Source organism: Streptomyces sp. NPDC020983, assembly GCF_044333485.1.
In the GTDB taxonomy this organism is placed as follows: domain Bacteria; phylum Actinomycetota; class Actinomycetes; order Streptomycetales; family Streptomycetaceae; genus Actinacidiphila.
The window spans coordinates 74,905-132,575 of the sequence record NZ_JBIRRA010000002.1; the positions used below are offsets into that span (position 1 = coordinate 74,905).

Genomic DNA, 57,671 nt, shown 5'->3' on the forward strand with positions numbered 1-57,671 from the left:
GCGGATTCCCCGCAGGCTGACCCGGCCGCTGTGGTTGCCGAGCGGGTCGACCCGGCCGAGGTGCCGGTCGTCGTGGTGGCGGAGTCCCGGCAGGCTGACCCGGCTGCGGTGTCGGGGCCTGTGGTGGTGTCTGAGCCGGTGGTGGAGTCGCGCCCGGTGCCGGGTGCCGTGGGGGCGGATTCCCCGCAGGCTGACCCGGCCGCTGTGGTTGCCGAGCGGGTCGACCCGGCCGAGGTGCCGGTCGTCGTGGTGGCGGAGTCCCGGCAGGCTGAGCTGGTCGCGGAGTCGCGCACTGTGCCAGCCGCCTCGACCGCTGTCGGTACGGCTGGTCCTCTGGCCGTGACGTCTGCCGACACCGCAGCGGGGACCCATGTCGTGGACCCCAATCTCATCACGGAACCGCCGCGTGTCATCGGCCGCAGCGTACCGGTGCCGGGCACCGGGGAGTGCCTGCTGTACTCCTTCGTCGCCAGCGACCCCCTGTACATCCGGGACCGGCTTCCCGGCCTGAACGAGAGCCACCCCCAGGCGTACGCCTGGCTGGGCGATCCGCACGCGGTGCGGGCGGAGCTGGGCGGGCTCGCGGCGGCGTACTCGGAGACCCGCGTGCTGCCGGGCGCCGGCCACTCCCGAGTGGTGATCGACGCCATGCGCGGCCGGGCGGCGAGCTACCTCGGCGAGCATGCGGGCGCGCTGCCACCGCAGATCCTCCAGCAGCTGCGCGGGGCGCTGACGCCCGACTTCGGCGCTCGTGTCGCCGGGATGGCGCGGGCCGATCTGCTGGCGCACCTCGCCCACCACGGCGTGACCACGCCCACCAGCTTCGATGGCCTGGGGCTGGAGTCCGACCTCAGGACGCGGTACCAGGACGCGCGGGCCGCCGAGCTGATCGGGAGCGGCGAGCGACCCGCCGCAGAAGCGCAGGCCGAGGCGCAGGCAGAAGCGCAGGCAGAAGCCGAGGGCCTGGGCACGCGCGACCTGTTCGACCGCCTCGCCCAGCGCGGCCTGCTGCCGCCGGTGGCGGAACTGACCACGGACCAGCTGCGCACGGTGCTCAGCACCGCCTACGTGGGCAGCACGGCCCCGCTGGACCGCGGTGAGTCGGCGGCCGTGGCCGAGGCTGTCGCCAACTGGGCGGGCAGCTGGGACAGTCCGGTCGGCGAGGCGTTCCTGCCGCTGCTCGCGCACGCCTTCGGGGTGCGGGCCGACGTGGTCCGCACCGGGCACGGCGGGATCACCACCGTGGGGCCGGACGACGCCGCCCACCGTATAGAGGTCCACTACAACGGCGTGAACCACTACAACGGCAGTGACGTCGCCGGATGGCCGGTGCTGCCCGCCCAGGACGAACGGCTGCTGACCGCCGGGCCGCAGCACGTGGCGTCCGCGTCCGCGACCGGGACCGGGACCCTGACCCCGGCCGAGGCCACGGCCCCGGATCGGTCGGAGAGCGCCCCGCCCGCCATGCTCGCGCCGCTGCCCGCGCGGACCGCGGTCGCCTTCCCCGCGGGAGGGCACGAGGTGGGCCCCGAGCCGCTGGAGCGGATCAGGGAACTCGCCGGGCAGGTGGCGAAGGCCGGCATGCTGGCCAACCTCGCGAAGATCGCCCTCCCGCGGGTCAGCGTGGTCGGCCACGGCAACGGCCCGCTCCTCGCGCTCGGCGACCGGGGCGGGCAGCGCGCGTCCGAGGTCGGCGGTCTGCGGGCGAAGGCCGCGGCGGACGCGCTCTACGACGAACTCGCCCGCGCGCTCCAAAACCTCCAGGTGGACACGCCGTCCGAGGACCTGCTCGCCGCCTTCGACTTCGACTTCGACGAGCGCTCCGCCGGCAGGGAGCTCGGCCACGCAGGCGCCGCCGGTCCCGCGCGGGACCGGCGGCGGCAGGCGGTGATCGGGATCGCCGAGGCGCCCCACGCGGCCGCCGTGGCGCGGCTGGACGTCCTGCGCCGCCAGGACCCGCGGTTCGCGGCGGGCCGCTTCGACCCGGACCCCCTGGCCCGCCACGTCCTGAGCCTGCCCGCCGGCGCCACGGTCACCGCCGCCGACCGCGAAGCCCTGTACGCGCTGGTGGACCGGGCGGTCGCGCTCGGCCAGGCGCGCAGTGTCGCCAGGCTCCGCGCCGTCCGTCTGCTCGGCCACGGCCTGCTGTCGGAGTCGACCTTCACGGCCCTCGCCGGCGCCTCGCCGACCCGCAACTGGATGGGCGTCCCGCTCACCGGCATCGACACGGCGACGTACGACGAGACCGCCGGCACCGTCACCCGCCAGGTCACCCCGCCCTGGGCCACCGACCCCGCCGCCCCGCCGCCGTATGTGGTGGTGGCGGACGGTGGCGACGACCGGGGGGTCCTCGTAGCCGGTACGAGCGGGCCGCCCCACTGGGTGACGGCGGAGGACCTGGTCGAACTGCTGGCCATGGACGAACGGCTGGCGGCTCTGGGCAAGGACGTCCCGATCCTGCTCGTCGCCCCGAAGGCCGGGTCCATGGGGCTCGACCTGCCGCGTGTCCTGGCCGCCGGAGCCGGCAGGACCGTGTGGGCGCACAGCGGAGTACCGGCGCTGGACGCCCCCGGGGACGGCGGTGTGCTGTACCGGATCGCGGTGAAGGGCGACCGGGACGGCGGAATCCCGCTGGGCCAGTGGATTCCCAGCCGTCCGGGCGACCTCGGGACCCCGGACGCGGACGCCGGGGACGCGGTCGTGGAGACCATCGCGGGCGTGCGGGTGCCCGACCGCGACATCGTGAGCGTCGCCATGGCGCCGAACGGTGTCCAAAAGGGCCGCGCCCTGTTCTCGGATGCGGATCTGGCCAGGAGGGAACGCTACTTCGACGTCTCCACCCAGCTGGCGGACTGGTACGCCGCCGATCCTGTCCAGGCGGACTACGACGGTCCCCACCCGATGCCGGTTCGGGGCGGCGTGGCGTACTTCGTCTACGTGCACGGCCGTCCGGGTGCCACCCTGGTCAACGTCCGTGGCAACCCGAGGGCACAGGAAGTGACAGGCCGTCAGTTCGGCCGTTTCCTGCGGCGGCGGCCCAGCCTGCGCAAGCTCGACCCGGCCGTCCCCATTGTGCTGCTGGAATGTTGGGGGGCGGCGGCGCCGGGCCTGCCGAGATGGGTCAACGCGCCTGACGCCCGTCCGCCGTTCGTGGCGGACCCGCTGTCGACGCTGTCAGCCGCTGAGGAGGCCGCCGACGAGAACTGGCGAACCGTGTTCGCGGCGCCCACTGTCCATCTCGGCTTCACGCGGTCGGACGGGACGCACGGGCACGGCATGGTCAGCGACCTGCTCGGTAAGACCGCTGGCTGGCGTGAGGTCCGGCACCGGCCCTCGGACGCCGAACTGGCGGACCTCGCCCGGGTCGCGGGCCTGCACGACGGCCCCGGTCAGGTGCCCCAGCAGACCATCGACACCACACTGCGCCTGGTGCGGGCGCTCCGCGCGCTGTTCGGCCCCTCCGTCGAGGACAACCGGCACGACCCCGCCGATCCCTACCGCGAACTGCTGCGCGGCATGGGGACGCTGGAGACCATGCGGGGCCGTCACCCGGGGCTCGCGCACCACGGTGAGCTCACCCTCGACCTGGTGGACCGGGTCGTCCGGGGGCACCAGGGGATCACGCACACGCCCGGCGTCCGCCCCGCCCCGCTCGGGCAGGACGCGATACGCGCCACACTGCTCGCGGCGGCGGCCCTGCCGGGCGGCTCCCGCCTGCCCGCGCTGGACGGCTTCGCCCCGATGCCCTCCGTGGACCGGGCACGAGAGCTCATCGAGCGGGGAGACCCGGACAGGACCGTCCGCGAGGTGCTGGGCCTGGCCGTGAACGCGCCGGTCACGAGGGCGAACCGGTCACACGTGCTGTGGGCCGCCGTCAAGGCGGTGGAGAGCGTCGAGAACGTTCAGAACGCGCCCGCGCTGGCGATGAAGGTGCTGCATCTGCCCCCCGGCGCCAATCCGGACACCGACCGGGTGCGCGCCGGTCTGTTCCGGACGGCGATGACGGCGGCGGCGGTGGGCCGGGACACCTACAGTCCGGCCGCGCTCGCCGCACATGATCTGGAAGTCCACGGAGCGCTGGGGCCGAAGACCTTGCTGTCGTCGGCCACGGGCGCCGTGACCGGACGCAACTGGACCGGGCGCCCCGTCGAGGGCACCCTCGTCACCGACACCTTCCGGCTGGCGGCCCCGGGCTCGGCCGTGGGCTCCCGCGCGTGGCCGACCCCCTGGAAGGCACAGGGCGGGCGGGCGGCCGCGCGGGACCAGGCGTACCTGCTGGTGGCCGACGGCCTCGACGGTCACATCGACATGCCCTGGCCGAGCTGGGCCGGCGGACCCGCCACGCGCCGGGTGCCGCCCGACGAGATCGCCGAACTCCTCACCCGGGACGAGCACCTGTACAGAATGGCCTCGGGGAAGTCGTATCTGCTGCCCGTGGGCCTCAGCGGCAGTCTCGACGCCCTGGCCGACCAGCTCGTCTCCCGCGCCACCCTCGGCAGGGCCGTACTGGCGGCGGACCAGCCGCTGCGACTGGTCCACCTCCCGGACGTCAACGAGACCGTGCTCGTCATGAGCCTTGCCGGGCACGGGGGTCAGCAGAGCGGCTGGGTCCAGACGCTCCCGGAGCCCATCCGCTGGAGCCCGCGCACCACGCCGGCCTCCGCGTCTGCCGCGGCGCCCGTCACCTCCTCGGCGTTCACCTCGGCCCCCCAGCCGACCGCCCAGGCCGCCGCGCCCGAGGACGCGCAGGCGCTCCCGGACGAGCGGCGGCCCCGGACCGAGGCCGTACGGCCAGGCACGACGGAGCCGGGCGAGCCCCTGACCGTGCCCGCGCCGCCCCTGATCACGGTCACCCCGCCCTCCGCCGAGGGCGACGTGCCCGCGGCGGTACAGCAGGACCCGGCCGGCGGCATCCCCTGGTTCGCGCGGCACGGCATGCTCGGCGCGGGCGAGGTCCTGGACGCTCCGCGGTGGACCGCGGACCAGGCCGCCACCGCCGCGGCCGAGGTGGTGGACCGGCTCGCGTTCGACGCGGACGTCTCCGCGGCCGTGCGGGGCGCGGTGCGCGGCGGCGTACGCGAACTGCTGCTGGAGCGCGGGGCCGGGGCGTGGCAGGAGATCCTGCTCCACGGACGGCTGCTGACGGCGGACGGCCGACTCGTATGGCTGCGCCCGGTGCTGGACGGCGGTTCGGCCGTCGCCCTGCCGCAGGGCCAGGACGATCCGGTGCGCCGCTACCACGTGTCGTTCAACTCCACATCCGCCGACCACCTCACGTCCCGCGCGGTGAACCACACCGCCGACTTCCTCCTCTCCACGGCCATCAACGTGGCGTCCGCCGCGGCGTCGGCGGCTGTCATCGGCGTGCCGCAGGTCGCGGTGTCGTCCGGCGGCGTGAAGCAGACCGGCGGCCACCACACCGTGATCGGCGGGCGGAAGCTGCTCGTCAAGGACACCAACAGCTTCACCTCGGGACTGCGGATACGGGTCTTCGTGGACGGCGAGGAGCAGCGCCCCGCCGACGCGTCACGGCCCCCCGTGGCGGACAGGGGGCTGACCGTGCGGTTCCCCAGCCAGCTGTCCAGGTCCACCGAGCCCGATCCGGCGCTGGCCGACCCGGCCCCGCGCAACGTGCGGTCCCTGCCCCACCAGCGCTTCCGGCGGGCCGGGGAGGTGCTCCACGCGGTCGACGTCACCCCGATGCTGGCCGGCGACCAGCGCTACCTGCGGCGCACCCTCGGCCTCCGGGCCGAGAAGGCACTGCGGGTCGTCGAGGGGTCGCAGCCGGGCCTCAACGAGGAGTCCGTGCTCAACCGCGCGCGCTGGTGGCTCTCCAGCGGCGACGTGAGCTCCAAGATCCGGGTCCGACGCGGCCTGAAGGGCCTCAAGCCGTTCCGCGGCCACCTGCGCGGGCGGATGGTGGTGGAGAGCGCCCAGTTCCTCCGGGTCATGTCCGACGCGGAGGTCCGTGAGGACCGGGGGGCCGGGTACACGGCGGTCTCTGGCGAGGGCGGCGAGAGCGGGCTCTCCCTCGTCGGCGGCTTCAACATGACCGGCCTGGTCGACCCGGCGCTGGAATCGGCGCACCGGGTGAAGGGCCTGGCGCCGCTGGTCGGCGCGACCGCGTCCTTCGGGCGGGACTGGAGCGGGCGGCTCGACTCGCAGGGGCTCGTCCACGCGGTCGTCAACACCACGGAGGTCCAGGCGCGGTACCGCGTCCGGCTGAGGATCACCCGGGACTGGGTCCTGGGGAGCCACGGCCGGATGGACACCCTGGACTCGGTGGTCGAGGCGGAGCTCGCGGTGCCGTGGCTCGACGGCGCGGGCGCCGCGGACTTCGAGCGCCGGGTGCTCGGCGGCGTCCGCACGCCGTACGTGAGCCGGGCGGTGGCCGGGGCGGACGCCGCGGCCGTCACCGGCGGCGGGACCGAGGAGCGGTGGCCGGCGCCGGTCGAGGCGCAGCCGCACGTGCGGGCGCTGCTGGCCGCCGCGAAGGTCCCCCCGGCGCGCGTGCACCGCCGCCCGGCGAGCCTGGACGCGCTGCGCACTCCGCACCCGAAGGAGCCGCTGTGGCTGGCCGCCCGCAAGGGCCTCGGCTTCCAGACGAGCGTGGCGCTGCCGGGCGCCGAGCTGGTCGAGGACCACTTCCGGGCCCGCCTGGAGGAGTTGTCGGCCCCGTCGCACGGCCCGCTGACCCGCCTGTTCACGGGGCTGACCGGGCGGCGCGCCCCCGTCCGCGGCCGCTTCGCCACGGACACCGAGCTCGCGACGTACGTCGGAAGGCCCGCCCTGGAGGGCAGGTTCGGCACGGCGATGGGCGGCTTCAAGGAAGAGGTTTCGCACCAGGGCCGCCGCTACGAGATAGGCGTGCGAGCCCACCTCACGGACCACCTGGACCACCGGTTCCACCAGGCGAAGATCAACGTCCGTGCCGCGAAGGGCGAGGGCGTGGCCGCCGGGCGCGGCAGCAAGTGGGAGGTCAAGGGCGGCGCGGGCGGCGGAGTGCGGGTGGCCATCGGCTCGATCGTGCGGCTCCAGGCCGGTGCCCTCCGGCTCCTCGCCCGGTACGGACGCGGCCGCAAGGACACCCTTGAGAGCGTCGCGAAGGGCTACCGCCGCACCGAGACAGCCGGCGACACGCACGAGCATGTGTACAACGTCGTCTACGAGCTGACCCTGCGGCCGCTGAGCGGCGAGGGCCGCGCCGAGACCTGGTTCGTCTCCCGCGACAACAGCCTCGTCGCGCAGGTCTCCGTACCGGACGAGTACGTGCCGGAGGTCCCGCCGACCATGGCGGAGGTCGTCGCGGCCGGACGGACCACCGTCCTCGCCGAGCCGCCCGCCGGGCCGACCCTCGACCTGGCGAACGCCACCACGGGCCTCTACCCGTTCTTCCAGACCATGCCGGAGCTCGCGAGGGCCGCGGCCCGCGGCTACGCGCGGGTCCACGGCCTCGACACGGTCTCCGCCGACGACTTCGAGAGGATGCCCCGGGAGATCGTCAACGCCACGGGACCCAACGAACTCACCCTCTGGGCCGACCACTTGACGGACGGCCTGGGCCGTGAGGTCGAGCTGCCCGAGCACGACGGGTGGAAGACCACCATGGTGCTCCACCTCGGCGCCTACGACCCGCGGCGCCTGCCGGGCGAGGCGACCGAGGCGGAGATCGAGCAGCTGGCCCAGTTCGCCCGCCGGCGCGCCCGCGAGCGGCACACCGGGGTCGGGTTCGGCCTGCGCGCCGACGTCGGCCCGCAGGCCCGGTTCGGCTCCGACCAGGGCGGCGACGTGGAGGCCACGGACAGCCACGCCGACACCGGCGAGCCCACCCGCGCACCGGGCGGCCGGTTCGCGTTCCTCTTCCACGGCCAGTACGAGACCGAGTGGGAGTCCTCCCACGGGTCGTCAGACGGCTTCGGCGAGAACAGCCGTGCCACCTACAACGGCGGGAAGGCGCGGCTCGGGGCCCACCCGGTCTTCACCGTCGTCATGGTCCGCCACAAGGGCAAGAGGGTGGAGACCGACACCTCGTACGTGCGCGTGGAGGACGGCATGAGCCTCCTCGTCTCCGAGCGGCTGGCGGAGGACGTGCTCCCGGCCCAGGAGGAGCCGGCGGAGCGGGCGGAGCAGGGGCAGGAGCAGGAGCAGGCGAGCCCGGCGCCGCTGCGGGTCTACGCCGGCGGGCAGATCCCCACCAGCGCCATGTTCATCGAACGGCTCGACGCGGACGTACTCGGCGCCATCCGGCAGCGGCTGCTCGACCAGGGCCAGCTGCCGCGGCGCGCCACCGCCGACGGCACGGTGGTGGACGCGCTCGACCCCCTGTCACGCGCGCTGCGCGCGATCTTCCGGTCCAGCGCGCTGATGCTGAGCGGGCCCGCCCTGCTCGACCTCGGCCTCTGGTTCGCGATCAGGGTCGAGGGCATCGGCGGCGCCGGCTGGGACCAGATCGTCAACGTCAGGTTCGCCAGGGTCGACGCGGCCGACGCCCACCGGGCCCGCCCCGAGGTCGACCTGACCCTGCGGGGCGAGTCGGCCGGCGACCGCAAGGAGGGGGCGAAGTCCCGCCGGGTGCTCGACTTCGGCGTCATCGCGTCCGGCCACGGCGGCGTCCACGTCACCGACGGCAGCAGCCACGGCAACGGCGGCTTCGACGTCGCCGCCGGCTGGTCCGACGTCCGCGGCCGGGGGGTGGACGGCGCGCGGAAGGACGTCTTCATCTACCGCGCCAACACCAAGGGCGGCAGCGAGGAGTTCCAGCACGACGTCGCCCTCCAGATCGAGCTGGGCACCGCCCCGGCACTGCCCGCGTCCGCCTCTCTCGTCACCGCGCCGGGGCGGCTCCTCGACGTCGGTGCCGGCGCGGTCGCCAGGATCTTCGACCGGCGCGACGACTACGACATGTTCCTGGCGACCCTGCGGCCCTGGGTGCGGTACGACGACGGCGCCGACCGGCTGGTCCCCGGCCGTATGCGGGTGCTCGTCCCGAGCTACCTCACCGTGCCCATGGTGGAGGGGACGACCGCCAAGCCCGGCCCGGCCTTCGTACGCGCCTACGGGCAGTCGCCGCGGTGGCGCGCCGCCGTACCGGCGCCCGCCGCCCTCAGCGAGGAGCTGCGCGAAGCCTTCCACCCCTGGGGCGTGGCGGCGGCCGCCGCGGTGCAGCGGTGGGTCAAGGTCGCCGCTCTCGACGCCGTCCGCGAAGCCCGCCTCGGCCTGGCCGCGCCGTGGGAGGTGCCGGGCATCGACATCACCACCAAGGCCGGGCGGGACTACCTGCACGACACCAGCCACACGAAGCTCCGGCCGAGCATCCTCGAACTCCTCGGCCACCGCCATGTGGTGAAGGTCGGCCCCCGCAAGGTCATGGTGGGCTTCGAGCTCTCCAGGGCCGCCGAGTTCGCCCCGTCCACGGAGGAGGTCCGCCACAAGGCGCGGCACTACGGGCAGCAGGACGCGGAGCGGAAGGCGGAGTCCGAGCACGACCGGGGCTGGTACGCCGGCGCCGGCCCGGAGGGCGGCGGCGGGACCGGCCTGGATACGTTCCTGGGCCGCGTGACGCCGTACGAGCGCGGCTCCTTCCGCGGCGCCAAGGACGCCGCGGGCCAGGCCCAGACCGACGAGAGCAACCGCGAGAGCACCCGGGACTACCGGTACTACCGCTTCTACGTGAAGCTCGTCATGACGCCGCTCCACCGGCCCGGCCGCCAGCTCACCGTCGACGTACCGGACGGCCTCGTCGGAATGCTGCCGCGCGACGACGCCGACCGCCTGGTCGGCGAACTGCTCGCCCTGTACCCCCAGCCGCAGGCCCAACCGGGGCGCGAGCGGCTCCAGCCCCGTACGGAACCGTCGCCCCGGGCGCAGGCCGTGCCGCCGGCACATGGGGAGCGGGCCGAGGCCGAACAGATAAGGCCCGACAAGGGCAAGGCCCCGGCCGCTCCTGTCGAGGGCGCGACCGCTCCTGTCGAGACCCAGGCCGTTCCTGTCGAGGACGCGGGCGCGCTGGACGTGGACTTCGTCCAAGCCGCGGAGGCCGCCGCGGACGCCCGCGGGGAGTACCTGCGGGCCGTGCGGGCGGAGACGGATCTGGGGGAACACGCCGGTGCCAGGGCCGACGCGGATTCGCTGGCGGCGGCAGCCGCGCGCAGGGATGCAGCGGCGGGCTCGTACGTCACGGCGGACACGCGACTGCGGCGGCTGGAGGCGCGGCGCGCGGATCGTCCGGCGCCGGTCGGGGCGGTGTCGGGCGTGGTCGGCAGTCCTGCCGAGCGTGCCGCCATCGCGGCGGAGCTGACGGCCGAGGACCTGGCGGACGGGTTGTCGCTGGAGGGGGCGCGGGCGGCGCTGGAGGCGTCGGACGAGCCGGCGCCTGAGGTCCGGGCGGCTGCCGCGCGGGCCGCCTGGCGGCTGTGGCGCCAGGCATCGGCGGACTTCCGGAGTGATGCGGCCGCCATGCCGGGCGGTGCTTCACCGGAGGCGGTGTCGGACGCCTGGGGCACGGCGGTGGGGCTGTTGCTGCCGCTCGAACTGCACCCGCAGCTGGCGGACTTCCGTTATGCGGGACGGGAGTTCCGGGAAGCGGTGCGCGAGGTCGCCGATCGTCTGCTCGCGCGGAGTGCGGCGTTTGGTCCCGGGCAGGATGTCCAGGACGGCGGGGTACGTGCGGCGGCCGACCGTCTGCTCGCGCGGGGCAGGGTGGACAGCGCGACGCGGGAGTTCGCGGCGCGGGTGGGGCAGCGCCTGGGGCTGCGGCTGCGGCTCCGGCTGCCCGGCGGTGCCCCGGATGACGCCGCTGCCCCGGCAGTGGCGCCCGAAGAGACCGATGCGGAACTGGTCCGCACCTTCGGGCCGGACGTGGTGTACGAATCCGACTACAACGCACGCGTCGAGGCTCTGCGCGTCCTCGAACGCGTCGTGGCCGGGGGTGAGGGCCGGGCCGGAACAGTCGACCTGAACGCGTTCACCCGCTGGGTGACGGGGGTCGGCTCGCGTGCGGCACTGGACGGGAGCCAGCAGACGGCCGTCCTGTACGCAGTGGAGAGGGCCGAAGCCGTCGGCAGGGCCCGCACCATCCATGAGATCCGCGCGTCGTGGCTGGCCCACGCGGGCGGCGCCCTCGATCAGACCACCGAGATCCGCGACACGCAGGGCACCTTCCTCGGGCGCAACTTCAGCGGGAGGACCAACTGGACGCTGGCCACAAGCCCGGTCGCCATCGAGTCGCAGGGCGACGAAGAACCCTTGTGGGGACTCCAGGCCTTCTACTCGGTGCGCACCGGCGTGTCCGACGACCTGCACAGACCCGTGGTGCTCGGCATGGAGGTGGAGCCCGAGGTCCTCGCGGCCCTGCTCGCCCTCGACCCGCTCCGGCCGCCCGGTGCGGAGGTGTCCCTGCTGTCCTCGGGCCTGGGCTCCGATCGCGGCGAGCCTGCGCGGGTCACCGCCGACACGCTGGGCGTGCGCGCCTGGTCCACCTACGGGGACGTGATGTTCCGCGCACTCCCCGACGGTTCGGGCGCCCGTGCCGTCGTGCTCCGCACGTCGGCGGGCGGCCCGCGGGCGCGGTGGATTCCCAGCGACCCGGGGCTGGCGAGGAACACCCCCGACATCTACCTGCGGGGCAGGGGAGCGCAGGGCGAGGTGCAGTTCCCGGAAAGCGACGTCATCTCCTACACGCTGCCGACCGCGGACGGCATGGGGTTGATCGGGCGGGCGTACTTCGACTCCAGGGACATGGCGGCCCGGGCCGCGGCCCTGTGGCAGGTGTCCGAGGCGACCCAGTACGTCGATGCCGATGAGCACATCCCCGGCATGCCGCGCCGGATGGGCCGGCCGCTGCCGCTGCCGTTCCCGTTGGAGCGGGCGTACGTGGAGTTCGGCCACGGCATCGACGGGTACGGCTCACTGCCGCGCCGCAGCATCGGCCGGTCCCAAATCGTCCGCCCAGACGTCATCGAACGGTTGGGCCAGCGCAGCCGGAGCCTTCAACGACTGCCCGCGGACTGGCCGGAATACCTGCTGTACTGCGACATCGGCCAGCTGCCCCGGGGCGCGGACCGGCTGGTGCACGTCCCGATCCCACAGAGCCGGGCCAACAACGACAACCGCCTGGTCGTCACCAGCGACGCCCAGACCGGGCCGAGAGCCCCGCATCGGAACCAGCCGCAGCTCCTCATCAAGTTCGACAACCCCGACGCGCCCCGGTACCGCTGGCTGGTGTTCGCGCCCGAACCGGGCGCCGAGCGGCTCACCGCCCTCGCGGACCGCGCCGGCCTGCCCGCCGAGGTGGCCCATCGCCCGATGTGGGCGCTGCGGTGGATACGGGCCCTGCGCCAAGCCTTCGACTACACCGTCGACACCACTCCCGAATATGACCAGTGGCTGGGCGAGATCCTGGAGGGATTCGGCGCGCTGGAAAGCCGGCGGCTCGCCCTCGACCCGTCTCCGGGGCCGCTGTCCTGGCGCGTCCTCGAACCGATGCTCAACGCCTACGTGTCCCAGTACGGTCACGAGATACCGGCCGACCAGCGGCCGTTGGAGGCGATGCTCCGGCACGCCAGGGCCGGCGGCGCCATCCAGGTCTTCACCGAGCCGCCGGCCGGCAGTCGGAACCGAGCCGCCGTCCCGGTCGATCCCCCGGTCATCCCGGCCGACTACGGACAAGGGGAGGGGGACTTCCACCACAGCGGCCTCGACCCCGCAGAGTCGCTCGGCGAGTCCGGGCACATCCTGTGGGAGGAGGACAGTGGGAGCGAAACGGAGGACCAGGAGCACGCCGGCGCCCAGGAGTTCGCGGGCGGCCAGTTCCTCCGCGAGCCGGAGCCGGAGCCGGAGCGCGGGCGCAGCCGCCACCGCGCGGAAGCACCGTCCCGGCCGCAGGCCCGGCCCTCCGCCGGCCCGGACGCCGGGCGGACGGCCGCCGCTGCCCCACCCCGGGCGGCAGCAGAGCCCGCGCCCACCCGCCCGGCCCTCGCGGGCCTGAACCTCGACGCTGTCCCGGCGGGCCGCGCACCGGCCGAGCGGGCGCCGGCCGCGGTCCAGGCGGCGCCCGGGCGGCCCGGGGCGGCGGACTCCGCACAAGCGGACCTGGATGCCGCGGCCGTTGCGGAAGCGCGGCCCGAACCGGCGTTCCCGCATGACGAAGCGGCCGAGAGCGCCGCAGCGGCGGAGCAGTTGCGCGGGGCGGCAGAATCGATACCGTCCGAAGGGGTCGACGGCAGCGTCGAGTCGGCCGATTCGGCCGAGGCCGCCGGGTCGGCCGCGCGGATCGCGTCGGGCAAGCCGGCGCCGCCCCGACGGGCCGCCGCCCAGGCGGAGGTGGCGGAAAGCGTCGAGACGGCCGCGCGGCCATCCCAGCAGGTCGCGCCCGCCGGGGCGGCGCGGGCTGAAGGGGGCGACCGGAGCGGCGAGTCGGCCGATTCGGCCGAGGCCGCCGGGTCGGCCGCGCAACCGGCACGGCAGACGGCTGCGGTCGAGCCCGTGCCCGTCGCGCAGGCCGCGGTGTCGTCGCCGACACGGAGGCTGTCGATCACACCGCTCCGCACCCCCTTCCGCTTCGCGCTCGACGGGGAGCAGGGCGAACTGTCCGCCGCCGAGCTGGAGTCGGTGCAGACGGCGCTCGCGCAGGCCGACCCGGCCGCGGGGGAGGCGTACGCCGCCGGGCTCGGGGCGCGCGTGGCCGCGGCGATCGCGGCACGCTGGGCGGCGGAGGGGCTGGAACCGTCCCAGGTCGGGCTGGAGCTCACCATGGAGGACCCCAGCCGGTTCGCGCTGGCGATGGTGCTCTCCCGCACGGTGGCCGACACGCTGCGCCACCGGGTCCACGTCACCGTGGGCCGGATGGCGCCGATCGAGATGTGCCCGTCGGAAGGGGGCATCGCATGACCGACGCGCGCCCCCGGGCGGCGGCAGGAGAAAGGCCGGTGGAGATGAGTACGACCGAGGGCGCACCGCCTCAGGCGAACGGGCCGGGGGGTGGTCCGGCCGGCGGCGGGCGGCGTCCGGGCCCGGCCGGGCGGTCCGGGCCGCCCGCGTACGGGGACGGCGACGCCGCCGGGGACCCGGAGCTGCCCGCCGTGCCGGACCACGTCCGGGAGGCCGCCCGGCTGGCCCCCGGCACATGGCTCCCCATGGTGGACCCGGCCTGGTCGGAGGAGGGGGAGGAGGACCCGCCGGACTGGGCGCGGCTCGGCTCGTGGCGGTCGGACGAGGCGGGCGAGGTCGCCGAGTGGCGGGCCAACCCGGAGTACCTGCCCTCGCCCGCCTCGCTGGGCTGGCCGGAGCCCGCGGACCCGGTGGACGCCGCGGTCCAGCGGGCGGTGACCGGCTGGGGCCCGTCCGAGGACGTGCCCTGGGCGCTCGCCCGCACCCAGGTGGCCGTCTTCCGCGCGCCCGGCGGCGGCCTGGCGACCGCGGTGGCGCCCGACCACCTGACGCCCGTCGTCCCCGTCTTCACCGCGCCCCGCCACCTGGAGCAGGCCGGCCGCCTGTCCTTCGAGACGCTGGAACTCGGCGAGCTCCTGGACCGGTTGCCCGAGGGCCACGTGGTGTACCTGAACCCCACCGGCACGGTGAGCATGACCGTCGAGACCGCCGAACTGCGCGCGGCGCTGGCCGAGGCGGCCGCGGAGGACGCGGAGACCGCCGCCGTACCGTGAACCCGGCGCGGGACCCCGTAGCGGCACACAGCGCCACCCGACCGAGGAGAGACCCTTGTCCGAGAACCTTGCCGACCACTTCGCCGCCCTGGCCCGCACCGCCGACCGGATACGGGACGGCGTCACGGACGCGCAGTCCGCGCTGGGCGCGCTGGAGGCCACCGGCCACGGCGGCGGCGGCCTGGTGCGGGCGACGGTGTCCGGGCAGGGGCGCCTCGTCGCGCTGGACATCGACCCCTCGGTGATCGACCCGCAGGACCCGCGCACCCTGTCCGAGATGGTCATGGCGGCGGTGGACGCCGCCAACGAGGCCATGGCGGCGCAGCGCGCCGAGCGGCTGGACGCGCTGACCGGCGGCCTCGCCGACATCGTCGACCAGCTGCACGCCGCCCCGGCGCCCCGCGGCCGCGTCGAGCCGATGTTCCCCTCCCGCCGGCCCGGCAGCCGCCTGCCGCAACTGCCCTTCCCGCCGGGCATGCAGGGGGTGCCGGACGGGAACGCGGGGCCGGGCGGCGGAAGGAGCGGGAAGGGCCGCGACAACCAGCGCTGAACCGGTGTCCCCGATCGGGAACACCCCGGGCGCCGGAACAGGGGGCTACCCGGCGAAGGCCGCCCCCTTCTACCGTTGGACCGCTCCATGGTCGGCGGGAGTCGCACCCCCGCGCTCCCACGGCCGCCGCGACGGACGAGAATCGCTGATGTCCCGGATCATCTTCCACCGCCCCGCCCGGGTCCTGCCGCCGCAACTGCCCACGGAGCCCGTGGTCCTCGCGGCGCCGCCGCAGCCAGTCGGCCGGGACGCCAACAACTGGCTCATGCTGCTCATGCCGCTGATGACCAGCTTCAGCATGGCCGGCTACCTGATGGCCGGCGGCCGCAAGCTGCTCATCCTGCTCGGCATCTGCTTCGTGGTCGTCTCCATCGGCACCACGGTCGCCATCCGCCTCCAACTGCGCCGCAGCGCCCGCCGCGACAAGCTGCGGGCCCGCGACCGCTACCTCGCCCACCTGGTGGAGGTGCGCCGCGCCGCCCGCGAGGTCGCCGAGAGCCAGCGGGTGGTGGCCGCATGGGCGTACCCGTCGCCGTACCGGCTCTGGGCCATCGCGACCCGCCGCCGCCGGGTGTGGGAGCGCCGGGTCACCGACGCGGACTTCCTCAGCGTGTGCGTCGGTGTCGGCACCGCGCCACTGGCCACCCCGATCCGGATGGCCACCCGCAACGACCCCACGGTGGAGTACGACCCGCGGGCCAAGTCCGCCGCGGACCGGGTGATCGCGACGATGTCGACCGTCGGCAGCCAGCCCGCCACCGTGGACATGTCCCGGGGCGGGGTGGTCAGCGTGCTCGGCCCGACCGAGGTGGCCGGCGGTGTCGCGCGGGCCGTGGTCTGCCAGATCGCGGTGCTGCACGCGCCCGACGACGTGGGCCTGGTGGTCGTCGGCGACGCGGACACGTGGGGGTGGACCAAGTGGCTGCCGCACACGCACGAGCCGGAGGCCACCGGCCAGGCGGGCGTCGTCCCGCTGGTCGCCGAGGAGTTCGACTCGGTCGCCGACCATCTGCGGGACGTGCTGGACCGGTTCGCCGAGCAGCCCCCGATGCGGCGCGGCTACATGGACCGCGACGCGCAGGACACCCGGCGCCGGCTCGTCGTCGTCCTGGACGGCTACGACCCCCGCGCCGGCTGGGCCCGCTCGCAGACCGCCGCGGAACTCCTCGCGGCCGCAGGGCCGGAGAGCGGCATCACGGTGCTGTGCGTCGTCAACAGGGAGCAGGACGAGCCCAGTCGGGCCGACGTGCGGGTGCGCGTCGACGACACCGGCCGGCTCGCCCTGGACGTACGCGCGACCGAACGCGGCGGGCAGGCGCGGCCGGAGGTCACCGACGTGCTCGCCGAGTGGCCCGAGGTCGTGCTGTGCGAGGCGATCGCCCGCGAACTGGCCCCGCTGCGGCTGTCCGTGGAGGGCGAGGAGGTCCTGGCGCAGGTGACGTCGCTGCCGAGCATGCTGGGCATCGGCGACCTGGACGACTTTGACCCCGAATCGCTGTGGGTCGCTGCCGACGACGACGCGGTGCTGCGCATGCCGCTCGGCTTCGACGGCAACGGGCAGCCGCTGGTGCTCGACCTGAAGGAGGCCGCGCGGGGCGGCATGGGCCCGCACGGCCTCGTCGTCGGCGCCACCGGCTCCGGCAAGAGCGAGCTGCTGCGCACCCTCGTCACCGGCCTGGCGGCGACCCACTCGCCGGAGCTGCTGAGCTTCGTGCTGGTCGACTTCAAGGGCGGCGCCACCTTCGCCGGGCTGTCCGAACTCCCGCACGCCGCCGGCATGATCACGAACCTCATGGACGACCTGGCGCTCGTGGACCGGGTGCGGGACGCCCTCGTGGGCGAGCAGCAGCGCCGCCAGCGGGTCCTGCGGGACGCCGGCAACATCGACAACATCCACGAGTACCAGCTGCACCGCGCCGCCGGCCGCACGGCGCCCGACGGCAGCCCGCTGCCGCCGCTGCCGTACCTGCTGGTCATCGTCGACGAGTTCGGCGAACTGCTCACCAGCCGCCCGGAGTTCATTGAGCTGTTCGTCCAGATCGGCCGCGTCGGCCGGTCGCTGGGCATGCACCTGCTGCTGGCCACGCAGCGCCTGGAGGAGGGCCGGCTGCGCGGCCTGGACGCCAACCTCTCGTACCGCATCTGCCTGCGGACCTTCTCCGCCGCCGAGTCCCGGGTCGTCATCGGCACCCCGGACGCCTACCAGCTGCCGTCGATCCCCGGCTCGGCCTACCTCAAGGTCACCGACGCGGTGTACGAGCGCTTCCGCGTCGCCCACGTCTCCGGCCCGCACCAGCCCGCCGCCAGGACGGCGAGCGGCGAGCCGGGCGTGGCCGCACCGGTCGTCTTCGGCCTGCGCGTGCCGCCCGTCCCGGGCGACGAGCCGGCGCGGTACGCGGAGCCGGCGGAGCCCCGGCCCGCGATCGGCGGGCCCACCGAGATGCAGGTCATCGTGGAGCGGCTGCGGGCCAACGGCCAGACCGCCCACCAGGTGTGGCTGCCGCCGCTGCCGCCCGCGCTGCCGCTGGACGACCTCACCGGCCCGGCCACGGTCCGCCCCGGGCGCGGCCTGACCGCCGACTGGTGGACGCAGCGCGGCGAACTGCGCTTCCCCATCGGCGTGTCGGATTTCCCGTCCCAGCAGGTCCAGCAGCCGCTGGTCGCCGACTTCGCGCAGTCCGGCAACCTGATGGTGATCGGCGCGCCGCAGTCGGGCAAGAGCACGCTGCTGCGCACCCTGATGCTGTCGGCGATGCTCACCCACACCCCGGACGAGGCGCAGTTCGCCTGCCTGGACTTCGGCGGCGGCTCGCTGCTGCCGTTCGAGCAGGCGCCGCACGTCAGCGCGGTCGCCGGCCGGCACGACCTGGCGCAGGCCCGGCGCATCCTGGCCGAGGCCCGCCAGGTGATCGCCGAACGCGAGCTCCAGTTCCGGGGGATGGGCATCGACTCGGCCAGCGAGTTCCGGCGCCGCCGGGCCGCCGGCGCCCTGCCGCAGCGGATGCGTACCGCCGACCTCTTCCTCGTCATCGACAACTGGGCCGCGGCGAGGAACGAGATGGAGGACATCGAGGCAGCGGTGCTCGACCTCGCCAACCGGGGCCTCGGCGTCGGCGTCCACCTCGTCCTCACCGCCAACCGGTGGGGCGACGTCCGCACCGTGCTGCGCGACGCCGTCAACGGCCGGCTGGAGCTGCGGCTCAACGACCCCGGCGAGTCGGAGGTCGACCGGCGGATCGCCCGGGCGTTCGGCGCCGTGCCGCCCGGCCGCGGCCTGGCCCCGCCCGGCATCCAGTTCCAGGTGGCGCTGCCCCGGCTGGACGGCCGCCCCGACATCGACGCCCTCGCCGACGCCCAGGCCGACGTGCTGGCCAAGCTCGCCGACGGCTGGGAGGGCGCCGCGGCCCCGGCGGTCCGGATGCTGCCGGAGCGGCTGGCCGCCGCCGAACTCGACCTGCCCGCGCAGGAACCGCCCGGTGTGCCCATCGGCATCGCCGAGCACGACCTGAACCCGGTCTACCTCGACCTCGCCGGCAACGACCCGCACTTCGTGGTCTTCGGCGACTCCGGCGCGGGCAAGACGGAGTTCCTGCGCACCTGGATCACCGGGGCGATGGCCCGGCACACCTCCTTCGAGGTCCGCTTCATCCTGTTCGACTTCCGCCGCGGCCTGCTCGGCCTGGTCCCGCCGGAGTACCTGGGCGCCTACGCGGGCGACGCCGCCGCGGCCGCCTCGTTCGCCCAGGCCGTCGCGGACAAGCTCGCCGAGCGGCTGCCGCCGCCCGACGTCACCGTCGCGCAGCTGCGCGACCGCAGCTGGTGGCAGGGGCCCGAACTGTACGTCGTCGTCGACGACTTCGACCTGGTGTCGTCGGGGCGGCAGTCGCCGCTGGCGCCGCTCGTGGACTACCTGCCGCAGGCCCGCGAACTGGGCTTCCACATGGTCGTCGCACGCCGGGTCGGCGGCACCGCCCGCCGCCAGATCTCCGAACCCGTCCTCGGCCGGCTCCAGGAGCTCGGCACGGACGGCCTGGTGCTCTCCGGCGACCCCCGCGAAGGCGCCGTCCTCGGCGACCAGCGGGCCCGGCTGCTGCCCCCGGGCCGCGGCATCCTCGTCCGCCGCTCGGCCCCCAAGGCCCTGGTCCAGCTCGCCCTGACGGACGACGCCACGGAAGGCTGAGGCGCGCCCCCGACGACACCGGGTCCCCCGCCGGCCTGACGGCGGGGGACCCGGCGCACAGCTGTCCCGGCGTGCTACTTCGGCCGCGGCTCCTCCTGGAGCAGGCCTAATTCGATGGCCTTGCGGGTCAGATCCGCCTTGTTGCCCACGTTGAGTTTGCTCCGGATGCGTTTGACGTACGTGCTGACCGTGGCCTCGGTCAGGTTCATCCGGCGGGCGATCTGGCCGTGCGTCAGTCCCGCCGCGATCCAGCGCAGGGTCTCCGACTCGCGGCGGGCCAGCGCCGACACGGGCGCCGCGGACGACTGCCGCAGCTCGGTGTGGAGCCGCGGGGCGAGACGGGCGTCGACGTGGACACCCGCACGCGCCACCGTCACGACGGCGCGCAGCAGCTCGTCGTCGTCGGCCTGCCTGCTGACGCAGCCGTACGCGCCCGCGCGCAGGACGTCCGTCACCGACTCGCTGCCGCCGAAGTCCGAGACGACCAGCACACGGCCGTGGGCGGCGAGGCGGCGGACACCCTGGGCCAGGCCCCGCAGCTGGTTGTCCGGCGGCCCGTAGACGACGGCGTCGACGCGCAGGCCGGCGGAGCCCGGCCCGCCGGGCTCCGCGACGACCGCGGTGAGATGGCAGAGGGGACTGCTCGACAGCAGGCTCTCCAGGCCCCGGCGCATGAGGCTGTGGTGCTCGAACACGGCGACGTGCGGTATGTGTGACATAGGGCTCCTGCGGCTCGCGGTGATCTCCCGGTGGACCGGGGTCCGGGAATCCGGACGCCCCTGACCCCTCGCCGGCGTCCGGCGGGGCCCTGGGCGTCAACGGCCCGGCTCAGCCGGCGTGCACCACCGCGCTCAGGCTGTCGCGGCGGACTTCCAGGACGTGGCCCTCGGGAAGGGCCGTCCATACCTGCGGGTCCTGCGGCCACCCGGTGGAGGCGACCACCACCGCGTCCGTGGCGACGCGGTAGTTGAGCGAGAAGAAGCCGGGGCCGCGGCGGGTCATGACCTCGGAGTGCGGGTCGTGCGCGGTGTAGGCGTAGAGCGCGTCCGGGGTGAGCAGCATGCAGTTGAGGCTGGCGGAACTCGTCGCCAGCGACCGTATGTCGGCCGCGGTGGACATGATCGCCTTGTGCGGCTCTATCCCGGCGTCCATGCGCAGCCGGACGCCGAGGGAGAAGCGCTCGCTGTCGGTGTCGCCCTCGGCGGTGGCCAGCGCCTCCTCGCCGATCATCACGTCGAGGCAGTCGACGGGGGTGAAGTCGCCGTTGTGGGCGAAGGCGGCGCGCTCGTCCCCGAACGGGTGGGTGTTCCCGAGTACGACCGGCAGCCGCGGGCTCGCCATGCGGATGTGCACCAGGGCGCTGTCGGTGGTCAGTTCGCGCACCACCCGCCGGAACTCCGGGCTCTCGTCGGCGCGCGCCGGCTCCTTGACGGTCGAGAGGGTGCGCTCCGGGGTGACGGACGCGACACCCCAGCCGTCGGCGTGCTCGCACGCCAGCGCGAGGAAGGGATCGAGCTCCCCGGCGAGCAGCTCGCCCAGGGGAAGGGACTCACGGGCGACGACACCCAGGAGGCGACACATACGGACAACTCGATTCTTTTACGGAGGACTCGCCCGGTCGGGCGGGCGTGCGGAGGGAGCGGTCCGGCGGGCGCCCTCACCTCCACGGGGGAAGAAGTGGGAGCGGTCCCGCCGGACCGCGGCTGTGGTGGCCGGGCCGGTGGCTTGCCGAGCGGTCGGCTCAGCCCGCGGCGGCCCGGCGCCGCGCCGGGCGGCCGAGCCGCCGTTCGAGGAGTCCGGCGGTTCCGGCCAGTGCGCTGTTGATCAGGACGTAGACGAGCCCGACGACCAGGTAGCCCTGGATGACGGTGTGGTTGTACTCGCCCAGCACCTTCGCGGAGTTGAGCAGTTCGAGGAAGCTCACGACGTATCCGAGGGTGCTGTCCTTGAGCAGCCGCACCAGCTGGCTGACCAGGGACGGCGCGGTCTGGCGGATCGCCTGGGGCAGCACGACCGAGCGCATGGCCGGCCAGTAGCGCAGCCCGAGGGCGTACGCCGCCTCGGTCTGGCCCCGGGGCAGCGCGCGCACCCCGGCCCGGAAGATCTCGGCGAACACGGCCGCGTTGGTCAGCACGATCGGCCAGACCAGCTGCCAGAACAGCGCCATCCGGACCCCCGTGCTCGGCAGGCCGAGCAGGAAGGCGTAGATCAGCAGCAGCAGCGGTACGGACCGCATCACCTCGACGTACACCGAGGCCGGCCACCGCAGGAAGCGGGTGCGCGACAGCCGGGCGAGCGCCAGGAGGGCACCGAGCGGCAGCGCCAGCGCGGCGCTGACGAGCGTGACGCGGACGGTGGCCCACAGCCCGGTGAGGAGGTAGCGCAGCACCGGGGCCTGGACGAAGAGCCGCCACTTGGCGGCGTCGAGCTGGTCGTGGTCGGCGAACCGGCGCACGGCCGCCGCCACGAGCAGCGCCAGGACCAGCAGCGACACCCCGGTGGCGATCCTGATCCGGACCCGGCCCCGCGGTCCCGGCGGGTCGAACAGGGACCCCTCGTCCTCGGCGCGGGCGGCCAGCCGGGCCCAGAGGCCGCCGGCCGGCGCGGCCGGTCCCGCGGGCCCGGGCGCCGCGTCGGCGGTGCCCTCCCCGCCGGGCACGTCCGGGAGCTCCGGCACGGGGGTCTCGGTGGTGCCGTTGGCCGTCACCGCAGCACCGCCAGCCTGCGGTCCAGCCAGCCCGCGAACTGGCCGATGACCAGGGTCATCGCCACGTAGCACAGCGCCGCCGCACCGAAGGTGACCAGCGGCTGGGCGTACTGCTGGTCCAGCAGCTCGGTCTGCCCGGTCAGCTCCTGCGTGACGCCGACGGCCGCCGCGAGCGAGGAGTTGAGGGTGACCGCGATCAGCAGCGAGGCCAGCGGCTGGATCACCGTGCGGAGCGCCTGCGGCAGCACCACCAGCCGCAGGAGCTGCCCGAAGGTCAGGCCGAGCGCCCGGCCGGCCTCGATCTGGCCGCGCGGCACGGCCCGGACGCCCGACCTGATCACCTCGCAGAAGAACGCCGCCCAGTACAGGCCCATCGCGGTCACCGCGGTCCAGAACAGCGAGTAGACCAGGCCGATTTCGGGCAGCCCGAACACGAACAGGGTCAGCAGGACCAGCAGCGGCACGCTGCGCAGCACGGCGACGTAGAGCCGGCCGAAGACGCGCAGCGGCACGACCGGGCTGATCCGGCAGCAGGCCAGCAGCAGGCCGAGCAGTCCGGCGAGGACGAAGGTGCTCGCGCTCAGCTCCACCGAGACCAGCAGCCCGTTGCCGAACACGCCGAGATGGGAGGTGACGACGTCCATCGGATCAGCTGACGGCGGGCGGGGCCGGGACCGGGCCGGGCACCTGGGTGCCGACGGTGGCCTGCCACACCTTCGCCCAGGTGCCGTCGGACTCGATCTGCTTCAGCCACCCGTTGACGAACGCCTTGAAGTCCGGGTCGTCCAGCGGCAGTCCGATGCCGTACGGCTCGGCGCTGAACGTTCCCGCCAGGACCTTGACGTCCGGGTTGGAGGAGGCGTTGCCCGCGAGGATGCCCTGGTCGAGGACGTAGGCGTCCGCCCGGCCCTGCTGCAGGGCCTGCAGGCACTCGATGTTGGTGTCGAACAGCTGCACCTTCGCCGAGGGTGCGGCCTGCTTGACGGCCGTGGCCGCCGTGGACCCGGATTCGGTGACCACCGTCCTGCCCGCCAGGTCCTTCAGCGAACTGATGCCGGTCGTCTTCTTCTTCACCTCGATCGCGAGGCCGTCCTGGTAGTACGGCCCCGCGAAGGCGACGACCTTCGCGCGCTCGGGCGTGATGGTGTACGTGGCGAAGACCGCGTCCACGGAGTGGTTCCGGAGCAGCGCCTCCCGTGTCTTGGCGGTGACGTTGGTCAGCTTGGTCGAGTCCTTGCCGATGATGTACTTCGCCAGCAGCCGGGACATGGCCGCGTCGAAGCCGTCGACCTTGCCGGTGGTCGGGTTCAGCAGGGAGAACAGGGCGGCGGTCTGGGTGCCGCCGACCGTGAGGGTGCCCTTGGCCTTGATCTTCGCGGCGGTCGAGCCGCTCGGCATCAGCGACGCGGCCGCGGGCGCCTCGGCCGCGACCAGCTGGTCGACGGTCGCGGAGCCCGCGGCGGCCGCGGAGGGGTGGGCGGCGGGGGCGCCGGGCACCGTGGAGCCCGACGACCCGCTGGAGCAACTGGTCAGGGCGAACGTCGTGGCGGCGGCGAGGCCCACCAGGGCGGCTGTGCGGATGACCGGGCTGCGGCCGGTCCGGGAGCGGGACATGGTTACTCCTGGCGTGTGCGGGGCGGGGACGGAAGGAGGGCGGCGGGGAACGGCTGGGTGCCCGCGGTGGCGGAACGGGAGGCGGGCGGTGCCGGGGTGACGGGGGCCGGTGGGCCCGGGGCTCAGTGCCGCAGGATCTTGGACAGGAAGTCGGCGGCCCGCTCCGTCCGCGGGGCGGCGAAGAACTCGGCCGGCGCGGACGTCTCCAGGATCCGGCCGGCGTCCATGAACACGACGCGGTCGGCGGCCCTCCGGGCGAAGCCCATCTCGTGGGTGACGACCATCATCGTCATTCCCTCGCCCGCCAACTCCACCAGCACGTCCAGCACTTCCTGGATCATCTCCGGGTCGAGCGCGGACGTCGGCTCGTCGCACAGCAGCACCTTCGGGTCCATGGCCAGCGCCCGCGCGATCGCGACCCGCTGCTGCTGGCCGCCGGACAACTCCCCCGGATACGCGTCCGCCTTGTCCGACAGGCCGACCCGGTCCAGGAGTTCCCGGCCCCGCCGCGCGGCCTCCGCGCGGGACAGCCCCCGCACCTTGACCGGGGCGAGCGTCACGTTGCCCAGGACCGTCAGGTGCGCGAAGAGGTTGAAGGACTGGAAGACCATGCCCGCGTCGGCGCGGAGCCTGGCGAGCGCGCGGCCCTCGGCGGGCAGCGGGACGCCGTCGATCGTGATCGTGCCCGAGTCGACGGTCTCCAGCCGGTTCACGCACCGGCACAGGGTGGACTTGCCGGAGCCGGACGGGCCGATGACCACGACCACTTCGCCGGCCGCGACGTCGAGGTCCACGTCGTGCAGGACCTGGTGGGTGCCGAAGGACTTGTTCACCCCCGTGATCCGCACCAGCGGCGGCCGGGCCGGATCGGGCCGGGCGGCGGCGCCGGTGTCCGGCTTCGCGGAGGTGCTCACGGGAACTCCTGCGGACGGGGGTTCGGGACGGGCCGTGGACATGCCCCTATTCCATCGAACAAGGCTGTGCCGCGTCCAACGAGCACTTTTTCGCCGACGCATCGAAACGCCTTATGGTTCAAGGGTGTTGGACATCCGGCAACTGGAGGTGCTGGCGGAGATCGCCCGCACCGGCTCGTACACGGCCGCCGCCGCGTCACTCGGCTACACGCAGCCGGCCGTGAGCTACCAGATGCGGCGCCTGCAGCAGACGGTGGGCGCCCCGCTGGTCACCCGGGCCGGCCGCGGCGTACGGCTCACGCAGACCGGGCAGTCCCTGGCCCGGCACGCCGAGGCCATCTTCTCGGTGCTCCGGGCCGCCGACCAGGACATCGCCTCCCAGGTCGCGCGCGGCGGCGGCCTGGTCCGCATGGTGTCCTTCCAGAGCGGCTGCGTGTCCCTGCTGCCCGAGGTCGTCGGACGCCTCCGCGACCACCACCCCGACGTCCGCATCACCCTCACCCAGGCCGAGCCCGTCCAGGCGCGCGAACTCGTCCGCTCCGGCGCCGCCGACCTCGGCCTGCTCTGCAATTGGGCCAACGAAGGCGTCCCCGAGGGCGAACCGACGATGCTGCGGGTGCCCCTCATGACCGACCGCCGCTGCGTGGTCATGCGCCACGACCACCCCCTCGCCGGCCGCTCCGAGATCGCACTGGCCGAACTCGCCGACCACGACTGGGTGATGGAGAGCTACCGGGACCGCTTCGAGGCCGCCTGCACCAACCTCGGCTTCGAACCGCGCATCAGCGCCACCGTCGACGACTCCCACACCCTCCAGGCCCTGGTCAGCGCCGGCCTCGGCATCAGCCTCATGAACGAGATGGCGCTGCGCATCCACCTCTGCGACGACCTCGTCTACCGCCCGCTGCTGGACTGGCCGCTGCGCCGCACCTATGCGCTGCTGTGGCCCGACATGGTGGCCGTCCCGGCCATCGCCGCCGTCCTCGCCGAGATCCGCCGCGCCGCCCGCCTCGCCCAGCAGGACCTCCCGTCCGCACCGGGTCCCGGCTGACGGCCGCGGCCCCGCCCGGCTACTGCGTGCTCGCCGGGCGGAGAGCGGCGCAGCGGCCGGGCAGCGGCTCCACGCTGGTGGCGAGGAGGGCGGGCGGCCGGGCATCGCGCACCTCTCGCCGGTGGCGGTGTCGCGCAGCTACGCAGCCTCTGATGCGCCGGCTCCTGATATCGCGAAGAGGTCTCCCCATGGGTTACGGTCCCTCGACCCACGTCTCCGATTCGTGTCTGGAGCCCCTGTGACCACTGCCCCCTCCCGCCCCGACAAGTCGCCGGCCCAGGCCTGGAGCGACGTCCAGCTGCTGTGCGCGTTGGAGGAGGTGGTGGAGGCGGAGCTCGGCCGGCACCTGACGGCGGCGAAGGAATGGATGCCGCACGAGTACGTGCCCTGGAGCGACGGGCGCAACTTCGAGGGCGTGATGGGCGGCGAGGCCTGGGCGCCGGAGCAGTCCAAGGTCTCCGACGTGGCCCGGATCGCGCTGGTGGTGAACCTGCTGACCGAGGACAACCTCCCCAGCTACCACCACGAGATCGCCACGGTTTTCGGCCGGGACGGTGCCTGGGGCACGTGGGTGCACCGGTGGACCGCCGAAGAAGGCCGGCACGCCATCGCCATGCGCGACTACCTGCTCGCCTCGCGGGCGGTGGATCCCGTGGAGCTGGAGCGGTTCCGGATGACGCACATGGCGGAGGGATTCGAGGCGGACAACAGCCACAGCGTCCTGCACTCCATCGCCTACGTCGCCTTCCAGGAGCTGGCGACCCGGGTCTCGCACCGCAACACCGGCCACCACTCCGGCGATCCGGTGTGCGAGCGGATGCTCGCCCGGATCGCCACCGACGAGAACCTGCACATGGTCTTCTACCGCAACCTGCTCGCCGCGGCCCTGCAGATCGCTCCCGACCGGACGATGCGGGCCGTCGCCGACGTGGTGACGGGCTTCCGCATGCCCGGCCACGGGATCCCGGGATTCGAGCGGGCGGCGGCGCGGATGGCCGTAGGCGGCATCTACAACCTCCGGATCCACCATGACGACGTACTCCAGCCGGTGCTGCGCCACCTCAAGGTGCTGGAGGTGTCCGGGCTGACGGGCGAGGGGCTGCTGGCGCAGGAGGAACTCGGGGCCTTCATGAACGGGCTCGGTGCTCAGGCGACCAGGTTCGACGAGCGCCGCGCGACCATACTGGCCCGCCGCCACAAGGAGTGACCACCGCCCGACGGGCCCCGGGGGAGGACGACGCGGCGCGGCCGCGCCTCGCCGCTGCACCACCGCTGCCCGCGCCGCGCCCGGCGCCTCGGGCCGTCGCGGGCGGGGGGGCGGACACCTCCACTGCTCCCGCTCGATGTGAATATCTGGTGCCGCGACAGGAGAAAAAATAGCTCTTGCGGCAGGGCAATCGTGGGGTGCGCCGAAATTCCGGGCGGCGGCTGCGCACGGCTGCCGCCGCTGTGCTACTGTAAATCTCAGTTGCGGTTGTGGTTCCCAAGAGATTCAAGCGCCCTCGCCGGGTTTCTTTACCGGTGGGAGCACTTTGTTTTCCCGGTTCTTTCCGGATGGGGCAATCATCGCGGCGACGCTGAGCCCGCACGGTGCGGGCCCAGGGCACCGCCCCCGAAGGAGAGACATCATGGCTACTGGCACCGTGAAGTGGTTCAACGCGGAAAAGGGTTTCGGCTTCATCGAGCAGGACGGTGGCGGCGCTGACGTGTTCGCCCACTACTCGAACATCGCCGCCCAGGGTTTCCGCGAGCTGCAGGAAGGCCAGAAGGTGAGCTTCGACGTCACCCAGGGCCAGAAGGGCCCGCAGGCCGAGAACATCGTTCCCGCCTGACGCTGACGCGCACGACGTAGCCGGGGCCCGCACCTGAAGGGTGCGGGTCCCGGCTTGCCCGTTTCACGGAGCACCCCGCGTACGGCGGCGGCGTCACGGGCGGCGGAACACCGCCGGACCGGGCGGCATGTCATCCCGGCGCCCGCGGCAGGACAAGGACCGCCCTGGTCTTTCGGCCCGGTATCCAGATGTCTCACGGCTGGTACCCGCACCTGTCAGCGCAATGGGAAGTCGCATTCTTCCCCGCCTACGTTTTCATTTCTTCGGCTCGTTCTTGCGATTCCCCGTACGGCTCACCGCTGCCGGGAATTCCTCGATACGTGCCGCATCGAGGAAGGTTCTGCATGAACCGCACATCTCGCACGAACGACCGTTACTCCCGCACCGGCGGTTCGGCCGGCTCCTCCAGGGGCGGGGGTTTCCGTTCGCAGAGCCCGCGCTCCCCGGGCGCGGGCCGTTCCCCTCGCACAGGGCGTCGTCCGGCGCCGCAGGGGGAGTTCGCGCTGCCGGTGACCACCACGCCGGCGCTTCCCGCGGTCGCGGCGTTCGCCGACCTCGACATGCCCGCCCCGCTGCTGGCGGCGCTCCGTGCCGAGGGCATGGCCGTACCGTTCCCGATCCAGGCGGCGACGCTCCCGAACACGCTGGCCGGCCGCGACGTGCTGGGCCGGGGCCGCACCGGTTCGGGCAAGACCCTTGCCTTCGGCCTGGCGCTGCTGGCCCGCACGGCAGGCATGCGTGCCGAGCCCCGGCAGCCTCTGGCGCTGGTCCTCGTCCCCACCCGGGAGCTGGCCCAGCAGGTCACCGATGCGCTCACCCCGTACGCCAGGCCGCTGAGGCTGCGGATGGCCACCGTGGTCGGGGGGATGTCGATCGGCCGGCAGGCCGGAGTCCTCCGCGGCGGGGCCGAGGTCGTCGTCGCGACGCCGGGACGGCTCAAGGACCTCATCGAGCGCGGGGACTGCCGCCTGGACCAGGTCGCCGTCACGGTACTGGACGAGGCCGACCAGATGGCCGACATGGGCTTCATGCCCCAGGTCACCGAACTCCTCGACCTGGTACGCCCCGGCGGCCAGCGCATGCTGTTCTCCGCGACGCTGGACCGCAACGTCGACCTGCTGGTGCGCCGCTACCTCAACGACCCCGTGGTCCATTCCGTCGACCCGTCGGCCGGCGCGGTCACCACGATGGAACACCACGTGCTGCACGTCCACGCCGCCGACAAGCACGCCACCACCCTGGAGATCGGCGCCCGCGACGGCAGCGTGATGATGTTCCTGGACACCAAGCACGCCGTCGACCGCCTGACCAAGGACCTCCTGCACAGCGGGGTGCGGGCCGCGGCGCTGCACGGCGGCAAGTCCCAGCCGCAGCGGACCCGCACCCTGGAGCAGTTCAAGGCCGGGCACGTCACCGTGCTGGTGGCCACGAACGTCGCGGCCCGCGGCATCCACGTCGACAACCTCGACCTGGTCGTCAACGTCGATCCGCCGAGCGACCACAAGGACTACCTGCACCGCGGCGGCCGTACCGCCCGCGCCGGCGAGTCCGGCAGCGTCGTGACCCTCGTGATGCCCAACCAGCGCCGCGACATGACCCGGCTGATGGCCCAGGCCGGCATCACCCCGCACACCACCCAGGTGCGCTCCGGTGAGGCCGAGCTGAGCCGCATCACCGGCGCCCAGGCCCCGTCGGGCGTACCCGTCACCATCACCGCACCGGTCGCCGAACGCGCCAAGCGCAGGACGGCCTCGTCGCGCGGCCGGCGCGGCGGCGCCGCCCAGGGCCGTCGCGCCGCCTCGCCCCGCACGGCGTCCGGCGGTTCCGGCCGGCAGTCCTTCGCCGGCACGGCGGTCTGAGGAGCGGGCCACCGCGCCCCGTTCGCCCCGTTCGCCCCTCCGCTCAAGGGCTCACCGCCCCCGGAGCGCGGGGGTCCGGGGGCGGTGAGCGCCGGGCGCGGGTGCCCGTTCAGGACCGGGCCGGGACCGGCCCGGGGCTCATCCCAGGGTCCACTGCTGGTTGGACTGGCCGTTGCAGGTCCACAGTTCGGCCAGGGCGCCGTTGGCGGTGGAGGCGCCGGTGACGTCCAGGCACAGGCCGGACTGGACGCCGGTGATCGTGCCGTTGGCGTTGAGCTGCCACTGCTGGTTGGCGCCGCCGTTGCAGGACCAGGTCTCCACCTTGGTGCCGGCGGTGGTCCCCTTGTTCGCGGCGTCCAGGCACAGCTGGGTGCCGCCGAGGGTGACCGTCAGCTCGTTGGAGGAGTTCCGGGTCCAGTTCTGGTTGGCCTGGCCGCTGCAGTCCCAGATCTGGAGCTGGGTGCCGAGCGTGGTGGAGGAGTTCGGCACGTCCAGGCACTTGCCCGCGGCCACCGCGTGCAGCGGGCCCGACGTGCCGCCGCCCGAGGTGGAACCGCCGTAGCCGGCCGCGGTGATGTTGGCCTGGACGGCGCTGTCGGTGGCGTCGCTGGGGTAGCCGGCGACGATGGCGCCCTCGTAGAAGGTGCCCTGGGACTGGTTGGTGTTGCCGTTGCAGCAGTCGCCGCCGCTGCCGAGGATGATCGCGCCCTGCTTCTTCATCGGGCTGTAGCCGGGGGGCAGGGAGCCGTCCCACAGGGTGGTCAGGCCGCCGGACTGGGCGTTGGCGCCCTTGATCGCGAACCTCGACGTACCGTTGTTCTTGAGCATCGCGGTGACGTACTTGCTGGTGAAGGCGCGCTGGTTGCCGTTCCAGGACTGGCTTCCGCCGGAGTAGAGCCCGTACTCCAGGTCGGCCTGGACCCAGGGGCCGCTGCCGGAGCAGCCGCCGAACCAGCAACTGGTGCCGAAGTAGATCGCGTCCATGGCGCCGGCGCCGTCGGCCCTGCGGTCGGTCTCGCTGTTGCCGTAGTCGAAGCAGCAGCCGCTGTTGACGTGCGTGCCGCTGGTCACCATGTAGGCGCCTTCGGGCGCGCTGCCGGTGGGCACGCCCGTGAGGTGGCCGTCCCGCCAGTAGCTGTTGCCCGGATTGATGTACAGCGAGTAGACCTTGCCGCCGCTGACCGTCAGCGACTCCGAGGTCGCCTTCGCCGGGGTGTCGGAACCGCCCGCGCCGCCGGGGCCCTGGTACATCACGTCGTTGCCGTGCCCGGACTGGTCGAACACCGTGGTGATCACGCACGTCGTGCCCGCGCAGAAGGAGTCCTGCGCGGCCGCGTCGGCCCGGCCGCCGGCCGCCACCACCCCGATGTTCTTCGTCGTGTTGTCCGACGAGCGCCGGACCTGGTACAGGCTCCCGGTGTACGAGGCGTACAGGGCGCGCACCGTGCTGTGCGCCGCCACGCACGGCGTGCCGCCGGAGGCGTAGATGTCGCACGGCTGCTGCGTCGCGGCCTGCGACGGGGCGGCCGTGCCGGTCAGGACACCGGCGGCGAGTGCCACCACGGTGCCCGCCCCCAGGAGTGCGCGCCGCACGCGGCGCATCCACGATCGGTGCATGGTGAGTTGCTCCTTGTCTTCGGAACTCGTCGGACGTCGGGGGCGGCAGACCGCGCCCGGGGCTGTCAGATTCCGGTGCTGGTCCACTCGTTGCCGGTGCTGGAGCCGGGCGTCCCCCTCACGGTGGTGGCGCCGGCCGTGGTGCCGCCGTTCCAGCCTCCCGGCGCCGCCGGGGCATGGGTGACCGCGCCCCGGCTGCCCGGGACCCGTGGCCGCGGGTGGGGCCGGTCCGTGGCCGGTTCGGCCCGGTCCGGATCAGCCGCGGGTCGGCTGCCGGCCGGACCGGCCGTCGCGGGTCCGTGGTGCGGCCAGGGCGTCGCCACCTGCGGTGGAAGCCCAGAGATGTCGGGCAGGCCGGACTCCTTTAGTGAGCGCTAACATCTCCGATGGGCAACGTGCGGTGGGATTGCCGAAAGGTTTCGGGGAGACGGTCCTCTTCGTGTCGCGGGCCTGTCAAGAGGGGGGAACGCCGATTCGGGGCAACGGCCGCCGGTGCGCGGCGCGCACCGTTCTGCGCCTGACCGCACGGGGAGGACCGCCGAGTCCGGGCGGCTCCGTGCCGCGCGGGTGCTCTCAACTGGGACGCTTGCCGCGAGGGTTGACAGGGTGTCCGCGGTGGGGCACGCTGCCGTCTCGGTCACCTGACATCCCCTCTCCCCGCCGGGAGACAGGTGTCTTGTCCGATGAAATGTTAGCGCTAACTAAGAAGAGCCCCGCGCAACAGCACCCTTGGCGCCGTCACCCCCCACCGCCAGGAGACCCGATGAACCTCAGAACGTCCCGGCTGACCGCCGGCCTGTGCGCCGTGGCCCTCGCCGTGGCCGGCCTGCTCGCGACCGGTGCCACGGCGCACGCCGCCCCTACGGCGGCCGCCGCGTCCACCGGCCAGTTCCACGGCGTGAACTGGGCGGACCCCAACGACAACTTCATCACCGGCCCCAACATCCCGGTGGGACTGTCGCAGTCGGACAGCTACGCGACCGTCTACGCGAAGTCGACCGCCGTCCTCAAGGGATTCCAGGGCCTCGGGGCCAACACCGTCCGCATGGGCTTCAACGCGGCGACGACTTCCGGGTCCTGGTGGAACAGCTACACCGCCGCTCTTGACGCCGCCACCGATCTGGGCATGAACGTCATCGTCGCTCCCTGGCTGCAGGGCGGGAAGGTCAGCGACACCGCGTCCTTCTTCCAGATGTGGGACACGATGATCAACAAGTACGGCGGCCACGGCAACTTCTACTTCGACATCATGAACGAGCCGTACGGCTACAACGCCACGGACCTGACCAACTTCGAGGCCTCCTGGCTGGCGCGCTACCCGGGCCTCTCCCGCAGCCACGTGATCGTGCCCGGGCTGTGGTCCGACGGGAACCTGTGCGCCGTCGGTTCGGACTCCCGGCTGTCGGGCACCCTGCTGTCGATCCACATCTACGGCATGTTCGGTGACTCCCACACCACCGAGGCCGCCTGGGTCAACGACTTCACCAGCAACCTGTGCGGGCACGCCGACCGGGCGGTGCTCACCGAGTTCGGCGTCCCCATGAACACGGGCGTCGACTACAACGGCCCCAAGGACGGCGTCAACGACCTGTCGTACCTCTACGGCATCACCGACACCGTCCGCAACCTGGGCATGGGCTCGGTCCTGTGGACGGGTGTCAAGAACGCGAACCAGACGCAGGGGCCGGGCCCGTGCGAGAACGCCTCCTGCGCCGTCACCACCCTCGGCGGCAGCGGCACCAACCTCTCGGTGAGCGTGACCAACAGGTCCGGTCTCGACCGGCTCCAGTGGGGCTGGGGCACCGGCACCAACCCCGGCGGCACCGGCACGGGCGGCACCGGCACGCTGCTGCGCGGCGCCGGCTCCAACCGCTGCCTCGACGTGCCCGGCGCCGTCACCGCCAACGGCACCCAGACCGAGATCTGGGACTGCAACGGCGGCGCCAACCAGTCCTGGACCCTCAACTCCTCCAAGGAGCTGGTGGTGTACGGGTCGAAGTGCCTCGACGCCTACAACGGCGGCACCACGGCGGGAACCAAGGTCGTCATCTGGGACTGCAACGGCGGGACCAACCAGCAGTGGAACGTCAACGCCGACGGCTCCGTCACCAACGTGAAGTCCGGCCTCTGCCTGGACGTCACGGGAGCCTCGACCGCCAACGGCGCCCTCGTCGAACTGTGGACCTGCACCGGCGGCAGCAACCAGAAGTGGAGCCGCCAGTAGCCCGGCCGGTCCCGCCGGCCGGTGAGGCCGGCGGGCCGCCGCCGCCCCGTGGCCACCGCCCGGCACGCCGGTGCCGCAGGCCGCCGACCGACGCGCGGCTCCCCCGCCGCCGGTGACCCGCTGCCGCCGGCGGATTCCCGGAGGCGGCTCCGTCGAATCCCGGCTCAGAAGCTTCGGAGCCGGGATTCGCCGTTGAGCGGAGACGGCGGCGGGGCTGCGAACGTGCGCTCCCGCTGCCGGGGCCCCGCCGGGGCCGCCGCCGTCAGGCCGCGACGCAGGCGGTGCTGCCGTTGCGGCCGCCGGGGAGCACCTGGAGCCCGGTGCCCCGCCGGGGCGGGGGCGCACCGGCGGCCGGAGACGGAGCACGGCGTGGTGCGGGCCACGGCCGGGGAGGCACGGGTGCCCGCCGCGGCGAGGCCGGTACGCCGAGGTGTCGCGGACGGCGTCGGCGCAATCGGCTTGGCGCGGCGGCCCGGCTCTGCTGGACTACCGCTGACCGATCGCCCGCGGCGGCCGCCACGGCCGTTCCGCGCGGCGCCACGCCACCGGGGGAGCCGTCCGTGACCAGCGACCAGCAGGACCCTGCCCTGCGTGCCCTCCACGGCGTCGACGCGGTGCCCTGGTCCGGGCTGCGGCACAACTACGGCACCGCCGAGGACGTCCCCGGGCTGCTCCGGGCCGTCGCCCGCGACGACGGCCGTGCCGGGTCACCCGGCGCGGAGGCCGTCGACGAGCTGCTCGGCCTCCTCGTCCACCAGGGCGGCTGGATCTGCCCGGCCGCGACCGCCGCGCTGCCGTACCTGCTGGCCCTGGCGGCGGTACCGGCGCTGCCGCAGCGCCTGGCCGTGATCGGTACGGTCGAGCAGCTCGCGTGGACGGCGGCGGACGCCGAGCCCCGCTTCGTCGACGCGGGATGGCCGGCCGCGTGGACCGGCTGCCGGCCCGTCCTGGTGGCGCTGCTGGCCGACGCGGACCCGGCGGTCCGCCGCGCGGCCGTCGACGTCCTGGCCCTCGCCCCCGAACCGGCCGCCGACACGCTCTCCTTGCTGCGCGGGCTCTGGGAGCGGGACGCGGACCACCCGGCGCGGGTCGCGGCACTGGCCGCGCTCGGCCAGGTCGCGCTTGCCGCCGGGCCGGACGAGGCCCGGCGGACGACCGTGCTGCTGGAGGGCCTGCTCGCCGACCCGCGGCCCTCCGTCCGCCTCGCCGCGCTGGAATCCCTCGCCGCCCTCGACCCCGGGGCGCCCGCCCGGCACCTCGGCCTGCTCGCCGGGACCGTCACCGCGCCGGACGCCGCGGCGGAGCTGTCCCGCGCCTGGCCCGGCACCTCGTCCGCGGACGCCGCCGGAAGGGCGTACGACCTGGTGGCCGCCGACCCCGGCGCGGCCACGTCCTTCGTGACGCGCCTGACCGCGCCCGCCCTGCCGCCCGGCCTGCACGGCGCCGCTCTCGGCCGCGCCGGGACGCTGCTCGCGCAGTGGCGCTCGCCGGCGACCGCCCTGCTGCCGGTGCTGGCCCGGAGCCTCGCGACGGGCGAGCCCGCCGTCCGTGTCCAGGCCGCGCACCTGCTCGCGGCCCTGGGCACCGCATCGGCGCCGTACGCCGACCTGCTGGCGGAGCACCTGGCCGACGACGGGCCGCGGCCGTCCACGCGCTCGCCGGAGACGGTCGCGGACAACGCCCTGTGGGCCCTGACCCGGATCGGCGACCCGCGCTGCCTGCCCGGGCTGCCGGAGCGCCTGTACGCACGCGGCGCCGTCTTCGCCGCGCACGGCTCGCACTACTCGGCGGCCTTCCGCTACTTCCCGACGCTGCCGGGGATGCACGAGGTGCTGATGCCGCTCGGCGCGCACGCCGGCATCCTGCTGCCGGAGGTCCGCGGCCTGCTGCGCCGCCTGCCCGCCGCCGGTGACGACGCGGCGGCGCGCGCCTTCACGCAGGTCCTGGCGGTGTGGGGGCCCGCCGCGCTGCCGGCGCTGCCCGAGCTGGTGCGGCTGCTGGAGCACCCGCCTCTGCGGCGCTCCGCCGCCGAGGCGCTGGCCGCGATGGGCCCGGCCGCGGCGGACGCGCTGCCCGGGCTGCGCCGCGCGGAGGCCGGTATCGACGTCCGGGAGCGCTCGGCGGTGGACGAGCGCCGGCTGTTCGCGTGGGCCCGGGCCCGGCTGGGCGACGACCCGGAGCGCGCTCTGAACATCCTGGGCGCGGCCGTCGGCGAGGACCGCGTCTTCCACACCGCGATACGCCGGCTCGGCGACCTCGGCCCGCTCGCCGCGCACCGCACCGGGCGGCTGCGCGCCCTGCTGGCGGACCGGCACCCCGAGACGTGGGAGCGGGTCGAGGCGGCGGTCGCGCTGTGGAGGGTCACGGGCGATCCGCAGGAGGCCCTCCCGGCGCTGGAGGAGACCGTCCGCCCGCTGGCGGAGGGCCGCTACCTGCCGGTGATGCGGCGCGCGGTGGAGGCCCTGAACGCCATCGGAAGCGTGGGCCCCGCGACCCGCGCCGCCCTCGGCGCCGCCCTGGCCCTCGACACCCGGCTGTCGTCGTCGGGCAGCTGGCGGTGCTTCACCGAGGACGAGGAGATCCGCGCGGACGCCGGGCGGCTGCTGCACGCCACCGGCGGCTGACGGGCCCGCGGAGTGCCCGCGGACCGCACATGATCGTTTGACGGGTTCTTCAAAGGTTCTTCATCGCCTGGCTCCTACGGTCGGCTTGCCCTCCGCACCCGCGGCGGGGCGCGGCGTAGGGAAGAGGGAACCGATGAGGGCGTTCCGGGCGGGGCTCGGGGTGACGGCCGCGGGGCTGGTGCTCGCGCTGGCCGGCTGCGGCGGCGGTGGCGGCGGGGGCGCGACGGTGCCGTCGGCCGAGGGAGGCGCGTCGTCCGCGCCGGCCGCCGGCACGGGGGGGCGGGGCGGCGGGGACGAGGTGACCGCCTATGTCGAGAGCCAGCGCAAGTGGGTGGCGTGCATGCGGAAGCACGGGGTCGATCTGCCCGACCCGAATTCCCGGGGACAGATCGACATGTCCGGTCAGGGCGCGGAGATGAAGAAGGCGCCGCAGTTCACGGCGGCGTCCGAGAAGTGCGCCGGCCTCCAGGCGACGGTCCCGCAGGGGCTGGAGGAGGCCTACGAGCCCAAGCTCACGCCCGCGCAGATCAAGCTCCAGCGGGACTACGCCGGCTGCATGCAGAAGAACGGCGCGCCCGACTTCCCCGACCCGGACGCGAACGGCTACGAGGCCGACGACAACTCGGGCCGGCCCGTGTGGGACCAGGACTCGGCCGGGGCCAAGCGGGCCATGCGCCTGTGCGCCCCGATCGTCGGGGACCCGGCCGACTCCGGCCCGGGCAAGGGCTGAGCGTGACCGGGACAGTGACGGAGCCCGGCGGCGGTCCGGAGGCGGAAACCCCACCGGGCCGCCCGCGCGGGTGGCGCCGCCGGCGGACGGCACTGGCCGGTGCGGCCGTGCTCGTGGTGACGGCGGTCGCGGTGGCCGCGGCGCTCGGCTTCGGCGGGGGCGGGGACGAGGGCCCGAAGGCGCTGCCGCGGACCGGCTCCGTCGTCACGGTGAAGCGCGCCACGCTGGCCGAACGCGTCACCGTCGACGGTCAGCTGGGCTACGGCACCGAGGTGCCGCTGCCGCTCAAGGCGACCGGGACCGTGACGTGGCTGCCCCCGCAGGGCGCGACGGTGGGGCGCGGCGGCACACTGCTGCGCGTCGACGACCGGCCGGTCGTCCTGATGTACGGGGCGCTGCCGACGTACCGGGACCTGGGCCTGCCCGGGGCGGGCGGCGGACAGGCGGGCGGTGAGCGGTCGAAGGGTACGGGCGGCACCTCCCCGGGTGCGGCCGCGGACGGGCCGTCCTCCGCGCCGTCCTCCGCACCGGCCGCCGCGGGGTCCGGCGGGCAGGGCGGTGAGCTCAGCGGCATGGACGTCCTGCAGTTCGAGAGGAACCTGGCGGCCCTGGGCTACACCGGCTTCACCGTGGACGAGAGGTTCACCGCGGCGACGGCCCACGCGGTCGAGCGCTGGCAGAAGTCGCTCGGGCTGCCGCAGACCGGCGTCGTGGGCGTGGGGGACGTCATCTACGCCTCCGGGCGGGTGCGGATCGGCCACGCCGGCACCCGGCTGGGGGAAGCCGCCGGTGAGAACACCCTGACCTGCACCGATACAGCGCGGAAGGTCACGGTCAACGCCTCGGCCGCGGACGCCGGGTGGGCGCGGCGCGGCGTCGCCGTGCGGATCACGCTGCCCGCCGGTACGTCCGTGCAGGGCACGGTGGTGGCGGTTGGGAAGCAGGCGAGCGCGCCCGAGGGGGCCGACGGCGGGGGCGGGCAGGCGGAGGCGGGGGCGACGGTCCCGGTGACCGTCTCCGTCAAGGACCAGAAGGCGCTGGGGAGTCTGGAGAGCGGTCCGGTGACCGTCGGCTACGTGGGACGCCAGGCGAAGGACGTGCTGAGCGTGCCGGTCTCCGCGCTGGTCGCCCTCGCCGGGGGCGGGTACGGCCTGGAGACGGAGGACGGCCGCTTCGTGGCCGTGCGGACGAGGCTGTTCGCCGACGGCGACGTGGAAGTGAGCGGCGCCGCGGTCCGCGAGGGCATGAAGGTGAGGATCCCGGAGTGAGCACGACGAGCGGTGCCGGCCCGGCGGTCCTGGAGTTCGACGCGGTCTGCAAGACGTACCCGGGCGGCGTGGCCGCGGTCCGTGAGGTGAGCCTGCGGATCGGCCGGGGCGAACTCGTCGCCGTCGTCGGTCCGTCGGGCTCCGGCAAGTCCAGCATGCTGAACCTGATGGGCAGCCTCGACCGGCCGTCCTCGGGGCAGGTGCGGATCGACGGCCACGACGTGGCGAAGCTGTCCGACCGCGAGGTGTCCGCGCTGCGCGCCACCCGGATCGGCTTCGTCTTCCAGCAGTTCCACCTCTCGGTCGGCGTGCCGGTGCTGGACGCGGTGGCGGACGGCCTGCTCTACGCCGGCGTGCCGATGCGCCGGCGCCGCGCCCGTGCGGCTGCCGCGCTGGACCGGGTGGGTCTCGGCCACCGGCTCCACCACCTGCCGCAGCAGCTGTCCGGCGGTGAGCGGCAGCGGGTCGCCGTCGCACGGGCGGTGGTCGGCGCCCCGTCCGTCCTGCTCGCCGACGAGCCGACGGGCAACCTCGACTCGGTGTCCGGCGCGGCCGTGCTGGGCCTGCTGCGGGAACTGCACGCGGCAGGCACGACCGTGGTGGTGATCACCCACGACCGGGAGATCGCGGACCGGCTCCCCCGCCGCCTGGAGATGCGGGACGGCCGCCTGGTCGCCGACAGCTCCCGCGGCCGCGAGACCGGGGCACGGCGGTGAGGCCCGGGGCGCGGCTGCGCGTCGCCCGGCTCGGCCCCGCGGACGTCGTACGCCTGGGCGGCACCGGGCTGCGGACCCGGCCGCTGCGGGTCTTCCTGTCCGCGCTCGGCATCGCCATCGGCGTCGCCGCCATGATCGCGGTCGTCGGTATCTCCGGCTCGGGGCAGGCCGAGGTGGACCGGCGGCTGGACGCCCTGGGCACCAATCTGCTGCGGGTCGCGCCGGGGCAGAGCCTGGGCGGGGAGCAGGCCCGGCTCCCCTTCGAGGCGGTGCCGATGATCCGCCGTGTGCCACCGGTGGAGCAGGCCGCCGCCACGGGCGACACCGGCGCGCACGTCTACCGCAACGAGCACATCGCCATCGGCCGCACCGGCTCCCTCGACGTCCTCGCCGCCGAGCGGGGCCTGCTCCCGGCGGTCGGCGGCCGGGTGCACGTCGGCCGCTGGTTCGACGCGGCGACGCAGGAGTACCCGGCCGTCGTGCTCGGCGCGCGGGCCGCCCAGCGCCTGGACGTGCACACCCCCGGGACCCGGCTGTGGATCGGCGGCCACTGGTTCTCGCTGATCGGTGTCCTCGAACCCGTCCCGCTGGTGCCCGAGCTCGACAGCGCGGCACTCGTCGGCTGGCCCGCGGCCCGTACGTACCTGCGCTTCGACGGGCACCCGTCGCTGGTGTACGTGCGCACCCAGGACAGCCAGGTTGCCGCGGTACGCGCCGTGCTGCCGGCGACGGCGTATCCGGAGAAGCCGGACGAGGTCCGGGTCTCCCGGCCCTCCGACGCCCTCGCGGCCCGCGAGGCCACCGAGTCGGCGCTCACCGGACTGCTGCTCGGCCTGGGCGGGGTGGCGCTGCTGGTCGGGGGCGTCGGGGTGGGCAACACCATGGTCATCTCGGTGCTGGAGCGCCGCCCGGAGATCGGGCTGCGCCGGGCCCTGGGCGCCACCCGCGGGCAGATCCGCACGCAGTTCGTCACGGAGTCGCTGCTGCTGTCCTTCGTCGGCGGCCTCGGCGGGACCCTCCTCGGCACGCTGATCACCGCGGGCTACGCGGCCGGGCGCGGCTGGCCCACGGTGGTGCCGGCCTGGGCGAGCGCGGCCGGCATCGGGTCGACGCTGCTGATCGGCGCGCTGGCCGGGCTGTACCCGGCGGTCCGGGCCAGCAGGCTGTCGCCGACGGAGGCGCTGTCCCGTGCCGGCTGACCGGCGGGGGAAGGGACGGGTGCGGGCGCCCGCCCGTCCCGTACGGTGGCAGGCCCCCGGGGAGGGGGCAGGGGAGCGGGCGGGCGAGGAGTGGGGAGACGTACGGTGAGCTTTCGGCTGCGGGTTCTCGGGCTGCTCGTGCTGGTCGCCCTCACCGCCACCGCGGCCACCGCCTGGCTCGCCCTGCGCCAGGCGAACCGCCAGGTCCAGGAGGCCGTCAGCGCCGGGCAGCAGGAGGTCTCCGACATCGTCGACGGCCTGCGCGGCTACGGGTACGCGCACGGCACCTGGCAGGGCGCCGGCGCCACGGTGCTCCAGCTCGCCCGCCGGACCGGCCAGCGCATCCAGGTGCTGACGGAGTCCGGCGCCCCAGTCGCCGACTCCGACACCCTCGCCGGAGGTGAACCCCGCCCCGGCAGCAGGCCCGCCGCCCTGGTCGACGCGCGGCCCACCGTGCGGCTGCCGCACATGGGGACGCCGTGGGAGTCGGTCAAGCTCATGGCGACCGCCATCGCCTCGTACCGCTCCTCGGCCCCCTACGCGGCCTGCCTGACCGGCGCGGGCGTGCCGGTGACCGTCCGCCCGGGGCTCTACGGCATCCCGCAGGCGAGCACCGGCCACCGGCCCGCACAGTGCGCCGAACCCACGGCCGGGAACGACCCGCAGACGCCGCAGGACGTCGCACGGCTGCGCACCTGCGAGCAGGTGCCCGGCCTTGCCGCGTGCCTCCAGCGGATCTTCAACGAGCGCACGGACGCGGTCGCCCCGGCACGCCTCGTGGTCCGCCTCGGCTACCGGAACGAGTCCCCGCCCACCCTCGCGGCCGCCCCCGCCGCCTCCGCGGCCGCCGGGGTGGCCCTCGCTGTGGTCCTCGGCGCACTGCTCCTCGGCCGGGCGGTCCTGCGCCCGGTCCGGGCGATGACGCACGCGGCCACCGCGCTCGGCGACGGCGACCTGGGCCAGCGCGTCCCGGCCAGCGGGCGCGACGAGATCGCCGAACTCGCGGCCGCCTTCAACCGCATGGCCGACTCGCTGCAGGCCGCCGAGGACCGGCAGCGCCGGCTGACCGGGGACATCGCGCACGAACTGCGCACCCCGCTGGCCAACCTGCGCGGCTATCTGGAGGCCCTGCGCGACGGCGTCGTCGCACCGACGCCCGACCTGCTCGCCTCGCTCCACGAGGAGACGCTGCTGCAGCAGCGGATCGTCGACGACCTGCACGACCTCGCCCTGGCCGAAGCCGGCGCGCTCACCTACCACCGCCGCGAGGTCGATCTGCGCGACGTCCTCGACGCCGCCCGCACCGCGCACCGCGGCCAGGCGGCGGCCGCCGGCGTCGCCCTGGTGACCGAGGCACCGCGCCCCGTGCCCGTGACCGCCGACCCCGACCGGATTCGCCAGGTCGTCGGCAACCTGGTGGTGAACGCCCTGCGGGCGACGGGCCGGGACGGCCGGGTGACGCTCGCCGCCCTCACCCGGCGCGGCCGGGCCGTCATCGAGGTCCGGGACACCGGGACCGGGATACCGGCCGCCGACCTGCCGCACCTCTTCGACCGCTTCTGGCGCGCCGACCCGGCCCGGGGCCGGACGACCGGCGGCAGCGGGCTCGGGCTCGCCATCGCCCGGCAGATCGTCACCGACCACGGCGGGACGGTGGAGGCCCGCAGCACGGTGGGCGCCGGCACGACGTTCACCATCACCCTGCCCGCCGCCCCCGGGCACCGTCAGGAAGCGGCCGCGCCCCCGCCGTCGGACAGCCGGTAACCGCGCCCGTACACCGTCTCCAGGCGGCGCGGCCGCTTCGGATCGGCCTCCAGCTTGCGGCGCAGGTTCATCACGTGCGCGTCGACGGTCCGCTCCAGCACGTCCCGGTCGTAGCCGAAGACGCGCTCGATGATCTGCGCCCGGGTGAACACCCGCCCCGGCTCCCGGGCCAGCATCTCCAGGACGGCGAACTCCTTCGCGGTGAGCCGCACCTCTCCTCCGGCGACCCGCACCTCGAAGCGGACGGTGTCGAGCTCCACGTCCCCCACGCGCAGCACCGTGGGCTCGGCCGCCCCGCCGCCGGTCCTGGACCGCCGCAGCAACGCCCGCACCCGCGCGGTCAGTTCGCGCGGGCTGTACGGCTTGGTGAGGTAGTCGTCGGCGCCCAGGTCGAGGCCGAGGAGCATGTCCTCCTCGGTGGAGCGGGCGGTGAGCAGCAGGATCGGGACGCTCGACTCGGTCCGCAGGATGCGGCAGACGTCCAGCCCGTCGACGAGCGGCAGCATCACGTCCAGCACGATGAGGTCCGGCCGCACCGCGCGGGCGCGCTCCAGCGCCGTACGGCCGTCGGCCACGACCTGCACCGCGTGCCCCTCGCGCTCCAGGTAGATCCGGACCAGCCGGGACTGCTTCCCGTCGTCCTCGGCGACCAGGATCCGGGCGTTCACGACTTCTCCTCCCCCCGGGCGCCCGAGGCGGCGCCCGCCCTGTCCCCGAAGGCTAGACCGTGGCGAGGACGCCGCGCAGCCTCGGCGGCGTCCAGACGGCCCTGCTCTCCGGCCTGATGACCCGGTGGCTGCCCCCGGCCGCGCCCCCACGGGCGCCGGCGTCGTCGGCCGGCCTCCGCGCACCGGCCGGGATCGTCGGTCCGGACCGCACCTGACGCGCCCGGGCGCGTGCCGCTGCCCTCAGTGCGGGAAGTGGTGCGGCAGCTCCGCGATCAGCGCGGCCGCCGCGGGGGAGGGCCGGCGCCGGCGGTGGCGGGCCAGCTGGACGGTGACGTCGGGGACGTGCGGGCCGGGCACCTGCGTCAGGCGGCCCGCCGCGAGCGCGTCGACGACGTTGGCGCGGGCCAGCAGGCTGAGGCCGAGACCCGCGGCCACGCAGGACCTGGCCGCCTCCAGGCTGCCGAAGCGCGTGATCCGGGGCTGCGCGCCCTGTGCGGCGGTGAGCAGCCGCTCGATGAAGCGGTCGCTGTACGAGCAGCCCTGTTCGTGCATGAAGTAGTCCTCGCGGGCCAGTTCCGCCCAGTCGGCGGGCGGGCCGTCGGCGCCGCGGGCGAGGGAGTGGTCGGGAGAGCAGACGAGCACCAGCGGCTCGCGGGCCAGCGGCGTGCACGCGATGTCGCGGAACGCCGCCTCGTCCTCCAGCAGCAGAGCCAGGTCCAGCTCGCCGGTGCGCAGCGCGGCGACGGCCGGTGCGGTCCCCATCGTGCGCAGGTCCACCTCGATCCCGGGGTGGCTGCGCCGCAGCGCGGCGACGACTCCCGGCAGCCGGGCGGACACCAGCGTCTCGCCGGCCGAGAGCACCACGCGTCCGGTCACCTGACCGCCCGCGCCGCCCGCCGAGGCGGCGACCGCCCGCATCTGGGCCTCGGCTTCCAGCACCGCCTCGGCCTGTGCCAGGACCTCGCGTCCGGCGCCGGTGAGCACCACCCCGCGCGGCAGCCGGTCGAACAGGCGCACGTCGAGCTCCTTCTCCAGCGCCTGCACCTGGGCGGTGACGGTGGACTGGACGAGGTGCAGGTCCTCCGCCGCGGCGGTCAGGTTCTCGGTCCGGGCAACGGTGGTGAAGGTGCGCAGCAGCCGGGTGTCCATGCCGTCGACCATAACGCTGCCATCGGATGTGCCGATGGATCTGATCGGTATCGATCGTTTGTGTGGATGCCCGGGCGGTGCCACGGTAGGGGCATGACCTCGAAGACGCGCCCCGACATCCTGCGCTACACCGCCTTCACCACCGACCCCGCGGGCGGCAACCCGGCCGGCGTCGTGCTCGACGCGGCCGCGCTGGACGATGCCGCCATGCTCGCGACCGCCGCCGAAGTCGGCTATTCGGAGACCGCGTTCGTCACCGCGGCGGACCACGGGGCGCGCCGCTTCCGGCTGCGGTACTTCAGCCCGCTCGCCGAGGTCGCCTTCTGCGGCCACGCGACGGTCGCCACCGCGGTGGCCCTGGCCGAGCGGACGGGGCCCGGCCCGCTCGTCTTCGACACACCCGTGGGTGAGATCGCGCTGGACACCTCCGCCGACCCCGCAGGCTCCGTGACGGCGACGCTCACCAGCGTCCCCACCCGCTCCCGGCCCGCGGCCGACGAGGAGGTGAACGCCTCCCTCGCGGCCCTGCGCTGGTCCCCGGAAGACCTCGACCCGGCCCTCCCGCCGCACGTCGCCTTCGGCGGGGTCGAGCACCTGGTGCTGGCCGTGGCCACGCGCGAGCGGCTCGCGGCCCTCGACTACGACTTCGAGGCGCTGGCCGGGGTGATGCGCCGTCACGGCTGGACCACGCTCCAGCTGGTCTGGCGTGAGGCCCAGGACCTCTTCCACGCCCGCGACCCCTTCCCGATCGGCGGTGTCGTCGAGGATCCGGCCACCGGCGCGGCGGCCGCCGCCTTCGGCGGCTACCTGCGTACCCTCGGAGAGCTCCCGCCGTCCGGGGCCTTCACCATCCGCCAGGGGGAGGATCTCGGCCGGCCCAGCCTGCTCCGGGTCGAGGCGTCCGCCACGGACCCGCGCATGCGGGTGAGCGGGCAGGCGGTGGCCCTGAAGGCGCCGTAGCCGGCCCGTCGCATGTCAGGGGTGGATACCGGCGGGGTGCCGTGGGGAGGATCCCGGCACTCCGCCGTCCGGACCGGGGCCCCGTGCAGGGCGTACGGCTGCCCGCCGGCGCCGTACGTGACACGGGGTCACGGCCGCGGCTCGCCTTTCGGCCGGGCGGGTCGTCCCCGGTCCGGGGCGGTGGGTGCGGCGGGGCGGGGGACGGTCGCCGTCGGGGCGTACTGGGCGGCCTGGGCGTCGAACATCGCGGCGTAGCGGCCGCGGGCGGCCATGAGTTCGTCGTGGGTGCCGTGCTCGGCGAGGCGGCCGGCGGCGAGGACGTAGATGTGGTCGGCGTGGCGGACGCCGGACATGCGGTGGGTGACCAGGACGACGGCCCGGTTCGGGGCGGCGAGGCGGCGGATGCGGTCGAAGGCCTCGATCTCGGCCTCGGGGTCGAGGGCGGAGGTCGGCTCGTCGACGATGAGGACGCCGTCCGCCTGCGAGGTCGAACTGCGCCAGTGGGTGCGGGCCAGGCCGAGTTTCTGCCATTCGCCGCCGGACAGCTCGATGGCGCCGCGGAAGATGCGGGCGAGCAGGCTGCGCAGGCCGTGGGGGAGTTTGGCGACGACGGGACCGGCGGCGGCGTAGTCGACCGAGGGCATGAGGTCCTCGTCCGTCGCGGGGTGGCCGGGGCGGCCGAGGCGGATGTTCATCGCCGCGGTCACGGGCCAGCGCTGGAAGTCCTGGGTGAGCAGGCAGACGCGCTCGAAGACCTGGTCCCGGTCGAGGTCGGTGAGGTCCGCGTCGCCCCAGCGCAGGGTGCCGGTCCCGGGCAGCAGCATGCCGGAGAGGATCTTCATCAGGGTGCTCTTGCCGGAGCCGTTCTCGCCCACCACCGCGGTCACCGATCCCATCGGCAGCGTCAGGGACACCCCGTCCAGGGCGGCGGTGTCGCGGTCGGGGTAGCGGTAGGAGACCTGGTCCAGGACGATCCGGGCGACCCGTTCCGGTACGGGCGCGCCGCCGGCGGGCAGCGTCCGGCGCTCGGCCTGGACCAGGAAGCGGCCGTGGTCGCGGACGTAGAGGCTCTCCTCGTGCAGCTGGTTGACGTTCATGACCAGGGCGCCCAGGCTCGCCGAGCCGGTCCGCACCGCGATGACGGCGGTCCCGGCGACGGCGAGGCTCATGTGCCCGGCCGTGATGAGCCAGAACATGGCCCCGTAGGTCGCCGCCATCGCCAGTCCGGACAGGGCGGAGGCCACCCACTCGGTCAGGGCCTTGCTGGAGGCGAGGCGCTCCTGCTCGGCCTCGGCGCTCTCGGCCATGCGCTCGTAGCGGCTGAGGAGGAAGGCGCCGACCGCGTGGAGGCGGACTTCCTGGGCGGCGGTGCGGTCGGTGAGCAGGTTCCCGATCAGGCGGCTGGCCCGTACGTGCTCGATCCAGCTCATCACCGACACGTACCGCTCCTGGGCCACCCGCATGGCGCCCCAGCCGCGCGGGGCCGCGATGAGCACCAGCATGGGCAGCAGCAGCGGGTGCAGCACGGCGAGGACACCGGCGGTGGTGATCAGGGAGATGAGGCCGTTCAGCGCCGCGACGCAGGCGCCGATCATGCGGCGGGCGGAGCCGGGGCCCTGCTGCGCGATGTCGACGAGCCGCCGGAAGTCGGGGTCGTCGATGGCCTCCAGCTCGACCTTGGCCGCGGCGGCCAGGTACTGGGTGGTGGCGATCCGCTCGACCTTGGGCTCCAGCCGCCCCGCGCGGGAGGTGGACCAGGCGGACAGGGCGGAGTTGACGACGCCGATGACCGCGGCGGCCAGCAGACCGGGCAGCAGGGCGTGCAGCCGCTCGGGCGCGGTGCCGCTCCCGGCGAGCAGCGCGTGCATGACGGCGTTGACGGCCAGCAGGCCGGCGGCCGCGGCGACACCCTGGCCGATCTCGCCGGCGCCGACCGAGAGCAGGGCGCGCCGGTCCGCCTGCCACGCCATGCGCAGGGCCGCCCCGACGAGGCCGGGCATGGAACGCAGCGCCGACACCATGGTCAGGTCCAGGCCCGCGTGCTCGTGCTGGGACCAGCCCATGTCGTAGCGCAGGGGCCCGCCGAACAGCTCCTGCTCGGCCTCGGAGACCCGGGGCTCGGCCATCCTGACCGGGCCGAAGAACCTCTTCACCGGGCGCCCCCCGCGGACCGGCGCCCTGCTCGGCGGGACAGGCCGTGGGTCATGCCGGGTACCGCGCGTCCGGACGTGACCCGCGGGCGGGCAGGGTGCGGCGGCCGGCGGCGCGCCGCGGAGGGGCGCCCGGGGAGGCGGTGGCGGTGCCGAACGCGGGACGAACAACCACGGGGCGGCGTACGGGACTCACGGCGGCTCCTCGGCACGGGATGCGGGCTGGTGGTCGGGTAACGCGGGCTCCGGTGCCGCCGTAACGGGCCGGCGGCCCAGTCCCCGGGGCGCGGCTCCGGGCCCTGCCGGGCGCCCCCGGCGGGGTGGTGGACGCCCCTCGGCCGCCTCTCGCGGTGCGCCGCCACGGGGCTGCGCCGGAGCGGCACCCACCGCGCGGGGACGAGCCGCGGGGTGGGTGCCGGATCACCCGCCAGGCTATCGGCGGCGGGCAACTGCCGTACGCCGTACGGCAGGGAAGACCGTACGGTCCGTCCCGCGGGCGGGCGGGTGGCCGGGTGGACGGGCTGCCGCGGCTGCCGTCCCGCGAACGGCGGGGCGCCGCGGGCGCCTTGCGGAGTTTCATGCGAAAGGAGAGCGACCGGCGCGTTTCGTTGACTTCGTCCCGTTCGGGCGCCCAGGCTGGCCCGCGTTGCCCGGATCCCCCGGATCCGGCGCCCTGATCGTTTCCCCCGGCCGCCCGCTCGGCGGCGAAAGCTACGGAAGGTTGATACCGGACATGCCGGAGATGCTGTACACGATGGTCGTCGGCCTGGGCCGGGCAGGGGCGGGCCTCCACCTGCCGGCCCTCGCCAGGGCCCGGGAGCGGCAGCCGCGGTGGTTCGCGCCGGGGCCGGTGGTCGCCTTCGACCGGGACGCCGCGGTCCGCGCCCGCCACGTCGCGGACGGCGTGCGCACCGTCGCCTCGCTCGCTCAGGCGGGATACGTCCTGGACCCGGAACGAACCGTCGTCCACGTCTGCACCCCGCCGGCCGCCCGCGCCGAACTCGTCGGGGAACTGCTGCGCCTGGGCTTCCGCAGGCTGCTGGTGGACTGGCCGCTCGCCTGCGGCGACCGTGAGACCACCCGGCTGACGGACCTCCTGCGGCAGCCGGGCGTGCAGGCCGCCGCCGTGGCGCCGTGGCGGGACAGCACGCTGACCGGCCGGCTGACCGCCCTCGTCCGCGAGCGGTCCGCGCTGGGCGCGCTGCGGCAGATCTCCGTCGTCCAGAACAGGCCGCGCTTCCGCCGCTCGCTCGCCGCCGCCGGGCACCCGACCGCCTTCGACATCGGGATCCCGCACGCGCTGGGCGTCCTGCTGCGGCTCGCCGGGGACGCCGAGGTGGCGGGTGCCACCTGCACCGACCTCGACGTCCACGGCAGGCGGCTGCCCCGGCTCGGCGGCGCGACCCTGCGCCTGGCGCACCACGGGGGCGTGCGCAGCGTCATCCGCTCCGACCTCACCTCGCCCGTGCGGGAACGCCGGATCACGCTCCGCTTCGACCACGGCTCCGCGATCGGGCACTACCCCGCCGGCGCCTCCGACGACCACTCCCAGCTGCGCCTGCTCGTACCGAACGCGCCCGTCGGGCAGGTCGCCGTCTTCGCCGACGACGCGCTGACGGAGTTCATGCTGCGCGCCTACGCGGACTTCGCCACCGGTGGTCCCGGCGCCGCCGCCTTCGAGGAGCAGGCCCGGGTGGCCGGGCTGCTGGGGGAGGCGAAGGAGCTGGCCTTCCCGCTGGAGACGTGGGAGAGGCGCGGTGAGCTGGCCGGCGTCGGCTGATCGCGGCGCCGGGCCCGGACCCGCCGCTCAGGACGGGGTCCGGCCGTCGCCGCCCTCTGTCCGCAGGTACTGGAGGACCGCGAGGACCCGGCGGTTGTCGTCCGACGCGGCCGGCAGGTCGAGCTTGGCGAAGATGCTGTTGATGTGCTTGCTCACGGCGTTCTCCGTGACGACCAGGGCCGCGGCGATCCCCGCGTTGGAACGGCCCTGCGCCATCAGGGACAGCACCTCGCGCTCGCGCGGGGTGAGCCGGGACATCGGCCCCGTGGTGCCCAGCCGGGACACCATCGCGGACACGACCTTCGGGTCGAGCACCGTGGCGCCCCTGGCCACCTGCCGTACCGCGTCCACGAAGTCCGGGACGTTGCCGACGCGGTCCTTGAGCAGGTAGCCGATCGCACCCTCGCCCGAGCTGAGCAACTCCCGCGCGTAGAGCTGCTCGACGTACTGGCTGAGCACCACCACCGGCAGGCCCGGGCGGCGTTCGCGTGCCGCGAGGGCCGCGACCAGCCCCTCGTTGCTGTACGTCGGCGGCATCCGGACGTCCACCACCGCGACGTCCACCTCGGCGCGGGACAGCGCCTGCGACAGCGCCTCGGGGTCGCCGACCGCTGCCACGACCTCGAAGTCGTGCGCCTCCAGCAGGCGGGTCAGGCCGTCCCGGAGGAGGGCGAGGTCTTCGGCGATGACAACGCGCACGGCACCTCCATCGTGACCCGGGTCGGGCCCCCGGGCGGGCTGTCCACAGCGAGCGTGCCGTCGAAGACCTCCAGCCGGCGTGCCACCCCGCTCAGCCCGCTCCCGGCGTCCACGGCCGCGCCGCCGCGGCCGTCGTCGCCGACGACGACCGTCAGGGTACCGGCGCGGTGCACCAGGTCCACCCGCGCCCGGGCGGCGCCCGCGTGCTTGACGACGTTGGCCAGGCACTCCGCCGTCGCGAAGTACACCGCCGACTCCACCGGCGCCTCCAGCCGCCCGGGCACCTGCGCCTCCACCGTCACCGGCAGTGCCAGGTCCAGGGCCAGCGCCTGCACCGCGCCGGCCAGCCCGCGGTCGGCCAGCACCGGCGGCTGGATGCCCTCCATGACCGTCCGCAGCTCCTCCAGTGCCGTCAGCGTCGTCTCCCGCGCCTCCGCGAGCAGCGCGGCCACCGCGTCGGGATCGCGCCGCAGCAGCTCGCTCGCGAGGCCCAGGTTCATCGCCAGCGACACCATGCGGGCCTGCGCCCCGTCGTGCAGATCCCGCTCGATCCGCTTCAACTCGGCGGCCTGCACGTCGAGTACGCCGCTGCGCGTGCGGTGCAGCGCCGCCACCCGCTCGGTCAGCTCCCGCTCGCGGGCCGGCGGCAGCCGCTGGAGCCACCACGCGTGCGCCACGAGCGCGGCGGCCACCACCGGCGTGGTGAAGACCGGCCAGAAGAACCCGCCGCCGGACAGCGCCCAGGACACCACGTCGATGCCCACCCACACCGCGCTCAGGGCCAGTTGGAGGGCGAACGCGCGCCGCCGCCCGCGCGGCCTGCGCAGCGCCCAGCGCAGCCCGTACTGGAGCGCGAGGCTGACGCCGAGCCCGAACCACACCCAGCGCGGCCAGAAGTACTGGGGCCGCAGCTGCGTCCACACCAGCGTGCCGACCGCCCCGGCGGCGAGCGAGGCCACCGCCTGCCACACCAGGAACACGCCCCAGCCGGGCCAGCGCAAGCGCTGTCCCGGCCGGGGGAGACGGAGCCCCGCGCTCACACCGCCACCGCCGTCCGCAGGGCCGCCGTCGCGGGGGTGCGGCCCGTGCGGCGGGCCGCGGTGAGGGCGGCGGTCAGCGCGAGGACGGCGACCCCGGCGACGACCGCCGCGTGGATGCCGACCGCCGAGCCCGGCAGGACCTCACCCGTCACGGCCAGGCTGTACGGCACCGCGGACGCCGCGGCCGCGACCGTACCGAACAGCAGCCCCGTCGCGAGCGTCAGCGCCGTCTCCGCGGCGACCTGCCGCAGCACCTGGCGCTGCGTCGCGCCCGCCAGCCGCAGCTGCGCGAACTCGCCCCGCCGGGCGGTCGTCTCCGCCACCACCAGGTTCACCAGCATCACCGCGGAGAAGACCGCGAGCATGCCCACCACCACGTAGTTGAGCGTCGCCGTGCCCTTGTCGTCCGCGGACAGGTGCGGGTGCGCGGAGTTCCACACCGCCTGCATGGACAGCGTCCCCGTGGAGATCGCCGTGCACAGGACGACCGGCATGACCGCGCTCGCCGCCCGCTGGAGACGCTGCCGCACCGCCAGCACGCCCAGCCGGCCCGGGGCCCCGAGAGCGCCCAGCAGCGGGGCCAGGGCCGCGCTCACCGCCCGCAGCAGCACGGGGGCCAGCAGCGCGAAGCCCAGTGCGGACAGCACCGCGCCCTCGCCGGCCACCGACTGCGACTCGATCTTCGAGCCGTCCACCGCGGTCGCCGTCACCACCGCGCAGCCCGCCCCGGCCGCCACCAGCAGCACTCCCGCCGCCAGCCGGAAGCGGCTCGTACGGCGGCCGCCCGCGGCCGCCTGCCGGTGCGCCTCGGCGGCCCGGCGGCGGGCCGCCCGCCGCGCCGTGCCGAACGACGCCGCCAGCGCCGCCAGCAGGCTGCCGCCCGCCCCGACCGCGAGCGCCGACGCGCCGAACCGGAAACCGACCCCGTCCCCGATCTGGCCGGTGTCCTGGAGCAGGTGCAGCAGCGTCCAGCCGCCGCCGTAGCCGGCCGGCAGCGCCAGCAGCACGCCGGCCAGCCCGACCAGCGCCGTCTCGCCGACGACCAGCCGTACGGTCTGCGCGGGCGTGGCGCCCAGCGAGCGCAGCAGCGCCAGCTCGCCCGCCCGCTGCCGGGCCGCGACCGCCAGCGTCGTGGCCACGGCGGAGGCGACGACGAGCACGCCCCAGCCGCCGACGACCGAGGCCATGATCGTGAGCGTGTCGTGGTCGGCGGCGGTGACGTGCGGGCCGCCCGCGGTGTCCAGCAGCGCGGCGAAGGACATCAGGACCGCCGCGCCCAGGAAGACGGCGAGGAAGGCGGCGAGGAAGGTGCCGCGCCGGTGCCGTACCGACGCGCGGGCGAGTCCGGCGGCCATCACGCGACCTCCGTCCGCGGCGCGGCGGCGGCCCGGGGCCCGGCGCCCGCGCCGGTGTCCAGGGCGGCCATCCGGCGGGCGGTCTCCGCCGCGTCCGGGGACCGCAGCTCGTCCACGAGCCGTCCGTCGGCGAGGAAGAGGACGGTGTCGGCGAAGGCCGCCGCGACCGGGTCGTGCGTGACCATGACGATCGTCTGCCCGAAGGCGTCCGCGCTCTCCCGCAGCAGCGCCAGCACCTGCCGGCTGCTCGCGGTGTCCAGCGCGCCGGTCGGCTCGTCCGCGAACAGCACCGCGGGCCGGGTCGCCAGCGCGCGGGCGATCGCCACCCGCTGCTGCTGCCCGCCCGACAGCTCCGCCGGCCGCCGCTCCGCCAGTTCCGCGATGCCCAGCCGCTCCAGCACCGCCGCCGCCTCCGCGGCCGCCCGGCGCCCGCGCCGCCCGGCGAGCGACTGCGGCAGCAGCACGTTCTGCCGCACCGTGAGGTACGGCACGAGGTTGTAGTGCTGGAAGACGAATCCGATCCGCGACCGCCGGAAGCGCGTCAGCTCCGACTCCCCGCCCGACGGCAGCTCGACCCCGCCGACCAGCACCTGTCCCGACGTGGGCCGTTCCAGCCCCGCCGCACACTGCAGGAGCGTGCTCTTCCCCGAGCCCGACGGCCCCATCACCGCCGTGAACGACCCCGCCGCGAGCGCGAGCGAGACCCCGTCCAGCGCGGTCACCGGCTCCCCGCCCCCGTACACCTTGCGCACCCCGGCCATCCGCAGCGCCTCCCCGGCGCCCGATTCCACCCTGCCGTCCACGATCGTGTCCCTCCGCCGTCCGTATCCTCCGACACCGACGACGCTACGGAGCCCCCGCGGGCGGCGACATGCAGCCAGTATCCGCATCCCGCCCTACAGAAAACCCCACCCCGGGCGGGCCCTTTCCTGCGCGCCGGGCGTTTCCTCCGGCACCGACGACCGGGGTCCCCTGCCGGTCGGCGTCCGGCAGGGCTCCGGGTTCCGGCGGGGCGCCGGGGTCAGGACCGGGGGCCTGCGGAGCGCAGGGAGGCCACGGTGCAAAGGGCGGCGTCTCCACCCCCGGCTCCCGACGCGGCGGCGTTCTCCGGCGGCCGGGACCGGGTCCCACGGCGGCCGGGGACCGAGATCCGGGCACCGGGTGTTCGGCCGGAGTTTGGTGTTCGCACGTTTTTTGCCTAGGTTCGGGGACCAGCAGCCGCGGCGAGGGCACGGGGCACGGGGGGAGCGCCAGGCGTGAAGATCACGTTCTTGATCCATGACCTTTACGGGCTCGGCGGGACGAACCGCACGACGCTCAACCTCGCCACGGCGCTGTCCGAGCGGCACACGGTGACGATCGTGTCCGTGCGGCGGCACCGCACGGAGCCGGAGTTCGACTTCGACCCGCGCGTGACGGTCGTGCCGCTGGTGGACGCGCGGCGGGGGTCGGACGACATGGCCGATCCGCGCACGGCGGAGCCGTCGACCGCCTTCCCGCCCGCCGAGAAGCGGCTCTTCCAGTACAGCCGGCTCACCGACCTCAGGGTCGAGGAGTACCTGCGGGACTGCGACGCCGACGTCCTCATCGGCACCCGGCCCGGCCTCAACGTCTACCTCGCCCGGTTCGGCCCGCGCAACGCGCTGCGGATCGCCCAGGAGCACCTGACGCACGACAGCCACGGCGGCAGGCTGCGCGGCCAGTTCGCCGGCTTCTACCGGCGGCTGGACGCCCTGGTCACGATCACCGAGGCGGACGCGGCCGTGTACCGGGCGCGCATGAGCCTGCCCGGCCTGCGGGTGCTGGCGATCCCCAACTCCGTTCCGGACACCGGCATCCCGCCCGCCGACGGCACCGCCAAGGTCATCGCGGCCGCCGGGCGGCTGGCGCGCGGCAAGCGCTACGACCTGCTCATCGACGCCTTCCGTGACGTCGCCGCCAAGCACCCGGACTGGACGCTGCGGATCTACGGTGTCGGCCCGGAGAAGAACGCCATCCAGAAGCTCATCGACGACAGCGGCCTGCACGGCCGGGCGGTGCTCATGGGCGTCGTCTCGCCGATCGAGGGGGAGTTCGCAAAGGCGTCGATCGTCGCGTCCGCCTCCGACGCGGAGTCCTTCGGCATGACGCTCGTCGAGGCGATGCGCTGCGGTGTCCCGGTGGTCTCCACGGACTGCCCGCTCGGGCCCGCCGAGATCATCACCGACGGGGTCGACGGCCGTCTGGTCCCCAAGGGCGACCGCGACGCGCTGGCCGCCGCCCTGCTGGAGCTCGTCGCCGACGAGCCGGCCCGGCGCCGCATGGGCCAGGCCGCGCTGGCGTCCGCGCACCGCTACGACCCCGAGCGCGTCGTCGCCGCCTACGAGGCGCTCTTCGCGGACCTCGACGCCTCGCGCCGCTCCCGCGCCTGGTCCCGGCAGGCCGTCCGCGTCCGCCACTCGGTGACCCGCACACCCGCCCGCACGCTGCGCAGGGCGGCGCGCCGGGTGGCGCGGCGGCTGCGGCGCGGGCGCGGCTGAGGGCGCTCCCCGGGGCGGCCTCAGGCGAAGCCGCGTTCGAGCGCGTCCAGCGCCGCCCCCACCGCCGTCCGCACGTCCTGTGCGACGCGCCGCGGCGGGTGGTGGGCCAGCATGCCGGACTGCGCGACGCCGTGCCGCAGCGCGAGCACGCCCGTGGCCAGCGCCGCCCACGGCAGCGATCCGGTGGCCTCGGCGAGCGGGCCGCGCCACGACTGGGTGAGGGCGGCCCGCCGTACGGTCAGGGCCGGCGAGTCGTGCTCGCACTGCGCCCACACCCGCATCCCCTCCCATGCCGCCGCGTCGACCGTGGCCCAACGGAAGGGCATGGCGAGCAGGGGGCCGTCGAGGGCGAGCGGGCGCAGGGCCGCGGTGGCGGCGGCCGGGGGCAGGCCGCGGACGGTCGTGACGAGGTGGTCGAGGACGGCGGGCTCGGCGTCGAAGAAGAGGTCGTCCTTCGCGCCGAAGTAGTTGGTCACCGTCTTGACGGACACCCCGGAGGCCGCCGCGACCTGAGCGAGTGTGACGTTCTCGAAGCCGTGCCGCTCGAAGAGCCGGGTCGCCTCGTCCGAGATCCGCTGCCGGGTCTCCGCGTGCTTGCGTTCCCTCAAACCTGCCATGATAGAAATATTACCATGGTAGAACTTTTCGAGGCGGAGCCGGCCGCAGGCTCCTTCCACGCCGCGTCGGCCGGGCGGGACGTGGACTTCCGCGTCCTGGTCCCCGCCGACCGCGCCCCGGGCGAGCGGCTGCCGCTCGTCCTGCACCTGCACGGCGCGATGTCCTCCGCGGATTCCCTGGAGCGGGCGCGGCCGCTGTACGAGGAGGTGACCGCCCGCGGCGACCTCCCGCGCGCGCTCGTCGCGTGCGTGAGCACCCCGACACGGGGCGGCTTCTACATCGACGGCCCGGACGGCGGCTGGGAGTCGGTCGTCGCGGTGGACCTCCCCGCGCGCCTGGCCGACGGCTTCGGCCCGCTGGGCCCGACCGCCCTCTTCGGCGCGTCCATGGGCGGCTACGGCGCCCTCAAGATCGCCTTCGCGGCGCCCGAGCGCTACGCGGCCGTCGCCGCCCTCTCACCCACCGTCTTCCCCGGCGAGACGCCGGACGGCGTACCGGAACGCACCCGCCCCTCGGTGCTCGGCGAGCTGCACGAGGCGATGTCGCTGGGCAGCGGCGACCCGGCCGTGTACGCGGCGAACAGCGTCCACGGGCGGGCGCGCGCCCACGCCGCCCGCATCCGCGCCGCCCGGCTGCCCGTGCTGGTCGACTGCGGCGCGGCGGACGAGTTCCGGCTGTACGAAGGGGCGGAGCACCTGCACCGGGTGCTGGACGGGCTCGGTGTCGAGCACACCTACCGGCTGGTGCCCGGCGCCGGGCACATCGGCCCGGACGCGGACCGGCGGACGGTCGAAGCCCTCGCCTTCGTGGGGCGGGCGCTGCGCTGAGGCCCGGCCCGGTCAGCCGGCCAGGTGGCTCTGCACGGCCCGCCCGACCCGGCCGACGACGTCGCTCAGGGGCGCGTCGCACAGCGGCGGGATGCGGTAGACGTAGCGCACGAGGGCGGCGCCGATGAGCTGCGAACCGGCGAGTTCGGCGCGCAGTTCGGCGTCGTCGCCCTCGATCATCGCGCCGATCCGGGCGATGACCTCGCCGCGTACGAATTCCCGCAGCACCGTGGCGGCGGCCTCGTTGGAGGCGGCCGAGACCAGCATCGCCTGGAAGGGGTGGCGGCGGGCCGGGTCCTCCCACATGCCGAAGAAGTAGGCGGCTAGCCGCTGTCCGAGATCCGTGCCGCCGTCGTCCGCGAGCACCCGGCCCACGCCCTCGTCCGGCTGCACGGCCTCGTCGAGGACCGCCTTGAACAGGCCGTCCTTGCCGCCGAAGAACTGCACGATCAGCGACGGGTCGACGTCCGCCGCGCGGGCCACCGCCCGTACGCTCGTCGCCTCGTAGCCCTGCGCGAAGTGCTCGCGCGCGGCCCGCAGGATGTCCCCCCGGGTGTCGGCGTCGCCGCCCCGCCGACCTCCCCGGCGGCGGGCCGGGGGCTGCGGGGCGGAGGTGGGCACAGCCGGAAGTATAGGCGGGGCCTGCGGCGTCCCGGGGCCGCCTGCCGCCGGGGCCCGCCGGGCGTCCCGCCCCGCCGCGGGGAAAGCGGGACGCCGGGTGCGGGAGCGCGTCCCGTACCCGGCTCGTCCGGCCGTCATGCCGCCGGAAGGGTGGTGACGTCCGCGCCGCGCACCCGCGGCAGCGCCGCCACCAGCAGGAACGAGAGGGCGAACACGCCCACCTGCCAGCCCAGCGCCTGCTGGAGCGAGCGGCTGAAGTCGTGCTGCCGGGCCTGCGGGAGCGCCTCGGTGACGACGGCCCGGTGGACGGCGGTCCGCACGTCCGCGGGCGCGGCCGCCGCCTGCGCGGTCATCCGGGCGCAGCTCGCCGGGGTGGCCGCGGGGTCGGTGGCGTGGGCGCGGTCGGTGAAGCACACGGTGAAGCCCGCGAGGACGTCGTGCTGCTGGTCCGCGGAGAGGTGGGCGGCGGTGAGCTGCCGGTGCAGCTGCGGGGTGACGGCGTCCACGGAGTGCTGGGCGTTGCCGCCGAGCAGGCCGAAGAAGATCACGCCGGCCACTGCGATGCCGAGCGCCGCGCCGACCTGCTGCGCGGTGGCCAGCACGCCCGAGGCCGATCCGGCGTCGCGCGGCGGCAGCCCGGCGGTGATGACGCCCGTGACCGGGGCGAGGAAGAGGCCGGCGCCGGTGCCGGCCACCGCGAGCGAGGGCAGCAGCTGGTAGCCGTGCAGGCCGGTCCCGGCGGCGTGCAGGGTGAGCAGTACGCCGGTCATGCCGAGGACGAGGAGCGCGGTGCCGAGCGAGAGCGTGCGGGTGCCGAGGCGGCGGACCACCGCGCTGGAGCGGGCGGAGGCGAGGGCGACGAAGACGGCGAAGCCGAGCGTGACGGTGCCCGCGCCGACCGCGCTGTAGCCGAAGCCCGCCTGGAGGGTGAGGATGAAGAGGAAGAAGAAGCTCGGGATCCCGGCGAAGAAGACCAGGTTGACGGCCAGGCCCACACTGAAGGAGCGGCGGGCGAAGAGCCCCGGCCGGATCAGCGGGTCGGCGTCCGCGTCCCGTCCGAGCCGCCGCTGCTGCGCGGCGAAGGCGCCGAGCACGGGCACGCTGAGCGCGAGCAGCACCCACGCCCACACCGGCCAGCCCTGGTCCCGGCCCACCACGAGCGGCAGCACCAGCAGGAACAGGCCGCCGGTCACGAGCAGCGCGCCGGTCAGGTCGAGGCGGCGGCCGCGGTCGCCGTAGGTCTCGGGCAGGACGCGCAGCGCTCCGGCGAGGGCGAGGGCGCCGATCGGCAGGTTGAGGTAGAAGATCGCGCGCCAGCCCGTGCCGAGGACGTCCGCGGCGATGAGCGCGCCGCCGAGGACGGGCCCGGAGATGGTCGCCAGACCGATCGAGGCACCGTACGCGCCGAGCGCCTTCGGGCGGCTCCGCTCGTCGTACAGGCTCTGGATGATGGCCAGGACCTGCGGGAACATCAGGCCCGAGCACATGCCCTGCACCAGCCGTGCGACGACGAGGGTGGTCGCGTCCGGCGCGGCGCCGCACAGCGCGGAGGTGAGGACGAAGCCGAGCATCCCGATGAGGAAGAGCCGCCGCCTGCCGTGGCTGTCGCCGAGCCGGCCGCCGGTGACGAGGGTGCAGGCGAAGGTGAGGCTGTAGCAGGCCAGGACGAGCTGCGCGGTGCCGAAGCCGGCGCCCAGGTCGTCCTGGATCGAGGGGATCGCCACCGTGACGATCGTGGTGTCCAGCAGCTGCATGAAGACGGCCGAGAGGACGACC

38 protein-coding genes (1 of these 38 running past the window's edge) are annotated in these 57,671 nt (G+C 74.9%); 20 read left to right on the forward strand and 18 right to left on the reverse strand.

Annotation, left to right across the window (positions count from 1 at the left end):
• Positions 1 to 372, reverse strand: a 372-nt coding sequence (locus tag ACH4SE_RS03870) for a hypothetical protein (protein ID WP_398541676.1), incomplete at its 3' end; no start/stop codon positions are given.
• Between the two features lie 3 nt (positions 373 to 375).
• On the opposite strand from ACH4SE_RS03870, the gene ACH4SE_RS03875 reads away from it, so the two are divergent.
• The 4 genes from ACH4SE_RS03875 to eccCa all read left to right on the forward strand — a co-directional run bounded on the left by ACH4SE_RS03875 (position 376) and on the right by eccCa (position 19,390).
• Positions 376 to 13,887: a lonely Cys domain-containing protein gene (locus ACH4SE_RS03875; RefSeq protein WP_398541677.1), complete on the forward strand. Its 13,512-nt coding sequence runs from the start codon at positions 376 to 378 to the stop codon at positions 13,885 to 13,887.
• On the forward strand, positions 13,884 to 14,660 hold the full coding sequence (locus ACH4SE_RS03880; RefSeq protein ID WP_398541678.1) for a type VII secretion system-associated protein: 777 nt from the start codon (positions 13,884 to 13,886) through the stop codon (positions 14,658 to 14,660). Before ACH4SE_RS03875 ends, ACH4SE_RS03880 begins: the two co-directional genes overlap by 4 nt.
• Before the next feature lie 55 nt (positions 14,661 to 14,715).
• Positions 14,716 to 15,210: a YbaB/EbfC family nucleoid-associated protein gene (locus ACH4SE_RS03885; RefSeq protein ID WP_398541679.1), complete on the forward strand. Its 495-nt coding sequence runs from the start codon at positions 14,716 to 14,718 to the stop codon at positions 15,208 to 15,210.
• Between the two features lie 148 nt (positions 15,211 to 15,358).
• Positions 15,359 to 19,390, forward strand: coding sequence for a type VII secretion protein EccCa (gene eccCa, locus ACH4SE_RS03890; protein ID WP_398541680.1), 4,032 nt, complete (start codon positions 15,359 to 15,361; stop codon positions 19,388 to 19,390).
• 74 nt (positions 19,391 to 19,464) lie between these two features.
• Here the strand turns inward: eccCa and ACH4SE_RS03895 are convergent, their stop codons facing one another.
• The 6 genes from ACH4SE_RS03895 to ACH4SE_RS03920 all read right to left on the reverse strand — a co-directional run bounded on the left by ACH4SE_RS03895 (position 19,465) and on the right by ACH4SE_RS03920 (position 24,667).
• Positions 19,465 to 20,109: a DNA-binding response regulator gene (locus ACH4SE_RS03895; RefSeq protein WP_398541681.1), complete on the reverse strand. Its 645-nt coding sequence runs from the start codon at positions 20,107 to 20,109 to the stop codon at positions 19,465 to 19,467.
• Between the two features lie 109 nt (positions 20,110 to 20,218).
• Positions 20,219 to 20,971 carry a class II glutamine amidotransferase gene (locus ACH4SE_RS03900; RefSeq protein ID WP_398541682.1) on the reverse strand — a complete coding sequence of 251 codons (753 nt, stop codon included), beginning with the start codon at positions 20,969 to 20,971 and terminating at the stop codon, positions 20,219 to 20,221.
• Between the two features lie 160 nt (positions 20,972 to 21,131).
• Entirely contained in the window at positions 21,132 to 22,097 is a 966-nt protein-coding gene (locus ACH4SE_RS03905) for an amino acid ABC transporter permease (RefSeq protein WP_398541683.1), read from the reverse strand.
• Entirely contained in the window at positions 22,094 to 22,741 is a 648-nt protein-coding gene (locus ACH4SE_RS03910; protein WP_398541684.1) for an amino acid ABC transporter permease, read from the reverse strand. Before ACH4SE_RS03910 ends, ACH4SE_RS03905 begins: the two co-directional genes overlap by 4 nt.
• 4 nt (positions 22,742 to 22,745) lie before the next feature.
• The gene (locus ACH4SE_RS03915; protein WP_398541685.1) at positions 22,746 to 23,711 is read right to left on the reverse strand and encodes a glutamate ABC transporter substrate-binding protein; all 966 of its coding nucleotides are present in this window, start codon (positions 23,709 to 23,711) and stop codon (positions 22,746 to 22,748) included.
• Between the two features lie 122 nt (positions 23,712 to 23,833).
• Positions 23,834 to 24,667 (reverse strand): amino acid ABC transporter ATP-binding protein, encoded by an 834-nt coding sequence (locus ACH4SE_RS03920; protein ID WP_398541686.1) that lies wholly within the window; start codon positions 24,665 to 24,667, stop codon positions 23,834 to 23,836.
• Positions 24,668 to 24,749: 82 nt separating this feature from the next.
• On the opposite strand from ACH4SE_RS03920, the gene ACH4SE_RS03925 reads away from it, so the two are divergent.
• The 4 genes from ACH4SE_RS03925 to ACH4SE_RS03940 all read left to right on the forward strand — a co-directional run bounded on the left by ACH4SE_RS03925 (position 24,750) and on the right by ACH4SE_RS03940 (position 29,367).
• Positions 24,750 to 25,676: a LysR family transcriptional regulator gene (locus ACH4SE_RS03925; RefSeq protein WP_398541687.1), complete on the forward strand. Its 927-nt coding sequence runs from the start codon at positions 24,750 to 24,752 to the stop codon at positions 25,674 to 25,676.
• 238 nt (positions 25,677 to 25,914) lie between these two features.
• Positions 25,915 to 26,883 carry an acyl-ACP desaturase gene (locus tag ACH4SE_RS03930; RefSeq protein ID WP_398541688.1) on the forward strand — a complete coding sequence of 323 codons (969 nt, stop codon included), beginning with the start codon at positions 25,915 to 25,917 and terminating at the stop codon, positions 26,881 to 26,883.
• A 421-nt stretch (positions 26,884 to 27,304) separates the two neighbouring features.
• Positions 27,305 to 27,508, forward strand: a complete 204-nt coding sequence (locus tag ACH4SE_RS03935; protein WP_034275260.1) for a cold-shock protein — start codon at positions 27,305 to 27,307, stop codon at positions 27,506 to 27,508.
• 344 nt (positions 27,509 to 27,852) lie between these two features.
• A complete protein-coding gene (locus tag ACH4SE_RS03940) occupies positions 27,853 to 29,367 on the forward strand; it encodes a DEAD/DEAH box helicase (RefSeq protein ID WP_398541689.1) in 1,515 nt (504 codons plus the stop codon).
• Between the two features lie 138 nt (positions 29,368 to 29,505).
• On the opposite strand, the gene ACH4SE_RS03945 is transcribed toward ACH4SE_RS03940, so the two are convergent.
• Entirely contained in the window at positions 29,506 to 30,984 is a 1,479-nt protein-coding gene (locus tag ACH4SE_RS03945) for an arabinofuranosidase catalytic domain-containing protein (protein ID WP_398541690.1), read from the reverse strand.
• A 763-nt stretch (positions 30,985 to 31,747) separates the two neighbouring features.
• On the opposite strand from ACH4SE_RS03945, the gene ACH4SE_RS03950 reads away from it, so the two are divergent.
• The 7 genes from ACH4SE_RS03950 to ACH4SE_RS03980 all read left to right on the forward strand — a co-directional run bounded on the left by ACH4SE_RS03950 (position 31,748) and on the right by ACH4SE_RS03980 (position 41,509).
• Entirely contained in the window at positions 31,748 to 33,208 is a 1,461-nt protein-coding gene (locus ACH4SE_RS03950) for a ricin-type beta-trefoil lectin domain protein (RefSeq protein WP_398541691.1), read from the forward strand.
• Between the two features lie 560 nt (positions 33,209 to 33,768).
• Positions 33,769 to 35,832 (forward strand): HEAT repeat domain-containing protein, encoded by a 2,064-nt coding sequence (locus ACH4SE_RS03955; RefSeq protein WP_398541692.1) that lies wholly within the window; start codon positions 33,769 to 33,771, stop codon positions 35,830 to 35,832.
• A gap of 133 nt (positions 35,833 to 35,965) precedes the next feature.
• A complete protein-coding gene (locus ACH4SE_RS03960) occupies positions 35,966 to 36,562 on the forward strand; it encodes a hypothetical protein (RefSeq protein ID WP_398541693.1) in 597 nt (198 codons plus the stop codon).
• 2 nt (positions 36,563 to 36,564) lie between these two features.
• On the forward strand, positions 36,565 to 37,830 hold the full coding sequence (locus ACH4SE_RS03965; protein ID WP_398541694.1) for a peptidoglycan-binding protein: 1,266 nt from the start codon (positions 36,565 to 36,567) through the stop codon (positions 37,828 to 37,830).
• Positions 37,827 to 38,546, forward strand: a complete 720-nt coding sequence (locus ACH4SE_RS03970; RefSeq protein ID WP_398541695.1) for an ABC transporter ATP-binding protein — start codon at positions 37,827 to 37,829, stop codon at positions 38,544 to 38,546. The genes ACH4SE_RS03965 and ACH4SE_RS03970 overlap by 4 nt, the downstream gene beginning before the upstream one ends.
• A complete protein-coding gene (locus tag ACH4SE_RS03975) occupies positions 38,543 to 39,745 on the forward strand; it encodes an ABC transporter permease (protein WP_398541696.1) in 1,203 nt (400 codons plus the stop codon). The genes ACH4SE_RS03970 and ACH4SE_RS03975 overlap by 4 nt, the downstream gene beginning before the upstream one ends.
• A 105-nt stretch (positions 39,746 to 39,850) precedes the next feature.
• Positions 39,851 to 41,509, forward strand: coding sequence for a sensor histidine kinase (locus ACH4SE_RS03980; protein ID WP_398541697.1), 1,659 nt, complete (start codon positions 39,851 to 39,853; stop codon positions 41,507 to 41,509).
• On the opposite strand, the gene ACH4SE_RS03985 is transcribed toward ACH4SE_RS03980, so the two are convergent.
• Complete coding sequence (locus ACH4SE_RS03985) at positions 41,470 to 42,177, reverse strand: response regulator transcription factor (protein WP_398541698.1); 708 nt, start codon at positions 42,175 to 42,177, stop codon at positions 41,470 to 41,472. The genes ACH4SE_RS03980 and ACH4SE_RS03985 overlap by 40 nt on opposite strands.
• Before the next feature lie 59 nt (positions 42,178 to 42,236).
• On the opposite strand from ACH4SE_RS03985, the gene ACH4SE_RS03990 reads away from it, so the two are divergent.
• Positions 42,237 to 42,392, forward strand: coding sequence for a hypothetical protein (locus ACH4SE_RS03990; RefSeq protein ID WP_398541699.1), 156 nt, complete (start codon positions 42,237 to 42,239; stop codon positions 42,390 to 42,392).
• 25 nt (positions 42,393 to 42,417) lie between these two features.
• Here ACH4SE_RS03990 and ACH4SE_RS03995 read toward each other — a convergent pair whose 3' ends face one another.
• Positions 42,418 to 43,326 carry a LysR family transcriptional regulator gene (locus ACH4SE_RS03995; RefSeq protein WP_398541700.1) on the reverse strand — a complete coding sequence of 303 codons (909 nt, stop codon included), beginning with the start codon at positions 43,324 to 43,326 and terminating at the stop codon, positions 42,418 to 42,420.
• Positions 43,327 to 43,419: 93 nt separating this feature from the next.
• Here ACH4SE_RS03995 and ACH4SE_RS04000 point away from each other — a divergent pair, with 93 nt between their 5' ends.
• Positions 43,420 to 44,286: a PhzF family phenazine biosynthesis isomerase gene (locus ACH4SE_RS04000; protein ID WP_398541701.1), complete on the forward strand. Its 867-nt coding sequence runs from the start codon at positions 43,420 to 43,422 to the stop codon at positions 44,284 to 44,286.
• Positions 44,287 to 44,414: 128 nt separating this feature from the next.
• Here the strand turns inward: ACH4SE_RS04000 and ACH4SE_RS04005 are convergent, their stop codons facing one another.
• On the reverse strand, positions 44,415 to 46,439 hold the full coding sequence (locus ACH4SE_RS04005; protein WP_398541702.1) for an ABC transporter ATP-binding protein: 2,025 nt from the start codon (positions 46,437 to 46,439) through the stop codon (positions 44,415 to 44,417).
• A gap of 730 nt (positions 46,440 to 47,169) precedes the next feature.
• On the opposite strand from ACH4SE_RS04005, the gene ACH4SE_RS04010 reads away from it, so the two are divergent.
• Positions 47,170 to 48,216: a hypothetical protein gene (locus ACH4SE_RS04010; RefSeq protein WP_398541703.1), complete on the forward strand. Its 1,047-nt coding sequence runs from the start codon at positions 47,170 to 47,172 to the stop codon at positions 48,214 to 48,216.
• Positions 48,217 to 48,243: 27 nt separating this feature from the next.
• Here the strand turns inward: ACH4SE_RS04010 and ACH4SE_RS04015 are convergent, their stop codons facing one another.
• The 4 genes from ACH4SE_RS04015 to ACH4SE_RS04030 are packed head-to-tail and all read right to left on the reverse strand — an operon-like array spanning position 48,244 to position 52,071.
• Positions 48,244 to 48,915: a response regulator gene (locus ACH4SE_RS04015; RefSeq protein WP_398541704.1), complete on the reverse strand. Its 672-nt coding sequence runs from the start codon at positions 48,913 to 48,915 to the stop codon at positions 48,244 to 48,246.
• The gene (locus ACH4SE_RS04020; RefSeq protein WP_398541705.1) at positions 48,867 to 49,916 is read right to left on the reverse strand and encodes a sensor histidine kinase; all 1,050 of its coding nucleotides are present in this window, start codon (positions 49,914 to 49,916) and stop codon (positions 48,867 to 48,869) included. The genes ACH4SE_RS04015 and ACH4SE_RS04020 overlap by 49 nt, the downstream gene beginning before the upstream one ends.
• Before the next feature lie 35 nt (positions 49,917 to 49,951).
• A complete protein-coding gene (locus ACH4SE_RS04025; RefSeq protein ID WP_398541706.1) occupies positions 49,952 to 51,310 on the reverse strand; it encodes an FtsX-like permease family protein in 1,359 nt (452 codons plus the stop codon).
• Positions 51,310 to 52,071, reverse strand: a complete 762-nt coding sequence (locus ACH4SE_RS04030; protein ID WP_398542129.1) for an ABC transporter ATP-binding protein — start codon at positions 52,069 to 52,071, stop codon at positions 51,310 to 51,312. The genes ACH4SE_RS04025 and ACH4SE_RS04030 overlap by 1 nt, the downstream gene beginning before the upstream one ends.
• Before the next feature lie 510 nt (positions 52,072 to 52,581).
• On the opposite strand from ACH4SE_RS04030, the gene ACH4SE_RS04035 reads away from it, so the two are divergent.
• Entirely contained in the window at positions 52,582 to 53,829 is a 1,248-nt protein-coding gene (locus tag ACH4SE_RS04035) for a glycosyltransferase family 4 protein (RefSeq protein WP_398541707.1), read from the forward strand.
• Positions 53,830 to 53,849: 20 nt separating this feature from the next.
• Here the strand turns inward: ACH4SE_RS04035 and ACH4SE_RS04040 are convergent, their stop codons facing one another.
• Positions 53,850 to 54,446: a TetR/AcrR family transcriptional regulator gene (locus ACH4SE_RS04040; RefSeq protein ID WP_398541708.1), complete on the reverse strand. Its 597-nt coding sequence runs from the start codon at positions 54,444 to 54,446 to the stop codon at positions 53,850 to 53,852.
• 15 nt (positions 54,447 to 54,461) lie between these two features.
• Between ACH4SE_RS04040 and ACH4SE_RS04045 the strand changes: the two genes are divergently transcribed.
• Entirely contained in the window at positions 54,462 to 55,274 is an 813-nt protein-coding gene (locus ACH4SE_RS04045; RefSeq protein ID WP_398541709.1) for an alpha/beta hydrolase, read from the forward strand.
• 12 nt (positions 55,275 to 55,286) lie between these two features.
• On the opposite strand, the gene ACH4SE_RS04050 is transcribed toward ACH4SE_RS04045, so the two are convergent.
• Positions 55,287 to 55,895, reverse strand: a complete 609-nt coding sequence (locus ACH4SE_RS04050) for a TetR family transcriptional regulator (protein WP_398541710.1) — start codon at positions 55,893 to 55,895, stop codon at positions 55,287 to 55,289.
• 134 nt (positions 55,896 to 56,029) lie between these two features.
• Positions 56,030 to 57,671, reverse strand: the 3' portion of a protein-coding gene (locus ACH4SE_RS04055; RefSeq protein WP_398541711.1) for an MFS transporter. 92 nt of this gene lie beyond the right edge of the window; only the last 1,642 of its 1,734 coding nucleotides appear in the window; its start codon lies beyond the right edge, outside the window; its stop codon occupies positions 56,030 to 56,032.

Excerpts from the sequence above, each read along its gene's own strand:
- ACH4SE_RS04040 (WP_398541708.1), bottom strand. The coding sequence starts at position 54,446 with ATGGCAGGTTTGAGGGAACGCAAGCACGCGGAGACCCGGCAGCGGATC.
- ACH4SE_RS03895 (WP_398541681.1), bottom strand. The coding sequence starts at position 20,109 with ATGTCACACATACCGCACGTCGCCGTGTTCGAGCACCACAGCCTCATG.
- ACH4SE_RS03935 (WP_034275260.1), top strand. The coding sequence starts at position 27,305 with ATGGCTACTGGCACCGTGAAGTGGTTCAACGCGGAAAAGGGTTTCGGC.
- ACH4SE_RS03910 (WP_398541684.1), bottom strand. The coding sequence starts at position 22,741 with ATGGACGTCGTCACCTCCCATCTCGGCGTGTTCGGCAACGGGCTGCTG.
- ACH4SE_RS04045 (WP_398541709.1), top strand. The coding sequence starts at position 54,462 with ATGGTAGAACTTTTCGAGGCGGAGCCGGCCGCAGGCTCCTTCCACGCC.
- ACH4SE_RS04030 (WP_398542129.1), bottom strand. The coding sequence starts at position 52,071 with ATGGCCGGGGTGCGCAAGGTGTACGGGGGCGGGGAGCCGGTGACCGCG.
- ACH4SE_RS03960 (WP_398541693.1), top strand. The coding sequence starts at position 35,966 with ATGAGGGCGTTCCGGGCGGGGCTCGGGGTGACGGCCGCGGGGCTGGTG.
- ACH4SE_RS03995 (WP_398541700.1), bottom strand. The coding sequence starts at position 43,326 with ATGGACACCCGGCTGCTGCGCACCTTCACCACCGTTGCCCGGACCGAG.
- ACH4SE_RS03900 (WP_398541682.1), bottom strand. The coding sequence starts at position 20,971 with ATGTGTCGCCTCCTGGGTGTCGTCGCCCGTGAGTCCCTTCCCCTGGGC.
- ACH4SE_RS03950 (WP_398541691.1), top strand. The coding sequence starts at position 31,748 with ATGAACCTCAGAACGTCCCGGCTGACCGCCGGCCTGTGCGCCGTGGCC.
- eccCa (WP_398541680.1), top strand. The coding sequence starts at position 15,359 with ATGTCCCGGATCATCTTCCACCGCCCCGCCCGGGTCCTGCCGCCGCAA.
- ACH4SE_RS03940 (WP_398541689.1), top strand. The coding sequence starts at position 27,853 with ATGAACCGCACATCTCGCACGAACGACCGTTACTCCCGCACCGGCGGT.
- ACH4SE_RS04000 (WP_398541701.1), top strand. The coding sequence starts at position 43,420 with ATGACCTCGAAGACGCGCCCCGACATCCTGCGCTACACCGCCTTCACC.
- ACH4SE_RS03920 (WP_398541686.1), bottom strand. The coding sequence starts at position 24,667 with ATGTCCACGGCCCGTCCCGAACCCCCGTCCGCAGGAGTTCCCGTGAGC.
- ACH4SE_RS03880 (WP_398541678.1), top strand. The coding sequence starts at position 13,884 with ATGACCGACGCGCGCCCCCGGGCGGCGGCAGGAGAAAGGCCGGTGGAG.
- ACH4SE_RS03945 (WP_398541690.1), bottom strand. The coding sequence starts at position 30,984 with ATGCACCGATCGTGGATGCGCCGCGTGCGGCGCGCACTCCTGGGGGCG.
- ACH4SE_RS03915 (WP_398541685.1), bottom strand. The coding sequence starts at position 23,711 with ATGTCCCGCTCCCGGACCGGCCGCAGCCCGGTCATCCGCACAGCCGCC.
- ACH4SE_RS04025 (WP_398541706.1), bottom strand. The coding sequence starts at position 51,310 with ATGGCCGCCGGACTCGCCCGCGCGTCGGTACGGCACCGGCGCGGCACC.
- ACH4SE_RS04010 (WP_398541703.1), top strand. The coding sequence starts at position 47,170 with ATGCCGGAGATGCTGTACACGATGGTCGTCGGCCTGGGCCGGGCAGGG.